This is a genomic window from Streptomyces gottesmaniae, assembly GCF_031845845.1.
GTDB lineage: Bacteria > Actinomycetota > Actinomycetes > Streptomycetales > Streptomycetaceae > Streptomyces > Streptomyces akebiae.
Genome location: NZ_JAVRFJ010000042.1, coordinates 1 through 57,671, shown reverse-complemented (window position 1 = coordinate 57,671; position 57,671 = coordinate 1). Strand labels below are relative to the sequence as shown.

Annotated in this window: 50 protein-coding genes and 4 pseudogenes (1 of these 54 running past the window's edge); 28 read left to right on the top strand and 26 right to left on the bottom strand. The window is 68.7% G+C overall.

The features are described 5' to 3' along the window. On the bottom strand, positions 1-180 hold the beginning of the coding sequence (locus tag RM704_RS35870) for an MmyB family transcriptional regulator (RefSeq protein ID WP_311592088.1). It extends 582 nt beyond the left edge of the window; only the first 180 of its 762 coding nucleotides appear in the window; it begins with the start codon at positions 178-180; its stop codon lies off the left edge, out of view. A gap of 16 nt (positions 181-196) precedes the next feature. On the opposite strand from RM704_RS35870, the gene RM704_RS35865 reads away from it, so the two are divergent. Next, the gene (locus RM704_RS35865) at positions 197-1,102 is read left to right on the top strand and encodes a hypothetical protein (RefSeq protein WP_052145865.1); all 906 of its coding nucleotides are present in this window, start codon (positions 197-199) and stop codon (positions 1,100-1,102) included. Between the two features lie 276 nt (positions 1,103-1,378). Here RM704_RS35865 and RM704_RS35860 read toward each other — a convergent pair whose 3' ends face one another. Together RM704_RS35860 and RM704_RS35855 are read right to left on the bottom strand one after the other, a co-directional pair. Further along, entirely contained in the window at positions 1,379-1,657 is a 279-nt protein-coding gene (locus RM704_RS35860; RefSeq protein ID WP_157856658.1) for a hypothetical protein, read from the bottom strand. A gap of 3 nt (positions 1,658-1,660) precedes the next feature. Next, the gene (locus RM704_RS35855) at positions 1,661-2,371 is read right to left on the bottom strand and encodes a hypothetical protein (RefSeq protein ID WP_052145866.1); all 711 of its coding nucleotides are present in this window, start codon (positions 2,369-2,371) and stop codon (positions 1,661-1,663) included. 1,369 nt (positions 2,372-3,740) lie between these two features. Between RM704_RS35855 and RM704_RS35850 the strand changes: the two genes are divergently transcribed. Together RM704_RS35850 and RM704_RS35845 are read left to right on the top strand one after the other, a co-directional pair. Then, entirely contained in the window at positions 3,741-4,046 is a 306-nt protein-coding gene (locus RM704_RS35850) for a hypothetical protein (RefSeq protein ID WP_033525642.1), read from the top strand. Between the two features lie 289 nt (positions 4,047-4,335). Continuing rightward, on the top strand, positions 4,336-4,659 hold the full coding sequence (locus RM704_RS35845; protein WP_033525643.1) for a hypothetical protein: 324 nt from the start codon (positions 4,336-4,338) through the stop codon (positions 4,657-4,659). Here RM704_RS35845 and moaA read toward each other — a convergent pair. From moaA to RM704_RS35820, 5 genes are all read right to left on the bottom strand, one after another. Beyond that, entirely contained in the window at positions 4,642-5,631 is a 990-nt protein-coding gene (gene moaA / locus RM704_RS35840; RefSeq protein WP_033525644.1) for a GTP 3',8-cyclase MoaA, read from the bottom strand. The genes RM704_RS35845 and moaA overlap by 18 nt on opposite strands. Then, positions 5,625-6,788, bottom strand: coding sequence for an XdhC family protein (locus tag RM704_RS35835; protein WP_033525645.1), 1,164 nt, complete (start codon positions 6,786-6,788; stop codon positions 5,625-5,627). The genes moaA and RM704_RS35835 overlap by 7 nt, the downstream gene beginning before the upstream one ends. A gap of 147 nt (positions 6,789-6,935) precedes the next feature. Beyond that, positions 6,936-9,128 carry a xanthine dehydrogenase family protein molybdopterin-binding subunit gene (locus RM704_RS35830; protein ID WP_033525646.1) on the bottom strand — a complete coding sequence of 731 codons (2,193 nt, stop codon included), beginning with the start codon at positions 9,126-9,128 and terminating at the stop codon, positions 6,936-6,938. Then, positions 9,128-10,105 carry an FAD binding domain-containing protein gene (locus tag RM704_RS35825; protein WP_033525647.1) on the bottom strand — a complete coding sequence of 326 codons (978 nt, stop codon included), beginning with the start codon at positions 10,103-10,105 and terminating at the stop codon, positions 9,128-9,130. Before RM704_RS35825 ends, RM704_RS35830 begins: the two co-directional genes overlap by 1 nt. A 12-nt stretch (positions 10,106-10,117) precedes the next feature. Continuing rightward, complete coding sequence (locus tag RM704_RS35820; protein WP_033525648.1) at positions 10,118-10,756, bottom strand: (2Fe-2S)-binding protein; 639 nt, start codon at positions 10,754-10,756, stop codon at positions 10,118-10,120. A gap of 593 nt (positions 10,757-11,349) precedes the next feature. Between RM704_RS35820 and RM704_RS35815 the strand changes: the two genes are divergently transcribed. From RM704_RS35815 to RM704_RS35800, 4 genes and pseudogenes are all read left to right on the top strand, one after another. Next, positions 11,350-12,309, top strand: a complete 960-nt coding sequence (locus RM704_RS35815) for a Ppx/GppA phosphatase family protein (protein WP_033525649.1) — start codon at positions 11,350-11,352, stop codon at positions 12,307-12,309. Further along, positions 12,296-12,424, top strand: a pseudogene (locus RM704_RS35810) (four-helix bundle copper-binding protein); the annotation flags it as partial. The gene RM704_RS35815 and the pseudogene RM704_RS35810, both read left to right, overlap by 14 nt. Before the next feature lie 194 nt (positions 12,425-12,618). Continuing rightward, positions 12,619-13,166 (top strand): annotated as a pseudogene (locus RM704_RS35805) (leucine zipper domain-containing protein); the annotation flags it as partial. A 56-nt stretch (positions 13,167-13,222) separates the two neighbouring features. Next, positions 13,223-13,959 (top strand): annotated as a pseudogene (locus RM704_RS35800) (alpha/beta hydrolase). 50 nt (positions 13,960-14,009) lie between these two features. On the opposite strand, the gene RM704_RS35795 reads toward RM704_RS35800, so the two are convergent. The 10 genes and pseudogenes from RM704_RS35795 to RM704_RS35750 all read right to left on the bottom strand — a co-directional run bounded on the left by RM704_RS35795 (position 14,010) and on the right by RM704_RS35750 (position 21,673). Next, positions 14,010-14,885, bottom strand: coding sequence for a helix-turn-helix transcriptional regulator (locus RM704_RS35795; protein WP_033525651.1), 876 nt, complete (start codon positions 14,883-14,885; stop codon positions 14,010-14,012). Between the two features lie 520 nt (positions 14,886-15,405). Continuing rightward, entirely contained in the window at positions 15,406-15,597 is a 192-nt protein-coding gene (locus tag RM704_RS45660) for an alpha-galactosidase (RefSeq protein ID WP_438828973.1), read from the bottom strand. 73 nt (positions 15,598-15,670) lie between these two features. Then, positions 15,671-16,090 (bottom strand): annotated as a pseudogene (locus RM704_RS35785) ((R)-mandelonitrile lyase); the annotation flags it as partial. 77 nt (positions 16,091-16,167) lie between these two features. Beyond that, complete coding sequence (locus tag RM704_RS35780) at positions 16,168-16,935, bottom strand: SDR family NAD(P)-dependent oxidoreductase (RefSeq protein WP_033525717.1); 768 nt, start codon at positions 16,933-16,935, stop codon at positions 16,168-16,170. 149 nt (positions 16,936-17,084) lie between these two features. After that, complete coding sequence (locus RM704_RS35775) at positions 17,085-17,264, bottom strand: SDR family oxidoreductase (protein ID WP_311592079.1); 180 nt, start codon at positions 17,262-17,264, stop codon at positions 17,085-17,087. A 148-nt stretch (positions 17,265-17,412) separates the two neighbouring features. Continuing rightward, positions 17,413-17,841, bottom strand: a complete 429-nt coding sequence (locus RM704_RS35770) for an SDR family NAD(P)-dependent oxidoreductase (protein WP_311592077.1) — start codon at positions 17,839-17,841, stop codon at positions 17,413-17,415. Positions 17,842-17,904: 63 nt separating this feature from the next. Continuing rightward, positions 17,905-19,161, bottom strand: a complete 1,257-nt coding sequence (locus tag RM704_RS35765; protein WP_033525652.1) for an MFS transporter — start codon at positions 19,159-19,161, stop codon at positions 17,905-17,907. A gap of 198 nt (positions 19,162-19,359) precedes the next feature. Further along, a complete protein-coding gene (locus RM704_RS35760) occupies positions 19,360-19,707 on the bottom strand; it encodes a cyclophilin-like fold protein (RefSeq protein ID WP_311592074.1) in 348 nt (115 codons plus the stop codon). Positions 19,708-19,916: 209 nt separating this feature from the next. Continuing rightward, the gene (locus RM704_RS35755) at positions 19,917-20,582 is read right to left on the bottom strand and encodes an SDR family NAD(P)-dependent oxidoreductase (protein ID WP_033525654.1); all 666 of its coding nucleotides are present in this window, start codon (positions 20,580-20,582) and stop codon (positions 19,917-19,919) included. Between the two features lie 74 nt (positions 20,583-20,656). Continuing rightward, on the bottom strand, positions 20,657-21,673 hold the full coding sequence (locus RM704_RS35750) for a zinc-dependent alcohol dehydrogenase family protein (RefSeq protein ID WP_033525655.1): 1,017 nt from the start codon (positions 21,671-21,673) through the stop codon (positions 20,657-20,659). Between the two features lie 173 nt (positions 21,674-21,846). Between RM704_RS35750 and RM704_RS35745 the strand changes: the two genes are divergently transcribed. After that, on the top strand, positions 21,847-22,731 hold the full coding sequence (locus RM704_RS35745) for an MmyB family transcriptional regulator (protein WP_033525656.1): 885 nt from the start codon (positions 21,847-21,849) through the stop codon (positions 22,729-22,731). After that, positions 22,728-23,597 (top strand): helix-turn-helix domain-containing protein, encoded by an 870-nt coding sequence (locus RM704_RS35740; RefSeq protein ID WP_033525657.1) that lies wholly within the window; start codon positions 22,728-22,730, stop codon positions 23,595-23,597. Before RM704_RS35745 ends, RM704_RS35740 begins: the two co-directional genes overlap by 4 nt. A 1,284-nt stretch (positions 23,598-24,881) precedes the next feature. Here the strand turns inward: RM704_RS35740 and RM704_RS35735 are convergent. From RM704_RS35735 to RM704_RS35710, 6 genes are all read right to left on the bottom strand, one after another. Then, entirely contained in the window at positions 24,882-26,021 is a 1,140-nt protein-coding gene (locus RM704_RS35735) for an XdhC family protein (protein WP_052145871.1), read from the bottom strand. Between the two features lie 176 nt (positions 26,022-26,197). After that, positions 26,198-28,393 carry a xanthine dehydrogenase family protein molybdopterin-binding subunit gene (locus RM704_RS35730; protein ID WP_033525658.1) on the bottom strand — a complete coding sequence of 732 codons (2,196 nt, stop codon included), beginning with the start codon at positions 28,391-28,393 and terminating at the stop codon, positions 26,198-26,200. Continuing rightward, on the bottom strand, positions 28,390-29,370 hold the full coding sequence (locus RM704_RS35725; RefSeq protein WP_033525659.1) for an FAD binding domain-containing protein: 981 nt from the start codon (positions 29,368-29,370) through the stop codon (positions 28,390-28,392). The genes RM704_RS35730 and RM704_RS35725 overlap by 4 nt, the downstream gene beginning before the upstream one ends. A gap of 12 nt (positions 29,371-29,382) precedes the next feature. Further along, on the bottom strand, positions 29,383-30,030 hold the full coding sequence (locus tag RM704_RS35720) for a (2Fe-2S)-binding protein (RefSeq protein ID WP_033525660.1): 648 nt from the start codon (positions 30,028-30,030) through the stop codon (positions 29,383-29,385). Between the two features lie 309 nt (positions 30,031-30,339). Further along, positions 30,340-31,212, bottom strand: coding sequence for an aldo/keto reductase (locus RM704_RS35715; protein ID WP_033525661.1), 873 nt, complete (start codon positions 31,210-31,212; stop codon positions 30,340-30,342). A gap of 317 nt (positions 31,213-31,529) precedes the next feature. Next, complete coding sequence (locus tag RM704_RS35710; RefSeq protein ID WP_033525662.1) at positions 31,530-33,029, bottom strand: 3-hydroxyacyl-CoA dehydrogenase; 1,500 nt, start codon at positions 33,027-33,029, stop codon at positions 31,530-31,532. A gap of 189 nt (positions 33,030-33,218) precedes the next feature. Between RM704_RS35710 and RM704_RS35705 the strand changes: the two genes are divergently transcribed. The 8 genes from RM704_RS35705 (at position 33,219) to RM704_RS35670 (ending at position 41,918) form a co-directional block, all read left to right on the top strand. Continuing rightward, entirely contained in the window at positions 33,219-33,995 is a 777-nt protein-coding gene (locus RM704_RS35705; protein ID WP_033525663.1) for an enoyl-CoA hydratase-related protein, read from the top strand. Next, positions 33,992-34,951, top strand: a complete 960-nt coding sequence (locus RM704_RS35700; RefSeq protein ID WP_033525664.1) for an acyl-CoA dehydrogenase family protein — start codon at positions 33,992-33,994, stop codon at positions 34,949-34,951. Before RM704_RS35705 ends, RM704_RS35700 begins: the two co-directional genes overlap by 4 nt. Positions 34,952-35,003: 52 nt before the next feature. Further along, a complete protein-coding gene (locus RM704_RS35695; RefSeq protein WP_033525665.1) occupies positions 35,004-36,206 on the top strand; it encodes a CaiB/BaiF CoA transferase family protein in 1,203 nt (400 codons plus the stop codon). Continuing rightward, the gene (locus RM704_RS35690) at positions 36,194-36,970 is read left to right on the top strand and encodes an enoyl-CoA hydratase/isomerase family protein (protein ID WP_033525666.1); all 777 of its coding nucleotides are present in this window, start codon (positions 36,194-36,196) and stop codon (positions 36,968-36,970) included. The genes RM704_RS35695 and RM704_RS35690 overlap by 13 nt, the downstream gene beginning before the upstream one ends. A gap of 5 nt (positions 36,971-36,975) precedes the next feature. Beyond that, positions 36,976-38,142: an acyl-CoA dehydrogenase family protein gene (locus RM704_RS35685; protein ID WP_033525667.1), complete on the top strand. Its 1,167-nt coding sequence runs from the start codon at positions 36,976-36,978 to the stop codon at positions 38,140-38,142. A 59-nt stretch (positions 38,143-38,201) separates the two neighbouring features. Then, the gene (locus tag RM704_RS35680; protein ID WP_033525668.1) at positions 38,202-39,665 is read left to right on the top strand and encodes an aldehyde dehydrogenase; all 1,464 of its coding nucleotides are present in this window, start codon (positions 38,202-38,204) and stop codon (positions 39,663-39,665) included. A gap of 118 nt (positions 39,666-39,783) precedes the next feature. Continuing rightward, on the top strand, positions 39,784-40,977 hold the full coding sequence (locus RM704_RS35675; protein ID WP_033525669.1) for an acyl-CoA dehydrogenase family protein: 1,194 nt from the start codon (positions 39,784-39,786) through the stop codon (positions 40,975-40,977). A 200-nt stretch (positions 40,978-41,177) separates the two neighbouring features. After that, positions 41,178-41,918, top strand: coding sequence for a FadR/GntR family transcriptional regulator (locus tag RM704_RS35670; RefSeq protein WP_033525670.1), 741 nt, complete (start codon positions 41,178-41,180; stop codon positions 41,916-41,918). Between the two features lie 130 nt (positions 41,919-42,048). On the opposite strand, the gene RM704_RS35665 is transcribed toward RM704_RS35670, so the two are convergent. Beyond that, a complete protein-coding gene (locus tag RM704_RS35665; protein ID WP_033525671.1) occupies positions 42,049-42,918 on the bottom strand; it encodes an NAD(P)-dependent oxidoreductase in 870 nt (289 codons plus the stop codon). A 108-nt stretch (positions 42,919-43,026) separates the two neighbouring features. Next, positions 43,027-44,511: an aldehyde dehydrogenase gene (locus tag RM704_RS35660; RefSeq protein WP_033525672.1), complete on the bottom strand. Its 1,485-nt coding sequence runs from the start codon at positions 44,509-44,511 to the stop codon at positions 43,027-43,029. A 429-nt stretch (positions 44,512-44,940) separates the two neighbouring features. On the opposite strand from RM704_RS35660, the gene RM704_RS35655 reads away from it, so the two are divergent. The 11 genes from RM704_RS35655 to RM704_RS35605 all read left to right on the top strand — a co-directional run bounded on the left by RM704_RS35655 (position 44,941) and on the right by RM704_RS35605 (position 57,406). Further along, entirely contained in the window at positions 44,941-47,418 is a 2,478-nt protein-coding gene (locus RM704_RS35655) for a SpoIIE family protein phosphatase (protein WP_052145872.1), read from the top strand. Positions 47,419-48,105: 687 nt separating this feature from the next. Further along, positions 48,106-48,849, top strand: coding sequence for an SDR family NAD(P)-dependent oxidoreductase (locus tag RM704_RS35650; RefSeq protein WP_052145873.1), 744 nt, complete (start codon positions 48,106-48,108; stop codon positions 48,847-48,849). A 24-nt stretch (positions 48,850-48,873) separates the two neighbouring features. Beyond that, positions 48,874-50,088, top strand: coding sequence for an acetyl-CoA C-acetyltransferase (locus RM704_RS35645; protein ID WP_033525674.1), 1,215 nt, complete (start codon positions 48,874-48,876; stop codon positions 50,086-50,088). Next, positions 50,085-51,047, top strand: coding sequence for an NAD-dependent epimerase/dehydratase family protein (locus RM704_RS35640; RefSeq protein WP_033525675.1), 963 nt, complete (start codon positions 50,085-50,087; stop codon positions 51,045-51,047). The genes RM704_RS35645 and RM704_RS35640 overlap by 4 nt, the downstream gene beginning before the upstream one ends. 31 nt (positions 51,048-51,078) lie before the next feature. Beyond that, entirely contained in the window at positions 51,079-51,918 is an 840-nt protein-coding gene (locus RM704_RS35635; protein WP_202808128.1) for an aspartate/glutamate racemase family protein, read from the top strand. Beyond that, positions 51,915-52,274, top strand: a complete 360-nt coding sequence (locus RM704_RS35630) for a carboxymuconolactone decarboxylase family protein (RefSeq protein WP_202808129.1) — start codon at positions 51,915-51,917, stop codon at positions 52,272-52,274. Before RM704_RS35635 ends, RM704_RS35630 begins: the two co-directional genes overlap by 4 nt. A 70-nt stretch (positions 52,275-52,344) precedes the next feature. After that, positions 52,345-53,094: an SDR family NAD(P)-dependent oxidoreductase gene (locus tag RM704_RS35625; protein ID WP_033525676.1), complete on the top strand. Its 750-nt coding sequence runs from the start codon at positions 52,345-52,347 to the stop codon at positions 53,092-53,094. Between the two features lie 73 nt (positions 53,095-53,167). Next, on the top strand, positions 53,168-53,947 hold the full coding sequence (locus tag RM704_RS35620; protein WP_033525677.1) for an SDR family oxidoreductase: 780 nt from the start codon (positions 53,168-53,170) through the stop codon (positions 53,945-53,947). A gap of 4 nt (positions 53,948-53,951) precedes the next feature. After that, complete coding sequence (locus tag RM704_RS35615; protein WP_033525678.1) at positions 53,952-55,571, top strand: class I adenylate-forming enzyme family protein; 1,620 nt, start codon at positions 53,952-53,954, stop codon at positions 55,569-55,571. Continuing rightward, entirely contained in the window at positions 55,564-56,367 is an 804-nt protein-coding gene (locus tag RM704_RS35610) for an enoyl-CoA hydratase/isomerase family protein (RefSeq protein WP_033525679.1), read from the top strand. The genes RM704_RS35615 and RM704_RS35610 overlap by 8 nt, the downstream gene beginning before the upstream one ends. Positions 56,368-56,557: 190 nt before the next feature. Continuing rightward, a complete protein-coding gene (locus RM704_RS35605) occupies positions 56,558-57,406 on the top strand; it encodes an intradiol ring-cleavage dioxygenase (protein ID WP_192829586.1) in 849 nt (282 codons plus the stop codon). The last annotated feature ends 265 nt before the right edge of the window (positions 57,407-57,671 follow it).

Here is a 57,671-nt window from a genome sequence, read left to right as displayed (position 1 = left end):
GGCGGGGGAGTACGGGACGCGTCCGAGGCGGGTGATGGCGAGGAGGACTACCAGAGATGGAGCCAGACGCGACCGACCGTTCCCCGCGCCCCTGCTTTCCCGGGGACGAGGGGAATCGTGTGAACGGGCCGGACCGCAATGTCTGTTGGTGCCACAGAGATCACAACGTCGTACGCACATCTGCGATGCTGGGCAGATGAGCAAGGTGTGGCAAGGACACGTCATCGATGGCACGCGCTTCGTGGTCCCGGCGTCCGGTGTGACGCCGAGGCACGTGCTGTGCGCGGTCGGCGTGGGCCTGGACCCCGATGTCATCAGCAGGGTGGTCGAGGAGGCGGGCGCGGGGGACTTCACGCTCGACGAGTTCCAGCGGGAGCCTGACCCCCGGATGCGTGAGGCGTTCGACGTCGCCGTGGCTTCCCGCCGGGCCACCGGAGTCGACGAGTTCGGCGACGACGACTGGGCCGCGGTGGACGCACACGACTCGGTCGCGTATGTTCTGTCACCGCCGGTCTCCCAGGCCACCGGCCTCGACGTGTCCCGCCGGGCGCTGGCCGTCACCGCTGCCCTGTTGGCCAACGGAGCCACCGCGGTGAAGAACGAGTCCAGCGGGGTGGCCTGCGGTCGGGAGCGGTGGTTGGCCCTGGCGAGCGAGGCGGCGGCCGCCGAGACCGCGGACGACCTGGTCGGCGCCCTCGTCCGGGCGTGGGTCGTGCCGGTGATCCACGACGGGGAGGTCTACTACAGCTGCGGCATGCACCTCCTGGGCGAGGCCGACGTGGAGCTGGCCCCCGGAAGCACCGCGGTGCCCGAGCCGGAGCTGCTGTGGGAGTGGGTGACCACCATGGAGATCGCGTCGTACTACCTGCTGACCGAGCAGCCGGACCACGGCGTCCAGAACGGCGAGGGCTTCCGCATCGCGCAGGACGCCACGCGCTGGATCATGAACCGTGTGGAGTGCGAACGGTTCGAGGACGACGACTTCTTCCACAACCCGTACGGATACTGGCGCCTGACCCCGGCCGCCCGCGACCCACGGAGGGGTGCGAGGCTCAAGAGGCGCAACCCCCGCACGGCCTTCGGAACGCGACGGAAGGGGTGAGAGCGGGGAAGACGTGGAGATCTCCGGACACCACGGGCCGAACGCCGCGCCCTTCTCCGTGTCTCAGTACCCATCGTGGTCCCGTCCACCCGGGCAACCGCACATGGGGCAAGAACCGGAGGGACGTGCGATGTGCCGGTTTGGTGTTGGCGGGTGGGTGTTCCTGGCACGCAGAAGAACTTGGTGTTCCGGCGCCCCCCAACGGATCAGCCCTCAACACCCCACGCATACAAGGGAAATTCCTTGATCGCGGCCTTCTGTAACATGCTTTGGTGATTACGCTCTCCTACGGATATATCCAAGCCTCTTGGCGATGACGTATCCAAGAACGAAGGTGCCGCCGAATGTGCTTACGGCGGCCATTGCCGTCACCTTGAGGCTCGTGCCGATGAGGGCGAGCGCTAGCTCAGACAGTAGCGTCATGTATGTCGTCGTGAGAAAGATGACCCCGATGGCGAACCTGCTGATTTCGGCGCTCTCCGATCCCTCCCGAGAGGTTTCACTTGCTGGAGACATCTGACCGTCCGCACTTTCAGGTGGCGTCTTGTTTTCCACTCGTTATTTTCCTCTGATTGTGCGTGACGCGCTGCTCGCCACCTGGGGGAGGAAGCTCCCTGTAGGTAGTTGCGAGAAACCCTTACGGGGCGACGACGTGGTGCGGAACCTGCGCCGAACGACCAGGGCCGAACCTGCCAGCAGGGTCATGGAGGCAAGGGTCAACTGGCCGGCGATGGACGGGCAGTCCGACGGCGTGTCGTAGCCGCCGTCTTCCAGCCCGGCATGGCGTTCGAAGTGGTTGAACGCGCCCGGAAAGAACGTCTCGTCGAGGGCGTACAGCGCGGGGAATGCGGCGGGCCCGGCGGCAATCGAGAAAGCCGCCCACTGGTCGGAGTGCCGAGCCTCGTGTTCCGACAGGCGGTCCGTGCGCGGCGTCTCCGTCTCCATGCCCTGGTCGGTCAGGAAGACGGTGCCGAACATGGTGCCGGCGCGGACGACCCCGCCGTCCAAAACGACGGCGGTGGTGCCGTTGTCGTTCTGGTACAGGTCGCCGCCCTTGCCGGCGCCGTACAGCAGTGCCGCACCGGAGACTGGTGCGTTGACCATGACTCGGGTGGTCTCCCACGCGCCGCTGTGGCCGTTGGGCCCGGACGTCACGAAGAAACCGGCCAACACCAGTTGCACCGCCGCGCCCGCTCCCACCACCGCCAGGCGGCACCGCGACGGCACCCGTCCGCGCAAGGTGCCGACCACGGCGAGGACCAGACCCACCAGTCCGCCACAGACTAGGCACGCGGTCCACCACAACACTCTGCGGGCTCTTCGGTTCCCAGGGCGCCAGACGGGCAATTGTCGCTCGGGGGAGACCGGTTGGCGGTCCGGCAGGACTACGGCAGCGGGCCGGTCCAGCACCGACGCTGTCATGGGCGCCTCGCAGAACCTCGATCGGCGCCGGTGATGAAGCTGGCCTTACTCATGTTCGTTGCGTCCTGTCTGCGGTGCAATGACCACGCGCAAGATGCCCAGGCGTGATCCAGGGGCGAGAAATAATCGTTGCCGAGCCTCACACGCAGGCGCGGGCACGAAAAGAGGAGAAAATTATCCAGGGAGTAAGGCCTCCCCCTTTGCTGAACGCAATGCGGCGGCTACGTGGTCATTCCAAGTCGCCACTGTTGTGGCTCGCCGGTCCAGGCCCCAGTTCTCCCGATATACGGCGTGCCCGGCAGCGCTGCCCCGCGTCGTGTCGTCCTGGTGATGCGGACAGCCGGGGCCTGGAGGCCATGCAACCCGGGCGAGCTTGCCGCTTTCTTCTGGCAGCGGAATTCGGTACGTCACTGCCATGTACTGAACAATCGAGGGGGGATGCATCTTTCCCTCCCGGCTGGGCGGAAGTTATGGCAACGTCGCGGATCATGCCTGCGCCTTCCGCGGCGACCAATGGCCCTCAGGCGAAATCCCCCAAGATCACCGCAGACAGGAGTCCACGGGTGTCGAAAGTCCACCTTGGCGTGCACCACGGCCGGTGCCATATGCGGGCGAGGCCAGCGGGTGAAGACCAACACCAGCCACCGAGGGGTAAGGCCGTCATGTGGCGCCGTGACGGCAAGATTGTCGCGGTCGCCGGCCTGTCGGCGTTGCTACTGGTGGTGTGGTGACCGGCTGCACCTCCGATGGAACCGCGCCGGCGGGCACTGCGACCCTCGTCGAGCCGGCGGAAGGTACACCCAACCCCTCCGCGGATGTGGGTCTTGCCCGCTCGCAGCCGATCACGCTGACCCGCGACGGAATTCGGCTGGTCGGAACCCTCGAAGCCCCCGCACTCAGGCCGGGCAGAAGATGCCTCTGGCGATCGTCATGCACGGGCTCACTGGCAGTCAGGACGAGCCGGTGCTTCGTGCTACGGCGCAGGCAGGTGACATGGTCGACATGACCGTCCCGAACGAGGTCGAAGGCGCTCGGTGCCTTTACGACCACGCTCGTTCGCTGCCTTTCGTCTCCACGATCGGTCTCGTCGGCCACTCGCAGGGCGGAGTGGTCGCCGCGCCGCTGGCCGGGCAACTACTTGACAGGATCACCGTACTCACGCTGCTCGCGCCCGCGATCACCATTCCCGAGGGCGCCCCGTCAGGGAACATGGGCGGTGTCCCCGTACGACCCTGCCCATTCGCCCGAGTCCATTGCCTTGCTCGGGATGCAGGTCGGCCGCGCCTACCTCGTCACCGCGCAGACGCTCTCGACCAACGAGGTCCCCACCCCCCTACGCCGCCCCGGTCTCATCCATGGCTCCGACGAAGCGATCAATCCCCCGAGTCGATCCGAGGACTACATCTCCCATTTCCGGGACGGCGAACTGCGTCTGTTTACCGAGCAGGACGACGTGTTCAGCCAGAACCCCGGCAGGCCAGCCGGACTGGTCGCCACTTTTGTGACCGCGCACTTGCGCTGACCGAACCGTGAAAGCAGCACGAACGACAACTCATCGGTGAGCCCTCAATTCCGGACGTGCCCGGGTGTGGGCATTGTGGCTCAGCGCCTGCCGACCCGTTTTTCTCGTACCGCTTCCTGAAAGATGCCGACGTGACACACGCAGAAGGACCGACGTGGTAACCGCACGACTGAATGATGACGATGACCCCCGCCTCCCGAACACACCCGAGGACGGCGATGCCAAGTCGGCTCCGCCCCGGCCACGACGCTGGAGGCGCAGGCTAGGTTGGACCGCGGGTGTTCTCGGGGTGCTGATGGTGACTTTGGTGGTCAGCGGTCTGATCTACGTGCGCAGTACTCCGTTCGGTGCGTCTCTCTCCGGCGACCGGCTGGCCAGGAACGAGCGGTCACCGCAGTGGTACGACGGCGAGTTCAGGGACCCCCAGCCGCCATGGGTGTCCTGGCGGGCGCCGATCGCGGGGTCGATCTTTGACGGCGACACCAGTGACACCAGTCGCCCGGATCAGCCCCTCGACATCGCGGCGACCGACACGAGCGTGTTCGATGATCCGCCGGCGGAGGGACTGCGCATTACCTGGTTCGGCCACTCGTCTCTAGCCTCCGATCGCTGACATCGGGCGGTCCGGCTGGACGAAGGTCGGGTCGTCCAGGCCCGCGCCCGCCTTCTTGCCCCACATCGCCACCTTCCAGATGCGGGCTATCTCCTCGTCCGGGGCGCCCGCGCGCAGGGCCGCGCGCAGGTCCGTCTCCTCCGTTGCGAACAGGCACGTACGCACCTGGCCGTCGGCCGTCAGGCGGGTGCGGTCGCAGGCCGCGCAGAACGGGCGGGTGACCGAGGCGATGACGCCGACGACATGCGGGCCACCATCCACGGCCCAGCGTTCCGCCGGGGCCGAGCCGCGCTTCTCGGATCCCTCCTCCGTCAGCTCGAAGCGGGTGCGGAGAGACCTCAGGATGTCCTCTGCGGTGATCATGCCGTCGCGCTTCCAGCCATGCTGGGCGTCGAGGGGCATCTGTTCGATGAAACGCAGCTCGTAGTCGTGCTCGATTGCCCAGGCCAGCAGGTTGGGGGCCTCGTCGTCGTTCAGGCCCGGTATCAGGACGGAGTTCACCTTGACCGGGGTCAGGCCTGCCTCGTGGGCCGCGTTCAGGCCCTCGATGACGTCCTTGTGGCGGTCGCGGCGGGTGAGGGTCTTGAAGACGTCGGGGCGCAGGGTGTCCAGGGACACGTTGACCCGGTCCAGGCCCGCAGCCTTCAGGGCGGTCGCGGTGCGCTTGAGGCCGATGCCGTTGGTCGTCAGCGACATCTGGGGTCGCGGCTCCAGGGCCGCCACACGCTCCAGGATGCCGACCAGGCCGGGGCGCAGCAGCGGCTCGCCGCCCGTGAAGCGGACCTCCTCGATGCCGAGCGAGGTGACCGAGATGTCGATCAGGCGGACGATCTCGTCGTCCGTGAGCAGATCGGGCTTGGCCAGCCACTGCAGGCCCTCCTCGGGCATGCAGTACGTACAGCGCAGATTGCACCGGTCGGTCAGTGACACTCTCAGGTCGGTGGCCTGTCGGCCGTAGGTATCGATCAGCACGTAACCGACACCATTTCTGCCTCGTGCCGGGCTGTCTGCGGCGCTGCCCCGGAGGCGCGGTGGATCGGGCCGCTGACCCGGATCAGGGGCAGGCCACTCGCTCGGTTGACGTGGGCGATGATCTCCGCGGTGATCGAGATCGCCGTCTCCTCGGGCGTGCGGGCGCCGAGGTCGAGGCCGATCGGGGACCGCAGCCGGGCCAACTGCATCTGCGTGACGCCGACTTCGCGCAGACGAAGAAGGCGCTCTTCGTGAGTGCGCCGGGAGCCCATCGCGCCGACGTAGCCGACGGGCAGGTCGAGGGCGAGCTGGAGGAGGGGGATGTCGAACTTTGCGTCGTGGGTGAGTACACAGACGGCGGTCCGGGCCTCCACGGCTGTCTGTGCCAGGTAACGGTGGGGCCAGTCGACGACCACTTCGTCGGCGTGCGGGAAGCGTGCCTTGGTGGCGAAGACGGGGCGGGCGTCGCACACGGTGACGTGATAGCCCAGGAACCGGCCGGCCTGGGCGAGGGCGGCGGCGAAGTCGATGGCGCCGAAGATGAGCATGCGGGGGCGGGTGGCGGCCGTAGGGTCGAAGACGGAGAGCTGCTCGGGGCAGGTGTCGGCGTCCTGGCCGAGGGAGAGCAGCCCGGTGTGTCCGGTGCGCAGTTGGGCGGCCTCGTCCGCCACTGCCGTACCGGTCGGCGCGTTGCTGAGTACGTGGTCGGCGATCCAGCTGTCGCCGAGCACGCTCAAGGTGGCGCCGAGCATTCTCTCGGGCCCGTCCACGACCTGGGCGACGGCGACGGGCCGGCCCTCGACCACCTCGGCGAGCGCCGCGCCGAGATGCGGCTGGGAGGCCGGGTCGATGCGTTGGACGAGGACGTCGAGTTCGCCGCCGCAGGTGAGGCCGACGGCGAAGGCGTCGTCGTCGGAGTAGCCGAAGCGGGCACGCTGTGGAGCACCTTGGTCGTGAAGAACTTCTTGGCACAGCTCGTGGACCGCGCCTTCGACACAGCCGCCGGAGATGCTGCCGAGGGCGTTGCCGTCCTTGTCCACCGCCACGGACGTACCGATGGGCAGGGGTGCGCTGCCGGTGACGCCGACGACGGTGGCCAGGGCGAAGGGGCGTTCCTCGCGGCACCAGCGGTGCAGTGTGTCCGCGATGTTCAGCATGAGGGCTCCAGAGCAGACGGTCGCTGTCGCAGAAGGTGGATCGGGTCGCCGCCGGGTCGACGGGGGCGTATACCGGGCGGCGACCCGGGAGGTCCGGCAGCAGGACGGGGGGTTCGGCTGCCGGACCCGTTTATCGAGGCGGTGTCGTCAGAGCAACGCCTCGGCGGTGATGGGCAGTTGGCGGATACGTCGGCCAGTGGCGTTGAAGACGGCGTTGCCGATCGCGGCCGCCACGCCCACCTGGACGACCTCGCCGAGGCCCTTGACGCCCAGCAGGTTGCCGGCGTTGTCCTCGCCGTCCAGGTAGATCGCCTTGATCTCGGGGACATCGGCGTTGACCGGGACGAGGTAGTCGGCGAGGTTGGCGTTGACGATCCGCCCGTCGCGGTGGTCGGTGACCGTGTGCTCCAGCAGCGTCGTGCCGATGCCGCCCACGATGCCGCCGAACGCCTGGCTCTCGGCGAGCTTGGGACTGATGATCCGGCCCGCGTCGTACACCCCGAGCATCCGCCGTACCCGCACCAGGCCCAGGTTCGCGTCCACGGCGACCTCGGCGAAGGTGGCGTTGTAGGCGAAGTAGGCGGACCGGTTGCTGCCCGGCCCGTTGTAGGCGCCGTCGGCTTCCAGATGGGAGCGGTCGTTACGGGTCAGCAGGCGCTTGTATGTCTCGCCCCGTGTCGGATTGCCCTGCACATGCAGCCGGCCGCCCCGTACGACCACGTCGTCCGCGTTGACCCCGTACAGCGGCGAATCCTTGTCCTCGACGGCCAGCCGGATCGCCTGGTGCCGCACTTTGTTGCAGGCGTCGACGGTCGCCGAGCCGACGCTGGCCATGGTCGCCGAGCCGCCGTGCGGCGAGGTCGGCGGGTAGCGGGAGTCACCGAGCCGGAAGGTCACCGTACGCATCGTCAGGCCGAGCGCGTCGGCGGCGACCTGGGTCTGGGCGGTGTAGGTGCCGGGCCCCATGTCGCTGGTGGCCGCCTCGACCACGGCGGTGCCGTCGGCATCGAGGCGGGCCCGGGCCTGCGCGGGATACCGTCCCGGGTCGTACACGCCGGTGGCCATGCCCAGGCCGATCAGCCAGTCCCCGTCCCGCGTCGAGCGGGGCTTCGCCTTTCGGCGCTCCCAGCCGAACTCACGGGCACCGACCGTGTAGCACTCACTCAGGCGGCGGGTGGAGAACGGCTCGTTGGTCGACTCGTCCTCGCTCGGCTCGTTGCGCCGACGCAACTCGATCGGGTCGATGTCGAGCCGGTGGGCGAGCTCGTCCATCGCCGACTCGATCACGAACGAAGCGGACGCGAAGCCGGGGCCGCGCATCCAGATCGGGGTGTTCACGTCCAGCGGCACCGTCCGGTACGCCTGACGGACATTGGGCATGCTGTAGAGCATCTGCCCGGCCAGCATGACCGCCTCGTTGAACGTCTCGTACGAGGAGGTCTCGGCGTCTATGTCGTGGATCGCGGAATTCAGCCGGCCGCGCGGGTCGCTGCCGAGGCGCAGCCGGTATGCGTACGCGGGCCGGAAGCCGGTACCGAAGTACATCTGCTTGCGGCTGAGCACCAGCTTGACCGGCCGACGCGTCACTCGCGCGGCCAGCGCGGCGACAATCGTGTGCGGCCAGCAGCGCAGCCCGCTGCCGAACCCGCCACCGACGAACGGGTTGATGACCCGCACCGCGTCCGTCGGCAGGTCGAAGACTGCGGCGATCTCGTCGTGCGTGCCCATCACCCACTGGGTCTTGTCCCACACGGTGAGCCGGTTGCCGTCCCAGCGGGCGATGGTGGCGTGCGGCTCCATCGGGTTGTGGTGGTTGCGGGCCAGCTCGTACGTCAGGTCCAGCCGTACGGCCGAGGAACGCAGCCCTGCTTCCGCGTCCCCACGGGCGTAACGAGTCGGCTCGTCCGGCTCGGCCTTGGTGAGGTCGGTCGAGGGCTGTTCGGCGTCGTAGCGGACCTTGACCAGGCTCGCCCCGTGCTGGGCGGCCTCCAATGAGTTCGCCACCACCACGGCGACCGGTTGGCCGTGGAAGAGCACCTGGTCGTCCTGGAACACCCGAAGCCGACGCCCAGCCGGGTTGTTGGACCCGGGGTTGTCGCGGTACGGCAGCTTCGGCGCGTTGCCGTGGTGGATCACCCGCAGCACACCGGCGTGTTTCTCAGCGGCGCGCGTGTCGATGGACCTGATCCGACCGCGGCCGATGCTCGCGTCGACGATGACGGCGTGCACGACACCCTTGATGTCGTGTTCGGCGGCGTACTCCGCCTTGCCCGTGACCTTCAGTCGGCCGTCCACCCGGGACAGCGGTGCACCTACGGCTGCCTGCGGCTGGGGGCTCATTACATTTCTCCTACGGTGCGCAGCTGGCGTTCGACGGTCCGTTTCAGGAGCTCGACCTTGAAGCGGTTGTGCTGAAGGGGGCGGGCGCCATCGGCCGCATGACTGGCGGCCTCTCCCCACAGCCGGTCCGAGGGGCGCTCACCGATCAGGACCCGCTCGACGGCGGACAGCTTCCACGGCACGGTGGCCACACCGCCGGCGGCGACCTTCGCTTCTCGGATCACGCCACCCCGAATGTGCAGTGCGACGGCCGCCGAGGCGAGCCCGAACGAGTACGACTGCCGGTCGCGGAGCTTGAGGTAGGCCGACTTCAGCGGACGCGGATACGCCGGGATCTCGACCCCCGTGATCAACTCGCCCTGCCGGATGGCCTGTTCGCGGTGCGGGGTGCTGCCGGGGCGGAGCAGGAAGTCGGCGAAGGGGAGGCTGCGCTCCTTGCCGTCCGGGGCCTGCAGTTGGATGCTCGCATCCAACGCGGTCAGGGCGACGGCGAAGTCGGAGGCATGAACGGCCACGCAGTGGTCGGAGCCGCCGAGGATCGCATGGCTACGGTTGTAACCGCCCAGGGCGGCACAACCCGAGCCGGGCTCACGCTTGTTGCAGTCGGCGGTCACGTCACGGAAGTACGTGCAGCGGGTGCGCTGCATGACGTTGCCGCCGATGGTCGCCATGTTCCGCAACTGGGCCGAGGCGCCCCGCAGTGCCTGGGCGGCCACTGGAAAGAGGGAGTTCAGTTTGGGGTCGGCGGTGGCCACGGCCATCGGGACCAGAGCGCCGATGCGGATGCCGCCGCCCGCGGTGGCGGTGATCTCACTCAGCGGCAGGGCGCTGATGTCGACGAGCGTCTCGGGAGTCTCGACGGTCTCGCGCATCAGGTCGACCAGCGTGGTGCCGCCGGCGATGTAACGGCCGCCGCGTCTGCCGGCGTCCAGGGCTTCCCGGACGCTGTGGACGCGGGTGTAGGAGAAGGGGTGCATGGCGGCCGCTCCTTACTTCCGGGCGGCGGTCTGCTCGACCGCGCGCACGATCTTGACGTAACAGCCACAGCGGCAGACGTTGCCGCTCATGTACTCCCGGATCTCCTCCGGCGAACTGGTGTGGCCCTCCTGGATGCATCCGACGCCGGACATGATCTGGCCAGGAGTGCAGTACCCGCATTGGAAGGCGTCCTCGTCGACGAAGGCCTGCTGCAGCGGGTGCAGCTCGTCACCCTTGGCCAGGCCCTCGATCGTGGTGACCTCGGCGCCTTCCAGCCGCACCGCCAGCGTCAGGCAGGAGTTGACCCGCTGCCCGTCGACCAGCACCGTGCACGCCCCGCAGGCCCCGGCGTTGCAGCCCTTCTTGGAGCCGGTCAGGTCAAGGTGCTCGCGCAGCAGGTCCAGCAGCGAGGTCCGGTTGTCCACCGTGACGGTCCGGCGGGTGCCGTTGACCGTCAGCGAGACACGGCTCGAGGGTGCCGCCCCCGTGGCGGTCGCTTCCTCGGCGCCGGCCAGGAACGTTCCGCCGGCCACCACGACACCGCCCACCGCGACACCGGTGGCGATGACGGTGCGCCGGCTGGGCCCCGAGGCGGACTCACCGGCTCCGGTAGGCGGAGGAACAGCAGAATCAGGGAGCTCAGAGGACATACCTTCGCCTTTGCGTCACGGACGGACCAGTCGTGTAAACCAGCGGGAGACCAGGCGCGAGACAGACGCCACCGCGGGACACTGGGTGACCGCTCGCCTCGACAGGGCGACGGATCACGCGGAGAGTTTTGCACCACAGGTGTCACCCATGGCAGGGAGACTTTTGTCCCCCCTTGCTTTTCCCCTTGACTTTTCCTTGGTTTTTTGGCCACAAGTAAGCGCCATGTAAAAGATGAAGGCCGTCGAAAAGGGGCGGCGAGCGCCGTTTTATGAATTCACCGCAGAGGGAACGACAGCGAGCCGCGAGAGAGCCCGTTTCGTGTGAGAAGGCGCGTACCGATCTCGCAGGGCGTTGGCTTCGGTCGGTTGCCATGACGTCACCTGAGGGCTTCACGCGCTGCGTTCCACCGCTGACGAAGTCCGGCGCCGCATATCTCCGCTCCAGCAACGTGGGTAGGGGCGGACGGTGCACGCGTGGTGACGATATGCTTACATGCTGGCCCGGAATCCCCGTCGTGCTGTCGTCGAGGGATGTCGAAGGAAGGGCGAAGAGCCGGACCGGTCGAGCGCGGGAGCCAGAGGGAGGCGATGGAATGCGGCAGGCAGGTGTGCTCGATGTCGGGTGCCACAGTGCTCTGCTGACGGTGGTGCGGCTGCGTCCGGGCACGGTGCTGGAGCCGGTGTTCTCCCGCAAGGTTCGGCTGAGACTGCACGAGACCCTCGACGGCCAGGGGCGTCTCGAGAAGGCAGGCATGAAGAGTGTCGAGCGGGCAGTGGCCGAGGCCGTCACCGCGGATCCGCGTCTGCGTGGACCGGAGGTGTTCGCGTTCGCGACCTCCGTCATCCGGGACGCGCCCAACCGCGACGAGGTCATCGCACGGGTGGCACGCACCACCGGCACCCGACTGCGCGTGCTTGCCGGTGAGGAGGAGGCGCGGCTGGCCTACGTGGCCGCCCGCCGGTGGGCCGGCCCCACGGCCGGGCAGTTGCTGGTCCTGGACATCGGCGGCGGCACCGTGGAGATCGCCTCCGGCACCGGAGACCAGCCCCGCATCGTCAACTCGCTGCCGCTGGGCGCCCGGAGAATCACCCGGGACTGGCTTCCCGGCGGCACCCTGCCTTCCCGACGCCGTCTCGCCGAGGTCCTGCAGCACCTCGGCGAGTCTCTGGAAGCCGTCCCCGGCCTGCCGCAGGCCCAGCCGGGAGGGCGGGTGCTGGCCTGCTCCAAGACCTTCGAACAACTCGCCCGGCTCGCTGCCGCCCAGAGCAGGACACCGCGCACAAAGCGGCGGCTGACGCTACCCCAACTGCGCACGGCCGTCTCCCTGCTGGCCGATGAGGCACCGTCCCGCCGAGCCAAGCTGCCGGGAATCTCCCGACACCGCGCCGAGCAGTCCCTGGCCGGAGCCCTGATCGCCCAGGCTCTCATGGAAGCCTGCGGGGCCAAGAGCGTCGAAATCTGCCCCTGGTCCACCCGAGAAGGGCTACTGCTCGAACACCTCGGCGTGGCTCCCACCCCAGTCCGCCACCCCCCGCCGCGCCCGCGCCTGTGACATGTGAGCCGAGGCGTGTATGTCCATGCCGGACCACCAGCAGATGATGCGCTGTGCCGAGGCGTGTCGCCGCTGCTCCGAGTTGTGCCGGACGATGGCGGGCGCGACCGCCTGACCTGCCGGGGACGACCTCGTCGGCTGAGCCCAGCGGACCGGCCTGCCGAGGACTTCCCAAGTTCGGCATCCACCTCCTGGACGCGTCGACCGCCAAGTGCCGGCGGGAGCCGGTAGAGACATCCGGTGTCAGCGTGTCGCGCGACAGTAACTTCCTTGTCCTGTATCGAACTTGACTCTTTCTCGCCTCTCCGAATACGCACCCGCGTCTTCACTCACCCTGGAGGTCTTGGTGGCCCACGCGATTGCCGGCTGACCTTTCACGGCAGATGCCTGCTGGTGTGCCGTGTCGTGCTCGACGGGCGTCCGGTCGCTCACGTCGCGAAGGAAATCGGCGTATCCGCCAGTGCGCGCACCGCTGGGTGAACCGCTACCGCGCCCAGGGCTGGTCCGGACTGCAGGACCGCAGCAGCAGCCCGCACCGCCGTCCCACCCGCACGCCCGAAGCCGTCGAACGCCGTGTGCTCAAGGCCCGCCGCACACTGCGACGAGGACCGGACGCCCTGGCCGGGCACACCGGCGTTCCCGCCCGGACGGTCAGCCGCATCCTCCGCCGCCACCAGATGCCACCACTGGCCGCCTGCGACCCGCTGACCGGCCAGGTCATCCGCGCCACCAGAGCCAGCGGCCGACGCTACGAACACGCCCGGCCCGGCGACATGATCCACCTGGACGTCAAGAAGCTCGGCAAGATCCCCGCCGGCGGCGGCCATCGCGCTCACGGCCGCGGTGAACGGCCCCGAACGCTCCGGGGCTCGGCTACGACGCACCGGAAGGCCGCCACGGTGACAAGCCAGGGTTGCTCTACATCCACGGCGGCGGGTTCGCGCTCGGAAGCCTCGACCTTCATGACGCGGATGCGAGCCGTAGCGCGGCCGGGATGGGCTCGGTGGTCGTGGCGGTGGAGTACCGGCTTGCTCCGGAGCACCCTTTTCCGGCCGAGCTGGAGGACTGCTACGCCGCCCTGACCTGGATCGCGGACCAAGTCACCGAGCTGGGAATCGATCGGGACCGACTGACGGTCGCGGGGGAGAGCACGGAGGCGGCCTGTCGGCCGCTGTCGCGCTGCTGACCCGTGACCGCAGGGGTCCGGCGCTGTGCTTCCAGTTCCTGGGCATCCCGGAACTGGACGACGACCGACTGCAGGCGCCTTCGATGCGTGCGTTCACCGATACGCCGGTGTGGCACCGGCCCAACGCAGAGCTCAGCTGGGACTACTGCCTCGGTGGTCAGGGGATCCGCGGTGGCGACGGTGTCTCCGCTTACGCGGGGCCGGCCCGCGCCGAGGATCTCGCCGGTCTGCCACCCGCGTATGTCACCGTCTGCGAATTCGATCCGCTGCGCGACGAAGGCCTGAGTTACGCCTGTCGGCTGATCCAGGCCGGTGTCCCGACCGAGCTGCACCACTTTCCCGGAACGTTTCACGGCTCTGGCATCCTGATCCAGGATGCCGAGGTGAGCCGACGGATTCTCGCGGACCAGTTCGATGCTCGCGGGCGCGAGCTCCGAGCAGGGCAGAAGCCGACGGGGTCGTGACGAGCACTGGCTGCTCCGCCCGTATCGAGCGCAAGCCAGGGGGCGGGATGTCAGCCGGTCGAGGGCGGTGCCAGCGGGACCGCGGCCCAGGACGACAGCAGGCGCAGTCCTTCCTCGGACGGTGAGCCCGGCTCGGCGGTATAGACGGTGAGGGCGAGGCCGGGTGCGGCGATCATCTCCAGGCCCTCCCAGGCGAGGGTGAGATCACCGACGACCGGGTGGTGGAACCGCTTCGCGCCGGTGCCATGCCGGCGGACGTTGTGGCCGGCCCAACGGCTGCCGAATGCCTCGCTGCGGGTGCACAGTTCGCCGACCAGGTCGTGAAAATCCCGGTTGTGGGGGTCACGACCGGCTTGGATGCGCAGGATGGCGACGGCCTGGTCGGCGAACTGCTCCCAGTCCGTGTAGAAGCTCTGCGCGGCGGGGTCGAGAAAGGCGTACCGGGCGAGGTTCGGTGGCCGCTGTCCAGCGGTGGGCAGGTCGCAGTAGAAGGCGCGGGCGAGCTGGTTCGTGGCGAGCAGGTCCATGCGGCCGTTGCAGACGAACGCCGGCCCCGCGGTGATGGCATCCAGGGTCCACTGCAGGCTCGGGTGCGCGGTCCACTGACGCTTGGTGCGGCGCCGGGGCCGTGCGAGGGCGTCTGAGCCATCGGCGGTCTGGGCCAGGTGGAGCAGGTGGGTGCGTTCGGCGTCATCGAGCTGGAGCGCGCGGGCGACGGCTTCGAGCACGCCCAGGGATACGCCGGCGAGGTTGCCGCGCTCCAGCTTGGCGTAGTACTCGACGCTGACGTCGGCGAGCGCAGCTACCTCGCTGCGGCGCAGCCCGGGGACGCGGCCCTTGCTGCTGACAGGCAGCCCTGCCTGCTGGGGCGTGATCTTGGCTCGCCGCGAGACCAGAAACTCGCGGACTTCCTCCCGGTGGTTCACGCTTTGACGCTACCTCCCGCTTCGCGCAGTTGAGGTGTACCGCTGGTACACCCCTCATCAGGCACCCCCTGCGGGAGCGGAGAGCGGGTTAGCTGGATGGCGTGGCACTCCCTCGCCGACTGCGGTTGACGCTGCGAGGGCGGCCCCACGCCGGGCGAGAGCCCGGGCCTGCGCCCGCAGTTGATCACTGCGTCGACACCGCGGGCACCGCTCATAAGGAAAGTGTCAATGCCGGTCTCTTATGAGAACAGGTTCGGAATCACCATTGCGGGCGGACCTCTACCTGCCCAAGGACTTCGACGAGTCCCAGGAGCACAGGGCAGTCGTCATCGGCGCACCTTACGGTGGTGTTCGGGTCGAGGCCGGGCAGTCGTAGCGCGCCGGGGTGGGAGATGACGCCGTGTGCCCACAGGGCCCGGGTCGGGGTGGTCGACGCGGCCGGTGTGCAGTGGCCCTCGGAGCTGCTTGTGGAGGGCGACCCAGCGGCTGAGTTCGGCTCGTTCGCTCTCGCTCGCGCGGGTCAGGTCCATTCGATGCCGAGGTGGCCGAAGAGCGCGGTGCCGGCGCGGAAGGTGAGGTCGTGGGTGCGGCTGGTGGTGTGGGAGCCGACGAGTTCGGGCGGCAGGGGCAGTTGGGTCCAGCGGTTGATGGACTGGCGTTCCAGGGCGTCGTTGCAGTCGCTGGCCCGGACGCGGTCGGTGCGTTCGAGGATGGCGAGGTCGACGAGTCCGCCGCCGCTGGAGCAGGATTCGGTCTCCAGGCCGGCAGGGATCGTCCTCGATGTGTCAGGGGGTGGTGCGCGGCAGGTCGCGGGTGCGGGGGCTGTTGTACTGGTCGTCGGTGACCGGCACGGCCCAGGTGGTTTCTGTGCTGCCGTCGCCGGTGCCCTCCCACAGGGCGAGGTGCTCCATGAATCGGTCGGGTGTGGCGCCGTGCCAGTGTTCCTCTTCCGGCGGGCAGGTGACCGTCTCGCTCGGATGGTCCTCGCAGATCGTGCCCCCCCGGGTGCCGATCAAGGCGACGCCGGAGACGACGTACAGGGCCTGGCCCAGCACGTAGGAGTGCCAGTTGGTGCGCGCGCCCGGCGAGAAGCGGGCCCTGTTGACGCGCATCCGGGGCGGCTCCTGGCCTGCGTGGATGACGTCCCACCACACGTCACCGGTGAACCAGTCCGCAGGGGCCTTGCTGCTGGGATGCTGCTTGAGGAACCTCGTGCTGCCTCACGCAACCTCGCGTACGAGCGGGGTTTGGGGTGCCAGCCCGATGTCGTCGTGGTTCGTCCCTATCGGGCGACGTAGCCGCCGTCGACGGGGAGGGCGACGCCGACGACGAAGCCGGCTCCGGGGCTGCACAGCCAGAGGACCGCTTGGGCGATCTCCTCAGCGGTGCCGAGCCGGTTGATGGGCTGATTGGCCTCGGCTTCGGCGAGGTCGAGTTCCCCCTTGGCGATCATGGCGCTGACCATGGGCGTGTTGATGGTGCCGGGGCAGATGGCGTTGATGCGGATGCCGCGCGGGGCGTATTCGAGGGCCGCGCTGGTCGTGAGGCCGATCACGCCGTGCTTGGAGGCGTGGTAGGAGGCGCGGCCGGGGAGGCCGACGAGGCCACCGAGGGAGGAGCAGTTGACGATGACTCCGCTGCCCTGGGCCCGCATGTGCCGCAGCTCGTGCTTCATGCAGGCCCATACTCCGCGGAGGTTGATGGCGTTGACGCGGTCGAAGCGTTCGGCGGGTTCGTCGGCGGCGTCGCTGGGCGGGATCTGAATGCCCGCGTTGTTGTAGGCCATGTCGAGGCGACCGAAGGTCTCCACGGTGCGGTCGACCGCGGCGGCGACCTGGTCCTCGTCGCTGACGTCGCAGGTGAGGGCGAGGACTTGGTGGCCCGCGTCGGTGAGGTCTTTCGCGGCCGCGTTGAGGGCGGCTTCGTCGATGTCGGTGAGGGCGACGGCGGCCCCGGATTCGGCGAAAGCGCGGGCGGTTGCCAGCCCCATGCCGGAGCCGGCTCCGGTGACGAGGGCGACCTGGCCGGTGAAGTCGTAGGTGGGGTTCATGTCGTGCTCTCCCATCGTGAGTTGTTCGGTGGTCGGGTCTCGTCCATGGGGTCTGTGGAGAGGAGCGCGGATTTGCTCTGTGCTTGGGCCTGCCTCGGCGGCCGTATGGGGGAGGAACCGCGGTCAGTGAGGGGACGGCACCCCCGCCTTCAGACGGTTTGGCCGCCGTCTTCGACCAAGGCGTGGCCGATGGCGAAGGAGGCGGCGTCCGAGCAGAGCCGGAGCACCGCGGCGGCGATCTCCTCCGGTGTGCCCAGGCGTCCGATCGGCTCATCCGCGATGAGGGCCTCGCGTCCCCCCGGGGTGCTCTCGGCGAAGCGTTCGATCATTGCGGTGTCGATGATGCCGGGGCGGATGGCGTTGATGCGGATGCCCGAGGCCGCGTAGTCCCAGGGTTGCCGACCGGGTCAGGCCCATCACGCCGTGCTTGGCTGCGGTGTAGGCGGCCGAGCACTTGAAGTCCTTGACCCCGGCGCCCTAGGAAGCGTGGACGATGGCGCCGGCCTGCTGCATTTGCATCAGGAGGATCTCGTGCCTCATACAGAGGAACGTGCCGGTGAGACTGACGCCGAGGACGCGGTCCCATTCGTCCTTGGTGACGTCGACGGCGGGTTTCACCAGTTGCTCGATCCCAGCGTTGTTGAAGGCGGCGTCGAGGCGGCCGAAGGACCGTACGGCGTCGTTCAGGGTGGACTTCACCTGGTCCTCGTCGGTGAGGTCGCAGGTCAGGGCCAGGCCCTCTCCGCCCTCTTCCTTGATGAGCCGTGCGGCCTCCTTGAGTCCTTCTGATGACAGGGCGGCGAGTGCGACGCGGGCGCCCGCGAGGGCGGTAGCGAGGCCGATACCGGATGCGGCTCCGGTCACGAAGGCCACCTTGCCGGTGTAGGCATGGTCGTTGGCGCTCATGTTGGATCCTCTCGTTCGGTGCGGCGGGGACACGGCGTCGGCTTGTGGCGGAGCCGGCCGGACTCAGTGATGCGACCGTGTCCGTGCGAGTTGGTCACTTGGCGAGTGGGCGGGAGCGGTGCGCTGGGCCACGATGCGGCTCTTGCCGGAGGTGCCGCGGACGGCGAGGGCGATGAGCGGAATCAGGGTGAGGGTGGCGATGACGGTGCCGACCAGGGGCGGGCCGGTCAGGCCGAGGGAGGAGTCCAGGGCGGTACCAGCGATGAAGGAGCCACCGGCCACGCCGATGTTGAAGGCGGAGGTGGTCAGCGCGGACGTGAGGGTCGGGGCATCACCGGCGAACCGCATGGCGAGCGCCGTGACGACAGGGTTCACCGCGAAACCGGTCAGGCCCATGAGGAAGACGAGGACGGTGGCCGTGACCGCGTTCGTGGACAGCGGGATCATCAGCACCAGGACGAGCGCGGTGGCCGCAGCTGCGGTGAGGGTGGTGCCCATCGGACGGCGCTCACCCAGACGGCCACCGGTGGTCGTGCCCCCCAGCGCGCCCACGCCGAAGGCGATGAGGACGAACGGGACGGCGCCCGCCGGGATTCCGGCGCGGTCGGTCAGCAGCGGGGTGACGTAACTGTAGGTCGCCAGGACACCACCCATGATGAACACGGCGGCGCTCAGCGCCAGCCACAGCCGGCCCTGGCGCAGAGCGCCGAACTCGGCGCGCAGGGAGACGGTCGCGCGCTGTTCCTGGGCGGGGATGAAGCGGCTGATGAAGACGGCGGCGAGCGCGGAGAGGAGTGCCAGGGCCCAGAACGGGCCGCGCCAGCCGACGAACTGGCCGGCGAAGGACCCGATGGGCACGCCGACGACGTTGGCCAGGGTCAGCCCGCCGATCATGACGCCGGTCGCGCGGGTGGCCCTCTGCGGGCCTGCTGCTGCGGTGGCGACGACGAAACCGACGGCCCAGAACGCTCCGGTGGCCAGCGCAGTGACGACGCGGGCGGCGAGAGCGATGGTGAAGGAGGTGCTGAGGGCCGCCACTACATGACCGAGGCTGAAGACGGACAGGGCCAGGATCAGCGTCTGGCGCTGGGGCAGGCGCAGGGTGGCCAGGGCCATGGTCGGTGCACCGATGATCATGCCGACGGCGAAGGCGGTGATGAGCAGCCCGGCCTGGGAGGTGCTCACACCGAGGCCGGCGGACAGTTCGGGCAGCAGTCCGGCGATGACGAACTCGGTGGTGCCCATCAGGAACGTACCTGCGGCCAGCACCCAGACGACAACGGGGAGCTTGCCGGGGATGGTCCCGGATGTGGAAGGCATACGGGTGGTCTCTCCTTGAGTGGAATGACGGAATAAGGGCAGGCCACGTGGGGGGTGGGGTGGCCGTCGGGGGAGAGCGCCGACCACCTCTTTCACGGTTGCACGGCCGAACGGGAACGAAATGGGGAGGATCTTCTCCCCTTCAGCGGCGCTGACGTCTGCGGCACCGGCTGAATGCTTGCGGCGGCTGCCGGAAGGTCAGGGGGCGGCCTCGATGGTGATGCGGTCGGCCGTGCCGAGCTGTTCGGCGTCTGCGTCGACGTGGCCGAGGATGAGTAGGTCGGCGGAGGCGGAGTCGCCGTCGCGGTAGTAGAGAGCCAAGTTGCCCCAGGGTGCGTAGTAGGCCAGGTCGCCGACCCGGGGCACGGCTGGGTCCGGGGCGCCGGAGGTGGTGAGCCTGCGTGGCAGGTCCGCGATCCGCTCCGTCTGGTGGAAGTCCTTCAGATCCAGGGTGAGCGGGAGGAGGTCGGCGAAGTCGCGGGCGGCAGGACTGTCGTTCAGGGTGGCATCGACGGGTCGGCCGTCGATGGTGACCTGGATGGCCATGGCGGTGTTCCTGTCGGCTGATGCACTGGGTGCGGCGGATGTCGATGTCTGCTGCCGCCCCGAGGACGCCGGGGAGGAGGAACCGGAGGGCGGTGTGGCCTCCGATGAGTCGTTGGTGCAGGCGGTCACGGCCAGTAGGAGAGCGGCTGCCGGGACGGCGCGGACCAGGGCGCGGTGGGCGGCGGAGTGAATGGGAGTGCTCCGGGGTCTCAGTCGGGAAGGGGCTCGGAGTAGTGGCGGAAGCCGTCGCGCCCGGTATGCATGTCGTACAGGCGCTGGGCCAGGGCGTCGGGGCTGCTGTGTTCGGCGTCCGGCCGGATGGCTCCCGGGACGATCAGCTGCGCGGCGTGGATGTTCTCGGGGGCCAGGGTGTCGTGGAGCATGCGGGCGTACGCGCTCTCGGCGGCGAAGGCGATGGAGGTGCCGGCGACGTTCGGGTTGGGGCGTACGGCGCTGGAGCCGTTGACGAACAGGAGGGTGCCGCGGCCGAGTTCGCGCATGCCGGGCAGAACGGCGTTCACCGCGGTGGTGGGTCCCTTGACGGAGAAGGCGAGGGGTGCGTCGAGGTCGTCGGCGCCGGTGTCGAGGACCGGCCTCATGAAGTCGGCACGGGGGACGGGGCTGTACTGGAGGATCTCGACGGGCCCCAGCGTGGCTCCGGCCGCGTACAGGGCCGCGGTCAGGGACTCGATGTCGAGGACGTCGGCGGCGAAGCCGCCGGCCTCGATGCCGTCGCGGGCCAGTTCAGCCGTGAGACCGTTCAGGTTCTCGATGCTGCGGGAGATGAGGGCGACGGAGTGGCCTGCGGCTGCGAAGCGGCGGGCGGAGGCGAGCCCGAGTCCGGGGCCGGCGCCGATCAGGGCGAAAGTGGTCACGGTACGTCCCTTTCCAGGAGGTGCCGTCCGGGGCTGGGCAGAGGGCGCCCGACCCCGCGATGGACGGTTTACGGTCAGGGCTTCAGGAGGGCCTTGATGGCGCGGCGCTCGTCCATCGCTTTGTAGCCCTCGGCGACCTGGCTCAGCGGCAAAGTGAGGTCGAAGACCTTGCCCGGGTTGATCTGGCCGGTCAGAACGCGGTTGATGAGGTCGGGCAGGTAGCGGCGCACGGGGGCGGGGCCGCCGCGCAGGCCGACCTGGGAGAAGAACAACTCCTGGCCTTCGATCGAAACCTCGTGCGGGACACCGACGAAGCCCACGTTGCCGCCGGGCCGGGCGGAGTGCAGGGCTTGCCGCATGGACTCGGCCGTGCCGACGCACTCCAGGACCGAGTCAGCGCCGATTCCGCCGGTCAGGTCCTTGACGCGGGCGATGCCTTCGTCGCCGCGCTCGCTGATGATGTCGGTGGCACCGAACTCCAGGGCCAGCTTCTGCCGGGACTCGTGGCGGCTCATGGCGATGATCCGCTCGGCGCCCAGTTCCCTGGCGGCGATGACTCCGCACAGGCCGACCGCGCCGTCACCCACGACGACAGCGGTGGATCCGGGCTCGACCTCGGCGGCGAGGGCGGCGTACCAGCCGGTGCCCATGACGTCGGAGACGGCGAGCAGGCTGGGTACCAGATCGCCGGACGGATGCTCGTCGGTGGCGACCAGGGTGCCCTGGGCGTTGGGGATGCGGACGTAGTCGGCCTGGCAGGTGCCCATGAACTCCCGGTTGAGGCAGCTGGACTGCCAGCCGTTACGGCAGTTCGCACAGGTGTTGTCCGAGGTGGCGAAGGAGCCGACCACGAACTGCCCCGGCTTGACGTCGGTGACCTCGCTGCCCACCTCCTCGACGATGCCGACGTACTCGTGCCCCATCGGATGGGGCTCGTCCACCGGCTCCGCGCCGCGGTAGGGCCACAGGTCCGAGCCGCACACGCACGTGGCGACCGTGCGGATGATCGCGTCGGTCGGGTGGATGATCGTCGGGTCGTCCAGGGTCTCGAAGCGCACGTCGCCGGGGGCGTGAATGACTGCTCCGCGCATGATGGGATGTTTCCTTCGGTACGAGGATCTGGAACCGCAACCGGGAATCTGGAACGGCTGCTCGAAATCGAGCCTTACACGCGAGGGCGGGCGCGAAAAGCGGAGGAATCTATCCCGGGAGGGGAACATCCAGGGAGGAAATTCTCCCCCCTTCCCCGGGTGCGATCGATGTAATGCTGGGAAGCATGACCAGTAACGTCCCCTTGAACGAACTGGGAGAATTCCTCAAGAAGCGCCGCTCACAGCTAAGCCCGCGCACGGTCGGGCTGCCCTCGACCAGCCGGCCTCGCCGGGTGGACGGGCTGCGCCGCGAGGAGGTCGCCCGGCTCGCCTCCATCAGTACCGATTACTACACCCGGCTGGAGCAGGGTCGCATGCAGGCGTCCGCTCCTGTGCTGGACACGCTTGCCCGGGTGCTCCATCTCGATGATGACGAGCGGGGCTATCTGTTCCAGCTCGCGGGCAAGACCACCACCCGCGCGCGGCGCCGCGGCGTGCAGAAGGTCCAGCCACAGCTGCAGAGGATGCTGCAGGACTTCACCTCCGTCCCGGCCATCGTGCAGGGGCGGCGCGGGGACATCCTGGCGTGGAACGCGCTGGCGGCCGCGCTGGTCACAGACTTCTCCCGTATCCCGGAGAAGCACCGCAACTACCCCCGGCTCCTGTTCGTCGATCAGGCGATGCGAGACCTCTACGCCGACTGGGAGGGTTCGGCGCGGATCGCCGTGGCGCAGCTGCGGATGGAGGCGGCGAAGTATCCCGAGGACCCCCGTCTCATCGAGCTGGTCGGTGAACTGTCCATGCGTGACCAGCAGTTCGCTCAGTGGTGGGGCGATCACCGTGTCGCCGCCCGCACCGTGGGCACGAAGACCCTCAACCATCCGGTCATGGGCGAGGTCACCCTCGACTGCGACACCCTCACCGCTAACACCGACCCCGACCAGTACATGACGGTCTGGACGGCTGCCCCGGCAACCCCCGCGCACGACAGGCTGCGCATCCTCGCCTCCTGGGCCGCCGACCAGAACCTGCCGGCCTCCTCAGGATGGGAAGCATGACCAGCAACGTTCCTCTCAATGAGCTCGGTGAGTTCCTCAAGAAGCGCCGTTCCGAGCTGAGCCCGCGTACGGTCGGGCTGCCGGAGACCGGCGGGCCGCGCCGGGTGGAGGGGCTGCGCCGGGAGGAGGTCGCCCAGCTCGCCTCGATCAGCACGGACTACTACACGCGGCTGGAGCAGGGGCGTATGCAGGCGTCCGCTCCCGTGCTGGACACCCTCGCCCGCGTCCTTCATCTTGATGATGACGAGCGGGGCTATCTGTTCCAGCTCGCGGGCAAGACCACCACCCGCGCGCGGCGCCGCGGCGTGCAGAAGGTCCAGCCACAGCTGCAACGCGTGCTGGACGACCTCACCGCCACCCCGGCCATCGTGCAGGGGCGGCGCGGGGACATCCTGGCGTGGAACGCGCTGGCGGCCGCGCTGGTCACAGACTTCTCCCGTATCCCGGAGAAGCACCGCAACTACCCCCGGCTCATCTTCATCGATCCTGCGATGCGCGGCCTGTATGCCGACTGGGAGGGTTCGGCGCGGATCGCCGTGGCGCAGCTGCGGATGGAGTCGGCACAGTATCCCGAGGATCCCCGTCTGATCGAGCTGGTCGGTGAACTGTCCACGCGGGACAAGCAGTTCGCGAAGTGGTGGGGAGATCAACGTGTCGCTGCCCGCACTGTGGGCACCAAGACCCTCAACCATCCGGTCGTCGGCGAACTCGTTCTGGACTGGGACACCCTCACCGCCAACACCGACCCCGACCAGCACCTGACCGTCTGGACCGCCGCCCCCGGTTCTCCCACCCACGAGCGGCTGCGCATTCTCGCCTCCTGGGCCGCCGACCAGAACATGTCGCCCTCTTCGTCCCTCCGCTGAACGATGCCTACGGCAGCCGGGGAGCTACTCGCTCGGAGAGCACGGACCTTTCTTCGGCACCCCTTGTTGGGCCCGGGAGCGTGACCTGCTGTTCGTCCGTGGACGAGCATGGTGTCAGTGGATGTTCGGAGCGCTCTCGCTCGCTCGACCGACCGGTCTGCGGCTTTACCTCGCTGAGGCGGGCGCGCTTCGGAGCGGGTGGCGCGCATCAGCGCGAGCGCGGTCAGCGGTAGGAGGGAGAGGGCGGCCGCCACTGTGCCGACCCGCGGGGGTCCGGCCCAGCGGTGAGGTCAGGGCGATGCCTGCCGTCCAGGAGCCGACGGCGATGCCCACGTGGGGCGCAGCGCCGCTGAGGCCGGATGCGAGGGTGGGCGCGGAACCGGCGAAGCGCAGGGCCAGCGCGCCGAGCGCCGGGTTCGCGGCGAAGCCGGTCACTCCCATGAGCGTCACCAGGACAACGGTCGTCACGGGGCTGGTGGAGAGAACGGACAACAACAGCAGGATCAGCGTGGTCGTGACGGCGGCCGTGATGAGCGTGGCAAGGGGGGCGACGGTCGCTCATGCGCCCGCCGACCATGGTGCCCAGCAGGGCGCCCAGGCCGTAGCTGGTCAGGACCATGGGCACGGCCTGAGCGGGGATAGCGGCCCGTTCCGAGGAGGGGCGAGATGTAGCTGTACGTCGCCAGGACACCGCCCATCAGCAGTTTCATGGCACTCAGCGTCAGCCAGACCCGAACATCACGCAGCGCGGCGAACTCGGCCCGCACGGAAAGCGCTTCGTGTCGCTCGTCGGCAGGGATGAACCGGCCGATGACCGCCGCCGCACCGGCCGACAGCGCGGCCGGCACCCAGAACGGCCCGCGCCAGCCCGACAGCTGCCCCCAGCCACGCGCCCAGGGGAACGCCGGCCACGGTGGCCACGGTCAGACCTCCCAGGAGCATGCTCAGGGCCCGTGACGTCGCCGCCGGCCCTGCCGCGGTCGTGGCCACGATCGCGCCGACGCACCAGAAGGTCCCCCTAGCCAAGGCCGTCACGACGCGGGTCGCGAGCACGAGAGCGAAGGACGACCTGAGCGCGGCGACCAGGTGGCCGAGGGCGAAGACGACGAGCGCGAGGACCGGCGTGAAGCGTCGGGGCAGGTGCAGTGTCGCGATAGCCATAGCGGGCGCCCTAGGCGGACAGCACCAGGACGACGAAGGGCAGGGTGTGGGGCCGGTCGTCGTTCGGGGGTGACATTCGGTGACATTACGACGTGCGTCCCCGGGGTCGTGCCCTGCGAGACCTCAGCCGACCGCGACCGGACTCCCGTGATGGAGCGGCCGGTGGATCGGACCGGTGGCCTGCGCCAGGGGCAGGCCCGTGCCCTGGCCGGCTTGGGCGATGATCTCCGCGACGATCGAGATCGCCGTCTCCTCGGGAGTGCGGGCACCGAGATCGAGGCCGATCGGTGAGCGCAGCTGGGCGAGCTGTTCCTCGGTCACGCCGGCCTCGCGCAGGAGGCGCAGGCGTTCGTCGTGGGTGCGTCGGGAGCCCATGGCGCCGATGTAGCCGACTGGCAGGTCGAGGGCCAGACGCAGCAGGGGGACGTCGAACTTGGCATCGTGGGTGAGAACGCAGATCGCGGTGCGTGCGTCTACTTCGGTGCGTGCCAGGTAGCGGTGGGGCCAGTCGACCACGACCTCGTCGGCGTACGGAAAGCGGGCGGCGGTGGCGAAGACGGGGCGGGCGTCGCACACGGTGACCCGGTAGCCCAAGAAGGCCCCGGCCTGGCTGAGGGCGGCGGCGAAGTCCACAGTGCCGAAGATCAGCAGGCGCGGGCGGGAGGTGTTGACATGGACGAGGACGGTCAGTGGTTCGGGGCAGCCGTCCCCGTTGCCGCCGACCGTGGCACGGCCTGTGCGTCCGGCTCGAAGCAGGGCCCTGGCTTCTTCTGCCACCAGTCGGTCCGCCGGCCCGTCATCCAGGGTGCCATAGGTGACGCTGCCGCCGACGAGGACGCTCAAGGTCGAGCCGAGCAGGTTGGGAGGTCCGTCCACGATCTGCGCCACGGCGGCGGGGCGGCCCCGGACGACGTCGGCGAGTGCCGCGCCGATGTGTTGCTGGGCCGAAGGATCGATGCGTTGGACGAGGACGTCGAGTTCGCCGCCGCAGGTGAGGCCGACGGCGAAGGCGTCGTCGTCGGAGTAGCCGAACCAGGCGCGCTGGGGGGCGCCCCGGTCGCGGAGCACCTGTCGGCACAGTTCGTAGACCGCACCCTCGACGCAGCCGCCGGAGATGCTGCCGACGGCGTTGCCGTCCTCGTCCACCGCGACCGACGTACCGACGGGCAGGGGGGCGCTGCCGGTGACGTCGACGACGGTGGCGAGGGCGAATGGGCGGTTCTCGCGACACCAGTGGTGCAGTGTGTCCGCGATGTTCAGCATGAACGGGTCCTTCGTGGAGGGGGTGGCATGGGCGGGCCGCCGCCGCGCCGCCGGGGAGTGTGACTCCACGCGGCGGCGGCCCGGGGAGGTCCGGCAGCCGGACGGGGGAGTGGCTGCCGGACGAGGGAGGGGTGCCCGGGGCCGCCGATCGCTCCGCAGCGGCCCGGGCACTCGTATCAGAGCAATGCTTCGGCGGTGATGGGAAGTTCGCGAATCCGGCGCCCGGTGGCGTTGAAGACCGCGTTGCCGATCGCTGCCGCCACGCCCACCTGGACGACCTCGCCGAGGCCCTTGACGCCGAGCGCGTTGCCGTCGTTGTCCTCGCCGTCCAGGTAGATCGCCCTGACCTCGGGGACGTCGGCGTTGACGGGGACGAGGTAGTCGGCCAGGTTGGCGTTGACGATCCGGCCGTCGCGGTGGTCGGTGACCGTGTGCTCCAGCAGCGCCGCGCCGATGCCGCCCACGATGCCGCCGAACGCCTGGCTCTCGGCGAGCTTGGGACTGATGATCCGGCCCGCGTCGTACACCCCGAGCATCCGCCGCACCCGTACCAGGCCCAGGGTGGCGTCCACGGCGACCTCGGCGAAGGTGGCGTTGTAGGCATGGTAGGACCGCCGCGCAGGACTCGGCGGCCCGGTGTAGGAGCCGCTCGCTTCCAGATGAGAGCGGTCGTTGCGGGCCAGCAGACTCCGGTACGTCTCGCCGCGAGCCTGATTGCCCCGGACGTGCAGTCGGCCGCCGCGCACCACGACATCGCTGGAGTCCACCCCGTACAGCGGTGATTCTCTGTCCTCGACGGCCAGCTTGATCGCCTGATTGCGGACCTTGTCGCAGGCGTCGACGACGGCGGTGCCGACGCTGGCCATGGTGGCCGAGCCGCCGTGGGGACCGGTCGGCGGATACAGGGAGTCGCCGAGCCGGAAGGTGACGGTGCGCATGGTCAGCCCCAGCGCGTCGGCGGCGACCTGGGTCTGGGAGGTGTAGGTGCCCGGCCCCATGTCACTGGTTGCCGACTCGACCACGGCGGTGCCGTCGGCATCGAGGCGGGCCCGGGCCTCCGCGGGGAAACGCCCGGGGTCGTAGACGCCGGCGGCCATGCCCAGGCCGATCAGCCAGTCGCCCTCGCGCCTCGAACGCGGCCGGGCGGAGCGGCGGCTCCAGCCGAACTCCCGGGCGCCGACGGTGTAGCACTCACGCAGCCGTCGGGTGGAGAACGGCAGGTTGTTCGACTCGTCCTCGCTGGGTTCGTTGCGCCGCCGCAGCTCGATCGGGTCGATGCCCAGTTCGTGGGCGAGTTCGTCCATGGCCGACTCGATGGCGAACGACGCGGTGGCGAGACCGGGGCCGCGCATCCAGATCGGGGTGTTGACGTCCAGGGGAACCTGCCGGTACGCCTGGCTGACGTTGGGCATGCTGTACATCATCTGCCCCGCCGCCATGACGGCCTCGGTGAACGTCTCGTACGACGACGTCTCGGCATCGATGTCGTGGATCGCGGCGGTCAGCCGGCCGCGCCGGTCGCTGCCGAGGCGCAGCCGGTACTCGTACATCGGCCGGAAGCCGGTGCCGAAGTACATCTGCCGACGGCTCAGCACCAGCTTCACCGGACGTTTCGTCACCCGGGCGGCCAGGGCGGCGACGACCGTGTGAGGCCAGCAGCGCAGCCCGCTGCCGAAGCCGCCACCGACGAACGGGTTGATGACCCGCACCGACTCTGCGGGCAGGTCGAACACGGCGGCGAGTTCGTCGTGCGTACCGACGACCCATTGCGTCTTGTCCCACACGGTGAGCTTGTTGCCGTCCCAGCGGGCGATGGTGGCGTGGGGCTCCATCGGGTTGTGGTGATTGCGCGCCAGCTGGTACGTCAGGTCCAGCCGGACGGGAGCGTTGCGCAGTCCGGCTTCCGCGTCGCCGCGCGCGTAGTTCGTCGGCCTGTCCGGCTCGGCCTCGTGCAGGTCGGTGGAGGACTGTTCGGCGTCGTACTCGACCTTCACCAGGCTCGCGCCGTGCTGGGCGGCTTCCAGGGTGGTGGCCACCACGACGGCGACTGGCTGGCCGTGGAAGAGGACCCGGTCGTCCTGGAACACCCGCAACCTGCGCCCAGGGGGGTTGTTGGACCCGGCATTGTCGCGGTACGCCAACCTCGGCGCGTTGCCGTGGTGGATAACCCGCAGCACACCCTGGTGCTTCTCGGCGGCACCGATGTCGATGGACCTGATCCGTCCACGTCCGATGCTCGCGTCCACGACGACCGCGTGTACGGCCCCGTCGACGTCGTACTCGGCGGCGTACTGCGCCTTGCCCGTGACCTTCAGCCGGCCGTCCACCCTCGACAGCGGCGCACCCACGGCGGCCTGCGGCTGGGGACTCACTTCGTACCTCCTACGATGCGCAGCTGGCGTTCCACGGTCCGGTGGAGCAGCTCGACCTTGAACCGGTTGTGCGTGAGCGGCCGGGCCCCGTCCGACGCCTTCTGGGCTGCGGCTGCCCACAGAGCCTCGGAGGGGCGCTCTCCGACGAGGTGTTTCTCGACCGTGGGCAGCTTCCAGGGCACCGTGCCCACCCCACCGGCGGCCACCTTCGCTTCCCGGATCACCCCGCCGCGTACATGCAGCGCGACGGCAGCCGACGTCAGGGCGAACTCGTAGGACTGGCGGTCACGGACCTTCAGGTAACCGGATTTCAGCGGGCGAGGGAGGGCCGGGATCTCCACTCCGGTGATCAACTCGCCCCTTCGCAGTGCCTGTTCACGGTGTGGGGTGTTGCCGGGCTTGAGGATGAAGTCGTTGAAGGGGACTTGGCGCTCCCCGCCCGGGCCCAGCAGGCGCACGGTTGCCTCCAGTGCCGCGAACGCCACGGCGACGTCGGAGGGGTGGGTGGCCACGCAGGCGTCGGAGGTACCCAGGATCGCGTGGGTACGGTTGACGCCCTTCAGCGCGGCGCAGCCGGAACCGGGATCGCGCCGGTTGCAGTCGGCGGTCACGTCACGGAAGTACGTGCAGCGGGTGCGTTGCATGATGTTGCCGCCGATGGTGGCCATGTTCCGCAGCTGGGCCGACGCGCTCAGCTCCAACGCCTCGGAGACGACCGGGAACAGGGTGCGCACCTTACGGTGGGCGGCGGCGTCGGACATGGTCACCAGCGCGCCGATACGCAGGCCCCCGCGCTCGGTGACGGTGACCTCGTTCAGCGGCAGACCGGAGATGTCGACCAGACTCTCCGGCTGCTCGACGGTCTCCCGCATCAGGTCGACCAGGGTGGTCCCGCCGGCGATGTAACGCCCGCCACGGCGACCGGCGTCGAGAGCTTCCCGTGTGTCGGAGACGCGGGTGTAGGAGAAGGGATGCATGACGGCCGTCCTCTACTTCCGGCCCGCGGTCTGCTCGACCGCGCGCACGATCTTCACGTAACAGCCGCAGCGGCAGATGTTGCCGCTCATCCATTCCCGGATCTCCTCCGACGAGCCGGTGTGCCCCTCCTCGATGCAACCGACACCCGACATGATCTGGCCCGGCGTGCAGTAACCGCACTGGAAGGCGTCCTGCTCGATGAACGCCTTCTGCAACGGGTGGAGTTGCTCGCCGTCGGCCAGCCCCTCGATGGTCGTGACCTCGGCGCCCTCAAGCCGAACGGCCAGCGTCAGACAGGAGTTGACCCGACGCCCGTCGACCAGCACCGTGCACGCACCACAGGCGCCCGCGTTGCAGCCCTTCTTCGAACCGGTCAGATCGAAGTGTTCACGCAACAGATCCAGCAAGGACGTGCGGTTGTCGACCGTCACGGTCCGGCGCTTGCCGTTGACCGTCAGGGAGACCCGGCTCGAGGGCGACGTCCCTGCGGCGTTCGCCTCCTGCGAATCGACAAGGATCGTTCCGCCGATCACACCGCCCGCGACGACGGCACCACCGACCGCAGTGGTGGCGATGAAGGTGCGCCGACTGGGGGCCGGAGAGGACTCGTCGACTCCTGTGGGGGGTGGAGCGGCAGACTCGGGGAGTTCAGTGGACATGGGGGGACGCCTTCGCATAGCGGACAGATCATGCCGTACTCAGCGGCACGGCAGGAGGCGGGACCTCGGCGCAGCAGAACCTGGACAACCGTGCGGATCACAGCCGCGGTCCGGTCACGTCGGCAGTCTGGCATCACCAGTGACACCCGTGGCAGGGAGACTTTTCTCCCCCTTTGTTTTTTTCACAGGAGTGAGAGGTGGTGGAGTGAGCTGCGGCAGCAGCTCACAGGCGTCAAGGCAGCGGACGTCCTACGGCACGGGTCCACACCGAAGGACGCGCTGCCGCGGTTCTCCTGGGCGCCCTGCGGATCAGACTGCGTCGGTGAGGGAGCTGAACTCGTCGTCGGTGAGCTGTACCAGCGCGGCGGCGGTGTTCTCCTCCAGATGCGCGACCTTGGAGGTGCCGGGGATCGGAAGCATCACCGGGGAGCGGCGCAGCAGCCAGGCGAGGGCGAGCTGCGAGGGGCTCGCGCCATGATGTTTGGACGCGGAGTCCAGCGGGCCGCCCGGGCGGGCGAGTTCGCCGGTGGCGATCGGGAACCAGGGGATGAACGCGATGTTCTCGGCCTCGGCGTAGTTCAGCACGTCCTCGGCCGAGCGGTTCGCGAGGTTGTAGAGGTTCTGCACGGAGACGATCTCGGCTTGCGTGCGGGCCTCCTTCAGCTGCTCGACCGTCACCTCTGACACGCCGAGGTGCCTCAGCTTGCCCTCCTGTTGCAACAGAGCCAGCTCACCGAGCTGATCGGCCAGCGGAACCTTGGGGTCGATGCGATGCAGCTGATACAGATCGATGCGCTCGAGTCCGAGATGGTTCAAGCTCAGCTCCACCTGCCGACGCAGGTACTCGGGTCGGCCGTTGGGACGCCAGTCGCCCGGACCCGGGCGGGTGAGGCCCCCCTTGGTGGCGATGACCAGGTCATCGGCGTAGGGATGCAGAGCCCTGCGGATCAGCTGCTCGTTGACGAACGGGCCGTATGCGTCCGCCGTGTCGATGAAGTTGACACCCAGTTCCACGGCACGGCGCAGGACCCGGACGGCCTCGTCGGGGTCGCGCGGCTCGCCCCAGACACCCGGACCCGTCAGCTGCATGGCGCCGTAACCGAGACGGTTCACGGTCAGGTTGCCACCCAGATCGAAGGTGCCTGAGGCGACGGCAGGGAGGTCGGTTGGCTGCGTGTTCATAACAGCGTCCTTGGAAGAGAGGTCGAAGGCCAAAGTCGGCGGGGCGGGGAGCCGTTGCAGGTGGAGGGGGTGCCTCGCTCAGCCCGGTCTCTGCCCGGCCACCTGCCGGAAGACGAGGCAACACCGTGCAGTGGTGTTCACCACCGACGGCCTCGTCGAGCTTCCACCATCGCATCGCATGGCAAAAGGGGAAGCAACCCTCCCCCCATAGGTGCGTTTGCGCGTCGTGGATGCCTCGCGCGCAGAAGCTCGGGCTCCAGCGGGTAGGCGTGGGGCCCTCGGGGCGTGTCTGAAGAACCGGCAGCCCCTGACCGTCGTCACCTTCGGTTGACGGCCGACGTGTCGAGGGCCGCGGAGCGCAGGGCGTGGCTGGCACGGTACCGGGGATCGCGGTACGACGACCACAACGCGTCGAGCAGTTCCAGCACTCCACGCGTCGACCATCGGGCGCTCCAAGCGAACGGGCCCATGGGGTAGTTGGTGCCCAGGCGCATAGCGGTGTCGATGTCGTCGGGGGTCGCGACCCCGTGGTAGACCGCCTCCCACGCCTCGTTCGCGATCATTGACAGAACTCGGGCCACGACGAGCCCCGGTACGTCGGCTACGGGGAAGGCGCGGATACGAGCGCGATCCAACAGGGCGACGACGGTGGCGGTGAGTGTGGTGTCGGTGGACGCGAGGGCGACGGCGCTCGCCGTCGCGGGGTCGAGGCAACGGTCGAGGATGAGCACCGGCTCGCCCCGTCGGCTCGACTCCTCGCGTGCGCTGCGGCCGCCGGTGACCATGACCGCACCCATTCCGACGAACTCGACGCGAGGGGTGTCGTTCTCTGCCCGGTCGAACTCCGTGCCGCTACGGGTGAGGAGAGTCTCCAACTGCTCGTCCGAGCCGTGCAGCACCACACGGGTGGCGCGTGCCGCCGCTTCGGTAGGCACCTTTGCGGCGCGGGGGAGTGGGCGCTCGGAGCCCTCGCCGTACTCGTAGTAGCCGCGACCGGTCTTGCGGCCGAGCCGTCCTGCGGCGATGAGCTCGCTCTGGATGAGAGAGGGGGCGAACCGCGGGTCGTAGTGGTAGGACGTCCAGACGGTCTGCGTCACAGCGAAGTTGACGTCGTTGCCGATCAGGTCCATCAGTTCGAACGGCCCCATGCGGAATCCACCGGCCGACCGCATGAGTTCGTCGATCGTCTCCGCGGTGGCGGCACGTTCCTCGACGAGCCTGAGGGACTCCCCGTAGAAGGCCCGGGCGACCCGGTTGACGATGAAACCGGGGGCCGACCGCACGTGGGCGACCGACTTGCCCCAGCGCACGGCCAGGTCGGCGATGGTGTCGACGATCTCGTCGGAAGTCTGCAAGCCCCGGACGACCTCGACGAGCTTCATGACGGGGACGGGGTTGAAGAAGTGCATGCCGACCACGCGTGAGGGATCTGGCGTGCCGGCGGCGATGGCGGTGATCGAGAGCGACGAAGTGTTCGTTGCGAGGATGCACGTCGGTCCGAAGTGTTCCGCGGCACGTCGCAGAATCTCCTGCTTGACGTCGAGGCGCTCAAGGATGGCTTCGACGACGATCGTCCGTGTGTCAGGCGGCGCCTGGGTGACGTCGGTGAGAGTGAGCAGTCGGGACTCGACCAGGGCCGGTGCCGTTGGGTCCTTCCGGCCGAGGCGGGCAGCGATCTCGGATCTGGCCGAGTCCAGCTGCCCCTTGTCCGGGTCGACCAGATGTACCGGGTGACCTGAGGCGAGGGCTACCTGTGCGATACCCCGGCCCATCGTGCCCGCTCCGATCACGCAGATGGGGGTCAGTGGCTGTGACATCAGCGTCTCCTCGACGTCATCGGTGATCGTCCTCTGCGGACGTACTCCAAGATCCTTGACAAGCCTCCTAGACACAGTATCGTAATGTCAAACTTTTTCACCTGTATAAGAAACAGGTCAGACTGTGAGGTACGGGCTTGCGCAGCCGAGGCCCGAACGGGCCGACTCGTCGAATCAGGAGCCGAGTGCATGAGCTACGAGGACATCACTGTCGCCGTTGATGACGGTGTCGCGGTGATCACGATCAATCGGCCCGACCGGGCCAACAAGCTGAGGTTCGAAACGGCCCGTGAGCTGCTCACGGCGCTGCAGAAGGTGCGGCAGACCCGCGAGATCGACGTGGCGGTCCTCACCGGTGCCGGCGACAGGTTCTTCTGCATCGGGGGAGAGCATGATGAGCTCTCCTCCCTCGACTACTCCAGCGTGATGCCGGTCATCGATCTCTACGAGTTCATCGACGCGATGCCCAAACCGGTGATCGCGGCGGTCAACGGGTACGCCGTCGGCGGAGGGAACGTGCTGCAGGTCGTGTGCGACCTCTCGATCGCCGCCGAGCACGCCGTGTTCCGGCAGGTGGGCCCGATGGTCGGCAGCTTCGACGCCGGCTTCGGCACCTGGTACCTGGAGGAGACCATCGGCCGTCGGCGGGCCAAGGAGATGTGGTACCTGAACCGCAAGTACTCCGCTCAGGAAGCCCTGGACATGGGCCTGGTCAACGAAGTGGTGACCGGTCGCCCTGTCCTCGACAGGGCCGTCGAAGTCGCTCAGGACCTGCGTAGGCGTGGCCCGTTCGCGCTGGCCGCCCTCAAGACCGCCTTCTCCAGCCGCCACACCGGTGTCGCCGGACAGGCGCGCCTGGCACACGACCTGCTGCTCACCGCCTACCGCAGCACCGAGGAGGCGGCCGAGATGTCGGAGTCCTTCGAGGAGCGCCGCGACCCCCGTCGCGAGAGGTTCCACCGATGACCGGGCGCAATGTGGAACTCGACGACTTCCTCGATGTGCTGACGAAGCGTCTTGTGTCGGTGCAGTGGAGCGACGCCCACGCCGTCCGTGGCGCGTTCGCCGCGGCGGATGTCCTGGATCTGGCGCAGGAGGCGGCCGAGCTCGACGACGCCGTCGACTGGCTCGTCGCAGCCGTGCGCACGACCGCGCACGTCTCGCCCGCGGCGGCGTTCGCCCTCGCGGGCCGGTTCGCCGCGCAGCGTGGTCTCGCCGCTTCGGAGGCGGACGGCCGCGATGTGAGGGACGTGACCTCTGCGGTCACCAATCCCGCCGCGCGGAACCCGTGGACGGCCACTGTGCCTACCTTGTTCGCGCCCGCCGCGGTGGTGCTCCTGGACCGCTCCACGGGGCGGGCCGCGCTGGCCCGCCTGAACGCGCTGGTGGGGGATGAGCCCGAGGGAACACGGCGCAGCGGACTGCGCGAAGCCGCCCTGAGGACGGTCCGGCTCGACGACACGGTCGTGACGCTGCCGGATGCCGTCACAGGGCGCACCGCGCGCGACTGGGACCTGTTCACCTCCGCTGCGGGCCTCGGCCTCGCGGAGACAGCGCTGCACATGGCCGAGACGTACGCAGGTGAGCGGCGTCAGTTCGGTTCCGCGATCGGCACCTTCGCGGGTCTGCGAGCGATCCTGGCCGAGATGCGGATCCGTGTCCGCACGGTGCACGCGATGCTCGACGGCGCGGTCGCCCGTGACCTCGACCCGGCAGAGCTGCTGGCCCAGGCGGGCAGGACCGCCGTCGACGTCTGCCTGGACGCGATCCAGGTGCACGGCGGCTACGGATACATCGACGAATACCCCGTGGCCGGTCTGCTGCGCGACGCGCTGAGCCTCCGAGCCCGCGGCGGCGGACGCCGAACCGTCCTGGCGCAGGTCGCCGCTCGACGCCTCGGCAAGCCCGGGGGCGATACGTGATGGCACTCGCACCCTCCACACCCCTGAAGCGCCGCCCGAGGAAGGAGGCCTCGTGAACACGTCTTCCGGCCCGTTGCACGGGATCACCGTGGTCGACATCTCGTCGTCCTACGCGGCACCGACCACTTCCATGTATCTCGGTGACATGGGAGCGGAGATCATCAAGATCGAGCCCGTGCGCGGAGACGACGCCCGTGGATGGGGACCACCCTTCCTCAACGGCGAAGCCGCGTGGTTCCTGTCGGTCAACCGCAACAAGAAGAGCCTGTGCCTGGACATACGCGGTGAGCAGGGCCGTGAGGTGCTCTTCCGGCTGCTGGAGACCGCGGACGTGTTCATCGAGAACCTGAATCCGGCCAAACTCGAGCGGCACGGCCTGGGGCTCGACGCACTGCGTGAACGGTTTCCCCGATTGGTGATCTGCGCGTTGTCGGGGTTCGGGATCGACGGCCCCGATGCCGCGCTCCCGGGATACGACCTGATCGCCCAGGCCCGCTCCGGGATGATGAGCGTCACCGGCGACGCCGGAGTACCGCAGCGCGTCAGCACCGCTCTGTCCGACGTCGCGGCCGGCACCGTAGCCGCGTACGCCATCGCCGCCGCGCTGGTCAGGCAGCAGAGGCACGGCGTCGGCGAGATCATCGACGTCGCCCTGCTCGAAGCCGACCTCGCCTTCATGTCACCACGGATCGCCAGCTTCCTCGCGGGCGATCCGGAACCCCGCCCCTGCGGCGGCACCGACTCGGTGGTCGCGATCTACCAGACGTTCCGGACGAGCGACCGCCCCATCGTCGTCGCGGTGGGCAACGACAAGATCTGGCTCCATGCCTGCGCGGCGCTGGGTCTGGACGAGCTGGCTCAGCGGCCCGACCTGGCGACCAACGCCGGGCGCCGTGCGCGCCGGGACGAGGTCGTCGACGCGTTCCAGTCGGTTCTGACCACGAGGACTTCGCAAGAGGCGCTGAAGACTCTTCAGGATGTCGGCGTACCGTGTGCGCGGATCAACTCGCTGTCAGAAGTCGTGGATGACCCCCAGGTGGAGGCTCGCGAGGCGATCGTCAGCCAGGAGCATCCGCGTGCGGGCGTCTTCCGGGGCGTCGCGAGCCCGTGGCGTCTCGGTTCGCAGAGCAGTCGGGCGCCCCGCCTGCCGGCGCCGCTCCGGGGCGAGCACGGGCGCGACATCCTTAGCAGTGCAGGCTTCGACGACGAGCGGATCGCCGATCTCGCGGAGGCGGGTGTCGTATGGGTTCCCTGATCGAGGTGGACGACAACGGACGGGTGCGGACGATCACCCTGAACCGTCCGGACCGGCTCAATGCCCTGAACACCTCCGTGCTGGACGAGCTGGCCGACGAGGTCCGGCTGGTCGCGGAGGAGAGCAGGGGCATTCGGTGCCTGGTCGTCCGCGGGGCAGGTGACCGGGCGTTCAGCGCCGGCGCCGACCTCGAGGAGATCCGCGGCCTCGACGCCGACCAGGCGCAGGCCTTCATCCGGCGGGGTCACCGTGCGATCACCGCGATCGAGCGCTCACCCGTTCCGGTGATCGCCGAGGTCGACGGCTTCGCCCTCGGTGGTGGATTCGAACTGATGCTCGCGTGCCACGTGGTGATCGCCTCGGACCGCAGTCAGTTCGGCCTCCCGGAGGCACGGATCGGCTGCATCCCGGGATTCGGGGGTACCCAGCGGCTGCCCAGAACCGTGGGGAAGGCTGCGGCCTTCCACCTGATGCTCACCGGCAGCCGGATCGACGCCGATCGTGCCTGGCAGATCGGTCTGCTGTCAGTCCCGCCGGTTCCCACCGCCGAACTGCCCCGTGAGGTGGCGGAGACGGCGTTTCTGATCGCGTCCGGCAGCCGCACCGGTCTGGCCAACCTGCTCGAAGCCGTACGGCAGAGCACGTCCGGCCCAGCCCTGGAGCATGAGGCCGCACTCGCCGCCCTTTCGATCGCCTCCGTTGACGGCCAGGAGGGCATCACGTCCTTCGCCGAGCGACGCGAGCCCGTCTTCACCGAGGAGTGACGAAAATGAACACCGCGCCTGAACCCCCACCCTCGGCGGACCGCACCACCGTCCTGTCCCTTCTCGATGGAGTGATCGCGCAGACCGTGGCCCCGGCCGCAGCAACCGTGGACCGGGACGGCTCCTTCCCTCTGGAGTCCATCCAGGCGCTCGCCCGGGCAGGTCTCGGCGGGCTTCTGATCCCGACCACGCTTGGAGGACGAGGCTCGTCGACGGCGACGTACGCTGAGGCGCTCTCCCGGATCGCGGCCGCCTGCGGATCGACCTCGACGGTCTACATGACCCAGATGCACTGCGCTCACCCGATCCATCTCCAAGGGCGGCCCGACCAGCACGAGGCGTGGATTCCCGCGCTCTGCGAGGGCACGGCCATCGGCGCGATCGCCCTGACCGAGCCCGAGGCGGGATCGGACGTCGCGTCGATGCGTACGACGGCGCGCCGTGACGGCGACTCCTATGTGATCAATGGCGAGAAGACGTTCATCTCGAACGGCGATGTCGCCGATGTCATCGTGCTCTTCGCGACGGTCGACCCGAGTCGCGGCAAGGACGGCATCACGGCCTTCCTCGTCGACACGGAGTACGCGCGGGGTCTCGAGGCCGGCAGGCCGATGAAGAAACTGGGCCAGAAGGGCGCCTCGACCGTCACGCTCGGATTTCAGGACTGTCGGATCCCCGTGGAAGCGCGACTCGGCGCCGAGGGCGAGGGCTACCCCCTGCTGTTGCGGTCGGTCGCGAAGTCGCGCATCAGCGCCGCCGCCCAGGGCGTGGGGTTCGCACAGGGTGCCTTCGACGCGACTGTGCGCTACTGCGCGGAACGAGACCTCCTCTCCTCCCGCACCGGCGGTGCCCAGGACCTCCAGTTCGAGCTGGCCCGCCTGCGTGCGGAGATCGCGGCCGGGCGGTCGATGCTGAGGGAGGTCTGCGAACTCGTGGACGCCAGCGACGGAGACCCCACGGCCGAGGTCTCCATGGTCAAGCTGCACTGCACGACCCTGGGTGTGCGAGTCGCCTCAGCCTGCGTCGAACTTCTCGGCGAGGACGGAGATCGCGACGACGTCGGTGCGGAGCGCCGACTGCGCGACGGGAAGATCACGGAAATCTACGACGGGACCAACCAGGTCCAGAGCATGCTCGTAGCCCGGGGCATCCGCCTCTCGGTGACGGCGTGACCGAGCACGCAGGCCGGCACCGCTGACTCATACGAATCTTGTCGACGAGGAGAGCTCCAATGATGTGGGAGGGCCGTTACGACCGCCTGTTCATCGGAGGGCGGTGGATTCCGGCACACGGTGAGCACCTGAGGATCGTGTCGCCGTTCACGGAAGAGGTTGTCGCCGAGGTTCCCTCGGCGTCTTCGAGCGACATCGACCGTGCCGTCGCTGCGGCACGTGACGCGTTCGACAACGGGCCGTGGCCGCGTATGCCGCTGGAGGCGCGCATGGCGGTACTACGGGAACTGCGGCGGCTGCTCGCCGAGCATCAGGAACCGATCGCACAGCTCATCACCGACGAGATGGGCTGTCCCATCACGCAGTCCCGCGCCATCCAGGCCGCCAATCCGGTCCGGGTGATCGACGCGTGTCTCGATCTCGCGCCGGACTACCCGTTCCGGTCGATCCGCACGGCAGAGACGGGCAGCGCACTCGTCACCAGGGAACCGGTCGGCGTCGTGGCCGCCGTTGTTCCTTGGAACGTGCCCATGAGCATCAGCATTCAGAAGGTCGTTCCGGCCGTGCTGGCGGGGTGCACAGTCGTTCTGAAGCCGGCCCCGCAGACGGCGCTCGACGCCTATCTTCTGGGCGAGCTGATCGAGCGGGCAGGATTCCCGGAAGGTGTGGTCAACATCGTTCCGGCGGAGCGCGAGAGCAGCGAGCACCTTGTCGCGCACCAGGGCGTGGACAAGGTGTCCTTCACCGGGTCGACCGCTGCGGGCCGTCGGATCGCAGCGCTGTGCGGTCACGATCTGCGACGCGTCACGCTGGAGTTGGGTGGAAAGTCGGCCGCCATTGTTCTGGATGACGCCGACCTTGACCGCACCGTCGAGGCGATGCGTCTCGGGGCGTTCCGTAACAACGGTCAGGTGTGCACTCTGAAAACCAGGGTGCTGGTCTCCGAGGCGCGTCAGGCCGAGCTCGTCGAGCGGCTCCGCTCCCTGATCGACTCGATGCCGGTGGGCAGTCCGTACGACGAGGCCACACAGATCGGGCCGCTGGTCTCCCACCGGCAGCGTGAGACGGTGGAGCACTACATCGCCAGCGGTCTCAAAGAGGGAGCGACTCTCGTCACAGGTGGCGGACGTCCGGACGGCCTTGACCGCGGCTGGTTCGTGGAGCCGACGCTCTTCACCGATGTGCAGCCGGATATGACGATCGCTCAGGAAGAGATCTTCGGACCGGTCCTCGCCGTCACGACCTACCGGGACGAAGCCGATGCGGTCGAGATCGCCAACAACTCCCCATACGGTCTCAGCGGGGCGGTGTTCACATCGGACCCCCGCCGAGGGATGGAACTCGCGAGCCGGATCCGCACCGGTGTCGTGGAGTTGAACGGGCACCCGGTCGGGCTCAAGGCACCTTTCGGTGGGTTCAAAGCCAGTGGCATCGGGCGCGAGTACGGGCCCGAGGGGCTGGACGCCTATACGGAGTTGAAGTCCATCGGACTGCCCCCGGACATGGCGTCGTCGCTCGCGTGACCGACCGACCGAGCCGGGGACAACCCCGCATGCCCTGCCCCATCGCCCCTGCTGACCAACGGGTCGCGGTTGTCGCGACGACGCCGTGGCCATCGGACTGAGAGGAACGGACCATCAGATGGATCGTCTTGCCCACACCGATGAACTGACCGAGGACCAGCGGGAGATCCTCAAGGTGGTCAGGCAGTTCGTTGAAGAGAAAATCATGCCGGTCGCCACCGAACTCGAGCACAAGGACGAGTACCCGACCGACATAGTCGAGGGACTGAAGGAACTCGGTGTCTTCGGCCTGATGATCCCGGAGGAGTACGGCGGGCTGGGTGAGTCGCTCCTGACGTACGCCCTGTGCGTGGAAGAGATCGCACGAGGCTGGATGAGCGTCTCAGGTGTCATCAACACCCACTTCATCGTCGCCTACATGGTGATGCGGCACGGCACCGAGGAGCAGAAGCGGAAGTACCTCCCGCGGATGGCCACCGGCGAGGTGCGGGGCGCCTTCTCGATGTCGGAGCCAGGCCTCGGCTCCGACGTCTCGGCCGTGGCCACCAAGGCGGCCAGGCTTCCCGACGGCTCCTACTCGATCACCGGCCAGAAGATGTGGCTCACCAACGGGGGTTCGTCGAACCTGGTCGCAGTGCTGACGAAAACCGACGAGGGCGCGGCCTCGGTCTACAGGAACATGACCACGTTCCTGGTCGAGAAGCAGCCCGGTTTCGGCGAGACCGCCCAGGGTGTCACCGTCCCGGGAAAGATCGACAAGATGGGCTACAAGGGCATCGACACCACCGAGATGATCTTTGACGATCATCGGATCGAGGGCACCCAGATCCTCGGAGGAGAGCCCGGCCAGGGCTTCTACCAGATGATGGACGGTGTCGAGGTGGGCCGCGTGAATGTCGCCGCGCGCGCATGCGGCATCGCCGTTCGCGCCTTCGAGCTGGGCATCGCGTACGCGCAGCAGCGTGAGACGTTCGGTAAGCCGATCGCTCAGCACCAGGCGATCCTGTTCCGCCTGGCGGAGATGGCGACCAAGGTCGAGGCCGCCCACGCGATGATGGTTCGCGCGGCACGCAAGAAGGACTCCGGTCGGCGCAACGACGTCGAGGCCGGCATGGCCAAGATGCTCGCGAGTGAGTACTGCAAGGAAGTGGTCGAGGCCTCGTTCCGCATCCATGGCGGGTACGGATACTCCAAGGAGTACGAGATCGAGCGACTCTACCGCGAGGCGGCCTTCATGCTCATCGGCGAAGGTACGTCCGAGATCCAGAAGATGATCATCGGCCGCAGCCTGCTCCAGGAGTACGCGATGTGACGAGCGACGAGCAAGGGGCAGTCGGTGCAGGCCTCCCCGCCGTGGACCGGGCAGGGGAGGCTGTCGATCAGCAGCTTGAAGCACGACATTTTTCAGTATGACAATTTACCGGCCCTGGCCATATACTGCGGCTTTGGATCAGGCCTTGTGTACGTCCGGCGTGACGGCGTCGGGCATGTCGACGGTTGGGGAGGCGCGGTATGGCGGAGACGGGGTCTGGGGCGGCGGAGAAGTTCCGCGCGCGACAAGTGACGCGGCCGCGTGATCAGGTGGAGCAGCAGATCAGGGAAGCGATCCTGGAGGGTCGTTTCGCCCAGGGGGAGAAGCTCCCGCCGGAGACGGAGCTGGCGAAGCAGTTCGGCGTGAGCCGTCCGACCGTGCGTGAGGCGTTGGGCGCGCTGGTGAGCGGCGGCCTCATCCGGAAGATTCCAGGGATGGCGGGCGGGAGTTTCGTCAACACGGTCACTCCGGATTCGCTCAGCCGGATGCTGAGTGAGTCGGTGGACACAATTCTGCGCCTGGGTGCCCTGGACATGCTCGAGCTGACCGATGTACGGCGGGTCTTGGAAGTCCCGGCCGCCCGTCTGGCCGCTCGGCATCGGAGCGAGGAGCAGGTGGGCGAGCTGCGGTCCATCGTGGAGCGGCAGCGGACGACGACGATTGACGATCCGGAGATCCCGGGCTACGACCTGGCGTTCCACACGACGATCGGGCAGGCGTCGGGCAACCGGCTGCTGGCGGCGTTCATCGCCGCGGTGCACGATGCGACGCATCCGGCGCAGTACCTGGACGTGACCGCGGAGGTCGGGAAGCGGACGGTGAAGCAGCACATGGTGATCCTCGCGGCGATCGAGACCGGGGACGAGGACGCGGCCGCGGAGGCGATGCAGTCACACCTCGACTACGTCCTGCGGTATTCGACCGCCCAGCCCAAGGCATAGTTCCATGCAGGGCGACCGTAGCTGAGTGACTCGGTCCAGGCCGGAACCGCTCGTGCTACGCACAAAAGCTGGTGTTCATGACGTGTGCCCTCCCGGCCTGCAGGCCGGGAGGGCACACGTCATACCGGCATCAGTCGGCGTACCACTCCGCCATGAACTGGCTCTGGTCCGCGTCGGGGCCGAAGCGGTCGATGGCCTCCATGGTGAACTCCTCGACGAGGTGCCCGATCGGGGTGGCGTGCCCGAGGCCTTCCGCCATCTCGTTGGCCAGGTGGAGGTCCTTGAGCATCAACTGGAGCGTGAAGCCCTGGGCCCTGTACGAGCCGCCGCTGAGTAGTTGGGGGAACGTGTTCTCCGTCGTGTAGTTGCGGCTGCTCGACTTGTTGATGACCTCGACCACGGTGTCCTGGTCGATACCGCACGCCTGCCCGAGACGAACGGCCTCGAGCGCGGCGAAACGGTTGCAGCTGTTGAGCAGGTTGTTCACGAGCTTCATCGCGTGTCCCGTCCCCGAGGGACCGACGTGGAAGACATGAGGGGTCACGGCCAACAGCAGGTCCCGGGCTCTGGCGAACGCCTGCTCGGAGCCTCCGACCATAAGGGTTGCCGTGCCGGCGCGGGCCCGCTTGACGCCTCCGGCGATCGGCGCGTCGACGAAGTCGACGCCGAGTTCGGCGAGGGCGGGAATGATCTCCCTGTCCGTCGTGGGCGCCCCGGTGGTCGTGTCGATGACCAGAGTTCCCCGCGCGAAGTGGCGGGCTATTCCTTGGTCGCCCAGGAGAAGTTCGAACACGTTGGCCGGTCCTGGTAGCGAAAGGAAGACGTACCGGCAGTGCTTCGCTGTCTCGTCCGCCGGCATGAAGGTGGCGCCCTGGCTCACAAGTTCGTCAGCAGCCTGTCTGTTCAGATCGCTCACGTACAGATCGTGATCCGCCACGAGACGGCTCGCGATGGCCGAACCCATGGCGCCAACGCCGATGAACCCCAGTTTCTCGGACAATGCGGTACCTCACTCACCTCGTGGCCGACCCGGAGTCGACCCAGCTCTCATGACCGTCGGTCGTGCTCGTGGGGAGGGGCGGATCAGGGTTCGCGCCGCGTCCCAGGATCAGGCCCGCGGGTTGAAGGGGTCCTTGATGGTGTTGCCGGTGTCGATCCAGGCGGACTTGACCTCGGTGTACTCGTGGACGGCGTGCATGCCGTTCTCCCGTCCGATGCCGCTCTCCTTGAAGCCGCCGAACGGGGCGACGTAGTTGACCTTGCGGTAGTTGTTGATCCACACCGTGCCGGCGCGCAGGCGCCGGATCATCCGGTGCGCCAGCGCGATGTCCCGGGTCCAGACGCCCGCGGCCAGACCGAAGCTTGTGTCGTTGGCGATGCGGACGGCGTCGTCCTCGTCACGGAACCGGATCAGTGAGGCCACCGGCCCGAACACTTCCTCCCGGGCGATGCGCATGTCGTTGGTGACTTCGGTGAAGACTGTCGGCTCGACGAAAAGCCCCTTCTCCAGGGCGGGATCGGCCGGACGCTTGCCGCCGGCGGCAAGCACCGCGCCCTCGGCCTTGGCGATGTCGATGTACCGCAACACCTTGTCGTACTGTGCTCGGCAGGCGACCGTCCCCATTTCGCTCGCCGGGTCGCTCGGGTCACCCAGCCGGATCTGCGAGGCCCGGGTGGCGAGCGCCTTGGCGAAGTCGTCATAGATGTCGTCGTGGACAAGAACGCGGGACCCCGCCATGCAGGTCTGGCCGGTGGCCGCGAAGATTCCGGCCATCACACCGTTGACGGCGTTGTCCAGATCGGCGTCGGGAAAGACGATGTTCGGCGACTTGCCGCCCAGCTCCAGCGACACACGGGCCAGCCGAGTGGCCGCCGTGGCCGCGATCTGCTTGCCGACCGAGGTCGAACCGGTGAACGAGATCTTGTCCACGCCCGGGTGAGCCACCAGAGTGGCTCCAGTCTCGCCGGCCCCGGTCACCACGTTGACCACACCGTCGGGGAAGCCTGCTTCCTTGATCAGCCGTGCGAACACCAACGTCGAAACCGGTGTCACCTCCGACGGCTTGACCACGACCGTGCATCCGGCCGCCAGAGCCGGTGCCAGCTTGGCCATCAACAGCATCAGCGGGCTGTTCCACGGCGTGATCAGACCTACCACGCCGATGGGCTCACGCATCGTGAACGCCTGCATGTTCGGCACGCTCGTCGCCAGCGTCTCACCGATCGGGCTCTCGGCCACCCCGGCGAAGAAGTAGCAGTGGTTCGCGAGTGCCTTCGCCTGATCGGCCACTTCGCGGATCAGCTTGCCGTTCTCGCGTACCTGCACCGTCGCCAGTTCGGTGGCGCTCTGTGTGATCAGGTCACCCAACCGGCGCAACAGGCCCGCACGCGCCAGGGGAGTCGCGCTCGACCACGGACCTTCCTCGAAGGCCTGCCGTGCCGCGGCCACCGCGGCATCGACGTCATCAGCGGTCGCCGTCGGTACCTCCGCCCAGTCGTCACCGTCGAACGGGCTGGTGCACCTGAACATCGAACCGTCGCCGCTCGCCCGCCACTGACCGTCGATCAGCATCGAGAAGCTCTCGATCGGCATCTAGGACCTTCCTTTCCTGGGGGTACGCCATACGGCGCCGGGGATGGGCGGCGGGAGTGGTCCTGCGCGTCAGGGACGCGGGGGCGGAAGAGGCGGCCGTGAGACGGCCGGACCGGTAAGAGGACGACTCGGCGAATGGCATGGAACTGCTGCCCACCTCGCGAATCTAGCTCTGAGGCTTCAGTCGGTCAACTGTCAGACACCAGCAAGTGTGCAATCACGTCCTACGCGCTGTAATCATGGGGTGTCGCGGAGCTACGCCGACCGCCACGGGTGAGCCCTGCGCGTTTACCGGCGCTCTCGCACCATGGGCAAAAGGGCGTGCTCCTCTTCGCTGATGGTCGCTGCGCGGATCCGAGACGGCCTCTGCGAGTACGTCGTGACCCAAGTCACTACCATGAGAGCAACGGCGTGGCCAGAAATGGGCTGATGTGGATGCGCGTACCGACGGCTTCCCGGGACCTCGGCGCAGGACTGGGAAATGTGCTGCAGGGGCCTTGTACGGCCACTGCGGTCGTGGATAGCCGGGGGAGCATCTCCTTGTGGAGTCCGGAGGCGGAATCTCTCCTCGGCTATCAGGCGAGGGACGTCTGTGGAACGCCCGCAGTGGACCTGCTGATCACCTCGGCGAACCGTGTAGCGGCGCTGGCAGCCGGCCGCCGACGGGGTGGAGCCGGGCAGGGCTGGGACGGTGTGCTGGACGTGAGGCACCGAGACGGGCATGTGGTCCGGGTCGCGCTGCGTGTGCGTGCCGTGCTCAGTGATCAGGGGCCGGCAGGCTGGTCGATCGGCGCCGTCGACGTGCGGCAGGTGGAGCGATCGGAGTTCGAGCAGGCCGTCCTCAAGGCGCTGTTCGAACAGGCCCCGGTCTCCATCACCGTTGTGGGCACCGATCTGAGATTCCGCGCGGTCAACGCCGTGGCCGTGCGCGATCTGGGGCTGCCTGCTGAGCGGATCATCGGGCGCCGCAACCACGACGTCGCGCCCGAGATCGACTTCCGGACGGCCGAGGAGCGCCTGCGCCAGGTGCGGGACACCGGCGAACCGGAGATTGGTTTCCCGGTACGCGGTCGACTCCCGTCGGACCCGGAGCGCGAGGGCATGTGGTCCTCCTCGTCGTTCCGACTGACGGACTCGGCCGGACACGTGCTCGGTATGTGCCAGACGTTCGTCGACGTCACCGAGGGCTATCGGGCCCAGCAGCGGCTGGAGCTGCTGACCGAGGCCGGGACGCAGTTGGGCACCACTCTGGATGTTGAGCGCACCGCGCAGGAACTGGCCGACGCGGCTGTTCCCGGGCTGGCGGACTTCGCCGTCGTCGACCTCTTGGAGGCCACGGTGCGGGGGGAGGAGCCGGCTCCCGTGCCGGTGGGCGCTCCGGCGCTGCTTCGCCGGTCGGGAGTCCGATCGGTGCGACCCGGGAATCCTGAGGCCGCGTATGCCGTGAGCGAGCGGGTGACGTTTGCCCCGGCCACACCTCAGGCCCGATGCCTGGTGGGTGGGCGGCCGGAGCTCATGCGAAAGCTGGATGACGTCGAGCAGTCGGCCTTCGATCCGCGCATCGTCGAGAAGATTCGCGCGTCCGGCACCCGCTCGGCGATGGTGGTGCCGCTGCGGGCACGCGGGATCACGCTCGGTGTGGCTGTCTTCGCTCGCCATCGCGACTCCCCCCAGTACGATGAGGGTGCTTTGGCCCTGGCTGAGGACTTCTGTTCGCGTGCCGCGGTGTGCATCGACAATGCCCGCCGCTACACCCGCGAACACACCACCGCTCTTGCTCTGCAGCGCAGTCTGCTGCCGCGTGATCTTCCCGACTCTCCTGCGGTGGACACCGCCTACCGGTATTTGCCCGCCGCCGCCCACGCCAGCGCCGGCGGGGACTGGTTTGATGTCCTGCCGCTGTCCGGCGCCCGGGTCGCGCTGCTAGTAGGCGACGTCACCGGCCACGGCCTGCACGCGGCGGCCATCATGGGGCGACTGCGCACCGCTGTCCACACTCTGGCGGATCTCGACCTTGACCCCGACGAAGTCCTCGCTCACCTCGATGATCTCGTCGTCCGCCTGGCTGAGGAGGATCCCGACTGTCAGGGCGCCAGCTGTCTGTACGCCGTCTATGACCCGGTCTCCCGCCTGTGCACCTTCGCCCGCGCCGGCCATCCCCCACCCGCCCTGATACGCCCCGACGGAGCTGTGGAGTTCCTTGACGCCATCCCGCCGGGCCCGCCGCTCGGGCTGGGCGGCCTGCCCTTCGAAACCGCCGAGTGTCAACTCCCCGAGGGCAGCCTGCTCGCGCTGTACACGGACGGTCTCCTCCAGGAGCCAGGGCGGGACGTCGACGTTGGGTTGGACCGGTTGGCCCGCGCGCTGGCCGGCCCCGCCCGACCGTTGGAGGAACTGGGCGACGCGGTGATGTCCGGCCTCGTCGCCGAGCGTCGCTTCGACGACGTGGCCCTGCTCCTCGCCCGTACCCGCGTCCTGGCAGCGGACCGGGTCGCCTCCTTTCAGCTGCCGACCGACCCGGCCCTGGTCGCGCAGGCTCGCACCCTCGCCACCCGCCAGCTCGCCAAATGGGGCCTGGAACCACTCGCTTTCACCACCGAACTGATCGTCAGCGAGCTGGTCACCAACGCCATCCGGCATGCACGTGGCCCCATCGCGCTGCGCCTCATCCACACCCAAGCGCTCATCTGCGAAGTCTCCGACAGCAGCCTCAGCGCCCCGCACCTACGCCATGCCCGGACCACCGACGAGGGAGGTCGTGGCCTTTTCCTCGTCGCTCAGCTCGCCTCCCGCTGGGGCGCCCGCTACACCCACGACGGCAAGACCATCTGGGCTGAACAACCTCTTCCTCCTGCCGAGGCGCCGGGTGTGCGGATGGACGAAGCGGTCGACCTCCGTGCGGACTGAGCCTGGGGAACGCAGACTCGTTCAGCAGGCAGCCGGCTTTGGCATCGCGCACCTGCGGTACGCCAGGCCGATCCGTTGCCCCACCGACCGCCACCGGCGGGTGGGCCTGCGCGGGCGGCGGTCGGTCGCACGCTCATCGCAATGCCGTTGAGGCTGTCAGGAGTGCGACCCGTCAACCGGTCGAGGATGATCCGTTGGCCAAGGCGCAGGCGGAATTCGATGAAGGCCATCAGGAGGCGGAACCTCGGCAGTCGGTCGACCAGCGGCAGCACAGCGAGCCCGATCGGCCGGGGCCCTTGCCGAGAGAGCATTCGGCGCGGGGGCGACAGCTGGCACAGCCGGAGTGCCCCGACGTGAGTAATCGGGGACGAGGCCCCTGGTAAAGCCGCGGTGGGCCGCCGGCCCGCGCGCCGCGCCTGAGGGTCGAGGGCATGCGGTGAGTAGGTCCTGGCGACTGCGGGGTTTCTCGTTCGCCGCTCGTGACTGGCTGAGTGAGGGCCACTCGGTATGGCGCGCCGCGCATGTCTGGATCTCGCGTGCCCGGCAAGTCGGAACCGTTCGGCGGCGTCGGCTGGGGAAGCCTGCCGAACTCGATGCGTCGCGACCTGCTGAGACGCCCAGGTGCCTGACCGCGGAACCGCCCGCTTACATCTTGACAGTGGGTTGAATGTCAGACATCTTGTGGGCATGTCCACACAGGTAGCCATCGTCACGGGCGCGGGGCGGGGCCTCGGCCGCGCCGTAGCTCACAGCCTGGCCCGCCGCAAGGTCGCCGTCGTCCTCGCCGGACGTACGGCCGATCATCTGGCGGAAGTCCGGGACGTCGTTCTCGACGAGGGCGGCACCGCGCTGGCCGTGCCGACCGATGTCTCCGACGCTGCGTCGGTCCAGGCCCTCTTTGACACCTGCCTGGAGGAGTACGGGCGCCTGGACGTCCTCGTCAACAACGCCGGAGTCACCGCGCAAGTGGGACTCGTCGACATGACTGAGGACGACTGGGACCGTATCTTCGACATCAACGTCCGGGGCATGTTCCTGTGCAGCCGGGCGGCGGCCCGGCACTTCGCGGCGACGGGTTCCGGCCGGGCGATCAACGTCGCCTCGGTGTTCGGGCTGCTCGGTCGGCCCGGGTTCACCGCCTACGGCGCGTCGAAGGGCGCCGTCATCAACTTCACCCGTGCCGCAGCCGCGGAGTGGGCGAAGTTCGGAGCGCAGGTGAACGCTGTGGCGCCGGGCTACTTCGCGACGGACATCAACGCCGAACTGCGTGATGACGAGGCCGCGGTGGCCAAGGTGGTGCGAAGGATTCCCGCCCGGCGCATGGGGCGGCCGGAGGAACTCGCCGATCTCGTGACCTATCTGTCCCTCGACGCCCCCGATTTCCTGACGGGGCAGACCATCGCCATCGACGGCGGAGAATCCAGCGTCTGACCTCGCCTCAAAGGAGCCGTACTCATGTTCGAGGCCGTCATCTGTGAGCCTGTCCGTACCCCGGTCGGGCGCTATGGGGGCATGTTCAGGGACGTACCGGTCACACACCTCGCCGCCACGGTGGTCAAGGGCCTCGTCGACCGCACCGGCGTCACCGCCGACGACATCGACGACGTGATCTTCGGCCAGGGCTACGCCAACGGAGAGGCAGCGGCCATCGGCCGGATCGCCGCCCTGGACGCGGGTCTGGACATCACCGTTCCCGGCCTGCAGATCGACAGGCGGTGTGGATCGGGGCTGCAGGCCGTGATCTACGCCTGTATGCAGGTGGCGACCGGCGGCTCGCAACTGGTGCTGGCCGGCGGCGCGGAAAGCATGAGTCAGGCCGAGTACTACATCCCCGGTATGCGATGGAACCAGGGCCGCCAGCCCCAGCTGCTCGACCGGCTCGCCCAGCCACGTGGCAACTCGGGCGGCCGACGCTTCCCTGTGTCCGGCGGGATGATCGAAACCGCCGAGAACCTGCGCGCCGAGTACGGCATCAGCCGCTCGGAGCAGGACGAGTGGGCGGTCCGCTCGCACGCCCGGGCCGTCAGCGCGATGGAGCGCGGCCTCTTCGCCGACGAGACGATCCCGGTCGTGGTGCCCGCACGCAAGGGGGACGACCTCACGGTGACCGCCGACGAGCACCCCCGGCCGGGGACCACGGTCGAGTCGTTGGCCCGGCTACGGCCGCTGCTCCAGGGCACCATCGACGGGGCGACCGTGACCGCGGGCAACTCCAGCGGCCAGAACGACGCGGCCGCCGTCGCCATCGTCACGACGCCGCAACGCGCCGAGCAGCTCGGCTTGCGTGCATACGCCCGGCTGGTGAGCTGGTCGCTGGCCGGGGTGGAGCCGCACCGTATGGGTATAGGGCCCGTACCCGCAGCGCAGCGAGCGCTCGAACGAGCCGGGCTCCAGTGGTCCGATCTCGACCTGGTCGAGCTCAACGAGGCCTTCGCCGCCCAGGTGCTCGCCTGTCTGCGCGAGTGGAAACTCGGCAGCGGCGACCTGGAGCGGGTCAACGTCAACGGTTCGGGCATCTCCCTCGGCCACCCCATCGGCGCCACGGGCGGCCGGATCCTCGCGAACCTGCTGCGGGAACTCGACCGACGCGACGCGCGCTACGGCATGGAGACCATGTGCATCGGTGGCGGCCAGGGGATCGCTGCGATCTTCGAGCGGGTCGCGCGATGAGCCGGCGACGCGTCCTGGTGACCGGGGCCGCCGGATTCCTCGGCTCGCACGTGATCGAGCAACTCAGCGCGGCCGGCGACTACGACGTGGTGGCCACGGATGTCGTGTGCACCGAGCGCGCCGAAGCCCTGGCCGCCCTGATGCATGTCGAGTTCCTGGCCATGGACCTGCGCGACACTGCGGCACTCGACAAGGCCGTCAGCGGCTGCGACACGGTCATCCACCTCGCAGCGGTCCGCACCCAGGCCTCCTCGACGACACCGCGCGCCGCACACGACGTGAACGTGGGAGCGGCGTACGACCTGGTGAGCCTTTCGGCCCAACACGGTGTGAAGCGTCTGGTGCTCGGGTCGACCCACAGTGTCTACGGCCCCTTCGACGACCCTGCCGCACCCCCCTTCACCGAGGACCAGGCATCGATCCGTCGCGGCCTGAGCATGTATGCGGCGAGCAAACTGGCCGCGGAGGCTTTCGCCGAGGCCTTCGCCCAGGCCGGCGGCGCCCCGTACATCATCCTCCGATACGGCACGATCTACGGACCACGGGCCAACCGAGACTCCAACGCCGGCATCCTGATCGACATCCTCGACGCGCTCGACCGGGGAGAGCGCCCGTCGGTGCCGTGGCAACGGGACGCCGTGCACGCCCTCGTCCACGTCGACGACGCGGCGCTGGCCACCCTCCGCGCGGTCGAGGCGGTCGGCGTCGAACGCACGGCGGTCAACGTCGTCGGACCACCGGTCACGGCGGAGGAGCTCTACACGGAACTCGTGCGTATCCACGGCGGTGACCCAGGCGCCATCGAGTGGCGTGACGAGCGCACCAGGTATCAGTACGTCAGCGCAGGAAGACTGGCCTCGATACTGGGCCTCACCGCGACGACCGACCTGCTCAGCGGCCTGCGGGAGTTCGTCGACTGGTACCGCGCAGACGTCAAGGGCGCCGACCGGGCCCAGTGACCGGAACCCAGAGATCGGAAGACGAACCCCCGTGACCCGCATTCTGTATCTGAGTCTGTCCAACGCCACGTACTCCTCGAACTACTTCCCGTTCCTGCGCCGGTACATCGATGACTTCGTCTCCGAAGGCACCGAGGTCGAACTGAGAGGGGCCCGGGTCGGACGCATCGACAGCTTCCGGTTCTGGGAGGCACTCGACTCCGTGTCGATCCTGGATTCCGTACTGGACGCGGAGCAGTCCGGCTTCGACGCGGTCGCGATCGGCAACATCCTGGACCCCGCGCTGCGCGAAGCCCGCTCCATGGTCGACATCCCCGTGCTCGGCTACGGGGAGACCTCGATGCTGACCGCGTGCCTCATGGGCAGCAAGTTCGCCCTGGTGGGCGTCAACCCCTACTTCGGGGGGCGCTTCGAGGAGAACGTCGCCAAGTACGGGCTGCGCGAGCGACTGGCCGGCATCGAGTGCATGGACCTCACCCCGCATGAGTTGGACGCCTGCTTCTCAGATGACCAGGGCCGAAAGCGGGCCACCGACTCGTTCCTGGCGGCGGCCCGGGCGACCATGGCCCGCGGAGCCGAGGTCATCATCCCGGCGGGCGGCCGTATCACGGCGTTCCTCAACTCCGTCGGCCTGCGCGAGGTGGACGGCGCGCCCGTGCTCGACGGCACGGCGACCCTGCTGGCCATGACCGAGTCGGCCGTACGGATCCGTGCCGCGGCGGGTTGCTTCGTCAGCCGGCGACGCCTGTACGCCAAGGCCCCCACCGATGTGATCGGGGCTGCGGCGGCCGAATACGCCGAGAGCTACGGGCTTCCCGCGCTGGGCCGGCTCGCCCACCCCGCCCCCGAGGCCCCGGAGGAGAAGAAGTGAGCACGCCCCAGCCCATCGGACCGCCGGTCTACCCCCTGAGCAAGCAGGACACCTTCGTGTCCAACCTCGACCGGCTGAGGGAGACCTCGGACGCCGTGGCGGACGCGTTCCGCGGCCTGCGTCACGCGGCTGACGCGCACGGCACCTTGGACGCGAAGCAGCGCGAACTCTGTCTGCTGACAGGTTTCGCCGTCACCCGCAACGAGGGCGGGTTCCGTGTCCATTGCACCCGCGCCAAGGACGCGGGCGCGACGCTGGAGGAGATCGAGCAGGTCGTCATTCTCATGCTCGGCACTTCCATGGGCCTGGTCCCGGTCGTCGAAGCGCTCAGCTGGGCGCACGACGAGCTGAAGTGACCCGAAACGTTTTCCCACCACCACCCGCAACGCCCCCTTCGGAAGTACGAAGGCATCGACAGGAGGACACATGGCCGACGTCAATCAGCCGAAGAAGGCTCTCGTGGTGGGCGCCGGCTCCGGCATCGGACGCGCCACGGCCCTGCGCCTGGCGGACGCGGGCATCACCACCGCCGCGGCCGATCTGAATGCCGAGGCCGTGCGGCAGCTGGCGAAGGAGCACCCGAACATCGTCGCGCTGGGTGAAGGTTCATGGGACGCGACCGACCCCGAAGCCTGCGACCGGATGCTCAAGGAAGCCGTCGATGTCCTGGGACGCGTCGACCACGTGATCTCCACCGTGGGCTGGACGGCCATCCAACCGTTCCTCGACGAGTCACCCGAATACTGGCGACGGATCATCGACGTCAACCTGATGTCGAGCATCTACCTCGCGGCCGCGGCGGGAAGGGTACTGCGCGAGAACGGCGGCAGCATGGTCCTCACCTCGTCCGAGGCGGGCACGGTGGGGACCTCGGGCGAAACCGTCTACTCCGCGGCCAAGGCGGGCGTCATCGCCCTGGTCAAGTCACTCGCCCGCGAATGGGCCCGCCACGGCATCAGGGTCAACGCGGTGGCCCCCGGGATCACGGCCACGCCGCTGCTGGAGAGCCAGGGCGGCGACGCGCTGCTCTCGAAGATCGTGCGGGGGGTCCCCTTGCGCAGGGCTGGCGAGCCCGAGGAGATCGCCGCCGCTCTCACGTTCCTCGCGCTCGACGACGCGAGCTACATCACCGGCCAGACCCTGTGCGTGGGTGGCGGTCTGACCATGGGGTCGTAGACCCGGACACATATGACGAGTTCGGCGCGGCCGGCGGCGGCACGCACGGACAACTCCCGATGGTGAGGACAACATGGAACTCGACAGCAAGACGATCATCATCACGGGTGGCTCTCGTGGCATGGGACAGCGCCTCGCGCTCCGGCTCGGCGGCGAAGGCGCCAACGTCGTCGTCAACTACCGGCGTGACGCCGAGGCGGCGGAGCAGACCGTCGCCCGTATCGAGGAGGCCGGCGGCAGAGCTCTGGCGGTGCAGGCCGACATCTCGGACACCGAAGCCGTCGAGGCACTGGTGGGGACCGCGGCCGAGCGCTTCGGGAAGATCGACGTCATCGTCGCCAACGCGGCGGCCAGCGCGTTCAAGCCGCTGACGCAGATCCACGCCCATCACATAGCCAAGACGATGGGCATCACGGTCCAGGGCTTCCTCGATCTGGCGCGCGTCGGCGCCCAGCACATGCCGCCCGGCGGGAGGATCGTCGCCGTCTCCGGATGGGACAGCTTCCGAGTCCTCCCTGGCCACGGACTTCTCGGCGCCGCGAAGGCCGCCATGGAGACCATCGTGAAGTACTTCGCGATCGAACTGGGCAGCCGCGGCATCACCGCCGTCGGAGTCTGCCCGGGGCCCATCGACACCGATTCCTTCCGGTACTACGCGGGCGAGGCCTGGGAGGACTACGAACGTCACTGGTTGGCCCAGACACCCTCCGGCGCCTACCCGACGCCGGAAGAGGTCGCCGAGGTCATGGCGTTTCTCTGTTCCCCGCGCAGCGCGGCCATCAACGGCCAGACGATCGTCGTCGACGGCGGGCTGTCGCTCGCCACGATGCCGATGTCCTTCGGACAGGGCTGAAGCCATGACCACCGCAATGAATGTCGCGGCGCGGACCGTCGTCCAGCTCATGAGCCAGATCGAGCGTCGGCCCCGCCACTGCGTCGCGGTCGAGGGATCCGACGGCCGTCATCGGCTCACCATCGCCGACCTGACCGAGGCATCGAACCGGCTGGCCAACGCCTTCATCGGCCTCGGGCTGACACCGGGCGACCGGGTGGCCTATGTCGCGCAGAACCACGTCGAGTACGTGGTGCTCGAGTTCGCGTTGCTGAAGGCGGGACTGGTCAAGGTCCCGCTCAACCACCGGTTCACACCGCACGAGCTCCGCCGGTGCATGGAACTCGCCGACGTCCGCCTCGTGGTCGCGGACGGCCCGGCTGCCGCCGCTGTCGACGAGGTCGTCGACGGTGACGAACTCCTGAAGGTCGTCCTGGGCGAACGGTCGGGCTGGCGTTCGTTCGACGCCCTGGCCGCTGAGGGCTCGCCACTGCGGCCACGGGTCCACGTGGGTCCCGACGACCTCTACCACATCAGGTTCAGCTCCGGTTCGACGGGACGGCCCAAGGGCATCGCGATCTCGCACCGCGGGGCACGCGCGGCGATCCTCGGCAACACCTGGGTGATGAGCACGAGCGCACCGACACCCGCTCCCCGAACCCTGCAGGTGGCGCCCCTCGTGTACGCGGGCGGCTGGAGTGTGTTGCCCACACTGCTGTGCGGTGGCACCAACGTGGTCCTTCCACGGTTCGACGCGGACGAGACACTCCGGGTGATCAAAGACGAGCGGATCGACTGGATGTTCGCCGTGCCCACCATGCTGCGCCGGATCAGCGCTTCCGACGAACTCCCGCTGCTGCGTGACGCACAGCTCTCCTGCCTGATGCTGGCCGGTGAACCCGCCGCCCTTCCGGCGCTCGAGATCGTCAGCGAACACACGGACGCACTGCTCCAGTGCTGGGGACAGACCGAGGCACCCGCGTCCACCACTCTGCTCAGCCGGCAGGAGATGAGGACACCCGCGCTGTGGCCCTCCATCGGCCGCCCCGTACCCGGCGTAGAGTTCTCCCTCTTCGTCGGCGGTGACGTACTCGACGAGGTGCCGCCCGGCGTCCAGGGAGAGCTGGTGATCCGCACGCCGAGCATCGCCACGGCGCTCCTCGGCGCGGAGGCCGAGCATGCCGACCGCCTGCTTCCCGACGGTTGGTGGCGCACCTCGGACCTGGGCCACTTCGACGAGGAGGGCCGCGTCTTCATCGTCGGCCGTGCCAGCGAGACGATCATCACCGGCGGCACCAACATCCAGCCTGTCGAGATCGAGCGCGCTTTTGAGGAGCATCCCGGAGTGCGTGAGGCCATTGTGGTGGGCGTTCCCGACGAGCAGTGGGGGGAGACCCCGGCGGCGCTGGTCCATGCGCCAGATCCAGACGCGCTCAAGCCGGAGGAGCTCACCGACTGGGTGCGCGGCAGACTGGCCGGGTTCAAGCGTCCCCGCCATGTCTACCTCTCGGGCGACCCCATTCCTCGGGCTTCCGGAGAGTCCAAGATCGCTCGCGGCGACATCAAGCGGATGCTCCGTGCGTGGGTGGCGGATCCCACCCATGTCCCTGCCAACGTGACGAAGGTGGTGACCCCTCGTGGATGAGATCGTGGTCGACGGTACGGGCGTGATCGGTTCGGTACGGATAAACCGCCCGGAGCGCGGCAACTCGGTGACCCCGGTCGTCGTTACGGAACTAGGTGACGCCGTCCAGAGGCTGTGCGACACGGACGGGGTCAAAGCGGTCGTGCTGACCGGGACGGGTTCGGTGTTCTGCGCCGGGGCCGACGTCCGGGAGATGTTCGACGTGTACCACGCCGACGGCGCCGACGGCCTGATGGACTACCTCGCCGACGTGTGGATGCCCGCCGTCCAACGCACCGTCCGCCTCATCTGGGGCGCGCCGAAGCCGATCATCGCCGCGATCAACGGCGCGGCCACGGCCGGTGGGCTCGACTTCGGTCTTGCTTGTGACGTGCGAGTGGCCGCTTCCACCGCGCGATTCGCCGAGAGCTACGTCAATCTCGGGATGGTTCCCGTGGCCGGTGGCGCCTATCTCCTCCCCCTGGTGGCCGGGCTCCCCGCCGCCAGCGCCCTGCTGGCCTCCGGGGCCTTCGTTGACGCCGGCCGCGCTCTCGACCTCGGCATCGTGAACGAGGTGTGCGAGCCCGACCAGTTGGACGCCTGCGCACTGCGGTGGGCGTCGGACATGGCTCACGGGCCCGTCGAGACCTTCGCGCGGGTCAAGGGCATCGCCCGCGCAGCGTCGACACCGGCCTTCGAGACAGCCCTGCGCGACAGCCTCGCGGCGAACATCGAACTGATCGCGCGCCCCGAGGTCAGGGAACGCATCGTCGCCGTCATGGAGCGGTTCAGCCTTTCGAATGCCCGGCGCGGCTGACGGGCCTCGAACAGCCAGGCGGGGCCACCAGCGGAGTGGTGACATGGTCGCGCAGCTTCGGGAACGGCGCTCCGGCTGGCCCGCTCCGCCGGCGGGTGAGGGCAGTGACAGGCGATCGACAGCCGATCGGCAGAGACCGACAGCTTGGAGACCTGGTGCCTCCGGCAGCCGGCTCATACTGTCAGTCGTCATGAACGTTCACCGCGAGGCAGAAGTGCACGAGCACGACCGGGGCCTCTCCTACGACCTCCCCCTTCTCGCCCGTCGCCGGATGGTACGGCTGTTGGCGGGGGTAAGTCTGGTGCCGCTGGTGGGCTGCACCTCCGAGGAGGAGACCTCGGCGTCCTCGTCCCCGTCGTCGGCCTCTCCGTCGTCGGCCTCTCCGTCGTCCGCGTCGTCGCCCGTTCAGTGCGAGACGATCCCCGAGGAGACCGAAGGCCCGTTCCCCGGTGACGGTTCCAACGGCGTGAACGTCCTGAGGGAGAGCGGTGTCGTCCGCAGCGACATCACGAAGAGCTTCGGCGACTCCGCGGGGGGTACCGCCGAGGGCGTGCCCCTGACGATCACGCTCACGGTGGTGGACGCCGCGTCCGGGTGCGGCACCCCCAAGAAGGGCGCCGCCGTCTACATCTGGCAATGTGACCGGGAGGGCAGGTACTCCCTGTACAACGACGGCGTGACGGACGAGAACTATCTGCGCGGCGTCCAGGAGGCGGACGACCAGGGACAGGTCACGTTCAAGAGCATCTTCCCCGGCTGCTACCCGGGCCGCTGGCCGCACGTCCACTTCGAGGTGTACGGCAGCCTGGCCGACGCCACGGCGGCCAGGTCCATCACGAACACCTCGCAGCTCGCGCTGCCGAAGGACGTGAGCGACAGGGTGTACGCCACCGACGGCTACAGCGAGAGCGTGAGGAATCTCAGCGAGCTCTCCCTGGAGTCGGACATGGTCTTCAGCGACGGCTACGAGCAGCAGCTCGCGGCGGTCACCGGCAGCGTCGAGCGGGGGTACACCGCGACGCTGGCGGTTCCGGTGTAACCGGTCACAGCTGAACAGCTCGGGGTTCATACCGCGCGTGCTCCACGTTCAGCCTCTCCGACTCTGGCGGCCGGCCCCTCCGGCCGGGGCCCAGGACGTCCTGTGATGATGCCTGCCGGACCGAGAGCGCTGCACAGCCCGTGCCGGGTGGTTACTTCACCGGCTGCGGCTCCGGCTCGCTCTCCGTCTCCGCCGTGCCCGCCGGGGGCTCGTCGTCGTCCGGGATGGGGGTCTTGACGGACTCCAGCAACAGCTGGGCGACGTC

What these genes read in the sequence shown, in the direction of transcription:
- RM704_RS35750 (WP_033525655.1), bottom strand. Translation starts at nt 21,673, where the DNA reads ATGCGCGGAGCAGTCATTCACGCCCCCGGCGACGTGCGCTTCGAGACC.
- RM704_RS35650 (WP_052145873.1), top strand. Translation starts at nt 48,106, where the DNA reads ATGTCCACACAGGTAGCCATCGTCACGGGCGCGGGGCGGGGCCTCGGC.
- RM704_RS35645 (WP_033525674.1), top strand. Translation starts at nt 48,874, where the DNA reads ATGTTCGAGGCCGTCATCTGTGAGCCTGTCCGTACCCCGGTCGGGCGC.
- RM704_RS35715 (WP_033525661.1), bottom strand. Translation starts at nt 31,212, where the DNA reads ATGAACACGCAGCCAACCGACCTCCCTGCCGTCGCCTCAGGCACCTTC.
- RM704_RS35735 (WP_052145871.1), bottom strand. Translation starts at nt 26,021, where the DNA reads ATGCTGAACATCGCGGACACACTGCACCACTGGTGTCGCGAGAACCGC.
- RM704_RS35670 (WP_033525670.1), top strand. Translation starts at nt 41,178, where the DNA reads ATGGCGGAGACGGGGTCTGGGGCGGCGGAGAAGTTCCGCGCGCGACAA.
- RM704_RS35685 (WP_033525667.1), top strand. Translation starts at nt 36,976, where the DNA reads ATGAACACCGCGCCTGAACCCCCACCCTCGGCGGACCGCACCACCGTC.
- RM704_RS35620 (WP_033525677.1), top strand. Translation starts at nt 53,168, where the DNA reads ATGGAACTCGACAGCAAGACGATCATCATCACGGGTGGCTCTCGTGGC.
- RM704_RS35760 (WP_311592074.1), bottom strand. Translation starts at nt 19,707, where the DNA reads ATGGCCATCCAGGTCACCATCGACGGCCGACCCGTCGATGCCACCCTG.
- RM704_RS35700 (WP_033525664.1), top strand. Translation starts at nt 33,992, where the DNA reads ATGACCGGGCGCAATGTGGAACTCGACGACTTCCTCGATGTGCTGACG.
- RM704_RS35865 (WP_052145865.1), top strand. Translation starts at nt 197, where the DNA reads ATGAGCAAGGTGTGGCAAGGACACGTCATCGATGGCACGCGCTTCGTG.
- RM704_RS35745 (WP_033525656.1), top strand. Translation starts at nt 21,847, where the DNA reads ATGCTGGGAAGCATGACCAGTAACGTCCCCTTGAACGAACTGGGAGAA.
- RM704_RS35830 (WP_033525646.1), bottom strand. Translation starts at nt 9,128, where the DNA reads ATGAGCCCCCAGCCGCAGGCAGCCGTAGGTGCACCGCTGTCCCGGGTG.
- RM704_RS35725 (WP_033525659.1), bottom strand. Translation starts at nt 29,370, where the DNA reads ATGCATCCCTTCTCCTACACCCGCGTCTCCGACACACGGGAAGCTCTC.
- RM704_RS35825 (WP_033525647.1), bottom strand. Translation starts at nt 10,105, where the DNA reads ATGCACCCCTTCTCCTACACCCGCGTCCACAGCGTCCGGGAAGCCCTG.
- RM704_RS35615 (WP_033525678.1), top strand. Translation starts at nt 53,952, where the DNA reads ATGACCACCGCAATGAATGTCGCGGCGCGGACCGTCGTCCAGCTCATG.
- RM704_RS35815 (WP_033525649.1), top strand. Translation starts at nt 11,350, where the DNA reads ATGCGGCAGGCAGGTGTGCTCGATGTCGGGTGCCACAGTGCTCTGCTG.
- RM704_RS35675 (WP_033525669.1), top strand. Translation starts at nt 39,784, where the DNA reads ATGGATCGTCTTGCCCACACCGATGAACTGACCGAGGACCAGCGGGAG.
- RM704_RS35835 (WP_033525645.1), bottom strand. Translation starts at nt 6,788, where the DNA reads ATGCTGAACATCGCGGACACACTGCACCGCTGGTGCCGCGAGGAACGC.
- RM704_RS35820 (WP_033525648.1), bottom strand. Translation starts at nt 10,756, where the DNA reads ATGTCCTCTGAGCTCCCTGATTCTGCTGTTCCTCCGCCTACCGGAGCC.
- RM704_RS35640 (WP_033525675.1), top strand. Translation starts at nt 50,085, where the DNA reads ATGAGCCGGCGACGCGTCCTGGTGACCGGGGCCGCCGGATTCCTCGGC.
- RM704_RS35780 (WP_033525717.1), bottom strand. Translation starts at nt 16,935, where the DNA reads ATGAACCCCACCTACGACTTCACCGGCCAGGTCGCCCTCGTCACCGGA.
- RM704_RS35710 (WP_033525662.1), bottom strand. Translation starts at nt 33,029, where the DNA reads ATGTCACAGCCACTGACCCCCATCTGCGTGATCGGAGCGGGCACGATG.
- RM704_RS35625 (WP_033525676.1), top strand. Translation starts at nt 52,345, where the DNA reads ATGGCCGACGTCAATCAGCCGAAGAAGGCTCTCGTGGTGGGCGCCGGC.
- RM704_RS35655 (WP_052145872.1), top strand. Translation starts at nt 44,941, where the DNA reads ATGTGGATGCGCGTACCGACGGCTTCCCGGGACCTCGGCGCAGGACTG.
- RM704_RS35775 (WP_311592079.1), bottom strand. Translation starts at nt 17,264, where the DNA reads ATGATCGAACGCTTCGCCGAGAGCACCCCGGGGGGACGCGAGGCCCTC.
- RM704_RS35605 (WP_192829586.1), top strand. Translation starts at nt 56,558, where the DNA reads ATGAACGTTCACCGCGAGGCAGAAGTGCACGAGCACGACCGGGGCCTC.
- RM704_RS35680 (WP_033525668.1), top strand. Translation starts at nt 38,202, where the DNA reads ATGATGTGGGAGGGCCGTTACGACCGCCTGTTCATCGGAGGGCGGTGG.
- RM704_RS35660 (WP_033525672.1), bottom strand. Translation starts at nt 44,511, where the DNA reads ATGCCGATCGAGAGCTTCTCGATGCTGATCGACGGTCAGTGGCGGGCG.
- RM704_RS35720 (WP_033525660.1), bottom strand. Translation starts at nt 30,030, where the DNA reads ATGTCCACTGAACTCCCCGAGTCTGCCGCTCCACCCCCCACAGGAGTC.
- RM704_RS35770 (WP_311592077.1), bottom strand. Translation starts at nt 17,841, where the DNA reads ATGAGCGCCAACGACCATGCCTACACCGGCAAGGTGGCCTTCGTGACC.
- RM704_RS35705 (WP_033525663.1), top strand. Translation starts at nt 33,219, where the DNA reads ATGAGCTACGAGGACATCACTGTCGCCGTTGATGACGGTGTCGCGGTG.
- RM704_RS35765 (WP_033525652.1), bottom strand. Translation starts at nt 19,161, where the DNA reads ATGCCTTCCACATCCGGGACCATCCCCGGCAAGCTCCCCGTTGTCGTC.
- RM704_RS35690 (WP_033525666.1), top strand. Translation starts at nt 36,194, where the DNA reads ATGGGTTCCCTGATCGAGGTGGACGACAACGGACGGGTGCGGACGATC.
- RM704_RS35740 (WP_033525657.1), top strand. Translation starts at nt 22,728, where the DNA reads ATGACCAGCAACGTTCCTCTCAATGAGCTCGGTGAGTTCCTCAAGAAG.